Origin of the sequence: Nocardioides sp. IC4_145, from assembly GCF_011250565.1 — a bacterium.
Classification (GTDB): domain Bacteria; phylum Actinomycetota; class Actinomycetes; order Propionibacteriales; family Nocardioidaceae; genus Nocardioides.
In genome coordinates this window covers 1-56648 of the sequence record NZ_JAANMS010000007.1, presented here as the reverse complement: position 1 = coordinate 56648, position 56648 = coordinate 1, and the positions used below count along the sequence as shown (strand labels likewise).

Sequence of the window (56648 nt, the reverse complement as noted above, 5' to 3'; positions counted from 1 at the left end):
GCAAAGGGTCGGCACCGCGGCGGCCGTGCCGGTTGCGCTGGCGCTGTTTGCCGTCGGGGGCTTGCTGGCCAGTCCGGTGCAGAACGGCATCAGTCGGCAGATTGAGACGCGCGCCGACGTCGATGCGCTCGACGCGACCAACGATCTGCGTGGGTTCGTCAGGATGCAAACCCGGTTGGCAGAACGGTCACTTGGCGATATGACGCCTCCAGTCCTGACCGAATGGTGGTTCGGAAGTCATCCCGGGCCGCTGACGCGGATTCGATACGCCCTTGCCGTAACCTCCGGCGTGGGTCAATCAGGCTCCGCCCGCTGAAGCATTGACACGACGAGGCCGCCCCCAACTCGGGGACGGCCTCGTCGGTGCTCGAAGTTGAGGTCAGTTGCTGCAGTCAGCCGAAGTGCCGAGGCTGCCGTTCGTAGCAACAGACTCACAGGTGTCAGTGAAGGCCTTCTGGATCATGGGGCCGAGCGCGAAGATCGCCACAACGATGACGGCAGCGATGCCGGCGATGAGCAGGCCGTACTCGACGGCCGAGGCGCCGCGCTCCTCCATCTTGGCGAGGCGGGCGTTGAGCAGGATGCGGAAGTAGTCGACCATGACGGGGTTCTCCTAATGTGCTGTGACGGGGAGTGGATCTTCGGCGTGAGGCCGAAGAACCTCACGACAGAAATCGTCGCCGAAACCGCAGGTCAGCGAATCCCGTCCCCGTGTCGAGCTGGGTAGTCCGAACGGACTACGACCGCTCGGCGGCCGTCGTGACCAGGTGGGTCAGGACGCCCTCAGGAGTCGGCCGGCTTGATGCTGGAGAGCAGACCGATCCGCATCGCGGTGACCAGGGCCTGGGCGCGGTTGGCAGCGCCGAGCTTCTGGTAGATCTTCGCGATGTGCGACTTGGCGGTCGACTCGCTCAGGTAGAGCTTGTCGCCGATCTGCGAAGCGCCCAGGCCGTCGGCGAGCAGCAGCAGCACCTCGTGCTCGCGGTCGGACAGCTTGGTCGACTCGCCGGACTGGCGGCGCATCATCGCGCCGACGAGGCCGGTGGCGATGAACGAGCGGGGGGAGACCGCCGCATGGCGAGCGGCCTTGACGACCTCGCTGGACGGGGCGTCCTTGCCGACGAAGCCCGACGCGCCGGCCTGCATGGCCGCAAAGATCTGCTCGTCGCCGGAGTGCATGGTGAGGATGATCAGACCGGTGTCGTTGCTCTTCTTCCGCACCGCGCGGACGACGTCGAGACCGGTGCCGTCCTGCAGCTGGAGGTCGGTGACGATGACGTTGGGGGAGAGCTCGTCGTACTTGGTCAGCGCCTCCGCGACGGTGGCCGCGACTCCGACGATGCTCATGTCGGCCTCGAGGTCGAGGACGCCCGACAGCCCGTCCCGGATCAGCTGGTGGTCGTCGACGAGGAGCACGCGGATGTGTCGGTCGCTCATGCCTTCACCTTCTCATCAGGGGTCCGGTCGCCGCCGGCCGGAGGCTCGAGGTCGGTACCCACCGCCACGGTGACCATCAGCCCACCACCGGGCGCGGGGTCGATGCTGAGGCGGCCGCCGATGAGCGTCGCGCGCTCCCGCATGATCTCCAGGCCGTGGGAGTCGGACCGGGCCTGTTGCATGCCGCGGCCGTCGTCGGAGACGGTGATGATGGCCCGCGGCGCGTGGACCCGACAGTGCACGTCGATGACGGAGGCGTGCGCGTGCTTGATCGCGTTGTTCATCGCCTCCTGGGTGATGCGGAACAGCTCCGCCTCGACTTCCGGGCGCAGGCGCGTGGTGTGCTCCTCGAGCGTGACCTGGATGGGTACGCCGGACACCTCGCTGAGGTTGCGCGCGATCGAGCTGATCGCTGCCCCCAGGCTCTCGTTCTCGCCCACGCTGGTGCGCAGGGTCAGCACCGACTGCCGGACCTCGCCCACCACGTGGCTCACGCGGTCGCGGAGCAGGGCGATGCGGTCGGCCTGCGCGGGCGAGCCAGGCTGTGCCGCGAGGGCGTCGACCAGGTAGCCGAGCGAGGCGATCTCCTGGGCGACGCCGTCGTGCATCTCGCGGGCGAGCCGGCGGCGCTCCTCGGCGGTGGCCGCGTCGCGGAACGACGAGAACAGCAGGGCCGTGTCCAGGTGCACGGCGCTGGGCGCCAACCGGCGCTGCAGCTGGCGGATCCGGCCGGCCAGGTCGAGCCGGCCGGGATCCAGCCGGTCCGACAGCACGCCGGCGACGACCGCGGCGTCGTCCAGCGGGATCGCGAAGCACCGTTCGTGGACGACGACCTCGCCGCGCGCCCAGGCCTCGAAGGCGACGTCGTCCTGGTTGCACGGAGCGCCGTCCAGGCTCTCCTCGACGAGCGGGGTCAGCGAGTCACCTCGAGGGACGTAGAGGACGAGAGCTGCCACGGGGAGCTCGTCGCGGACCGAGCTGACAATCGCGCCGCCGAGCGCGGTGGGGTCGAGCCCGGACTTCAGGCCGCCGGAGAGGTCGATCAGCTGGCGCAGCAGTGTCTGGGCGTAGTGGTATGGGGCAAGCGGGTCGGCGGACCGCTGGATGGCCGAGTGCAGGAAGGTCGCGATCAGGCCGAGGCCCAGCCCGGTGACGGACCAGGTGAAGACGCCGATCCAGACCTCCCGATCGAGACCGTCCGACCCCAGAGTGATCGCGCCGAGCAGGGCGACCAGCTGGGCCGACATGGCCAGGGCGACGCCGACCGCACCGCGATGGAGACCGGCGGTGAACGGTGGGACCACCAGCGCAGCCAGGACGGGCAGCGCGTCGCCGACCGTGACCCCGCAGACCAGCCCGACCACCACGGCGTCGAACGTCGTGGCGAAGCCGGTGGACACGCCAGGTCGGAACTCCGCGAGCTGCACGACGGCCCAGACCGCACCGATGGCGATCAACGCCAAGACCATGTCCTTGCGGTCGACGATCGCCGCGATCGAGAGGAAGAGCAGCACGAACCCGCGTGCGGCGAGCGTGAGTCGCGCGAACGGCAGGTCCGGAAGGGTCATCCCATGTTCTCCATGATGCTGATCACCGCGGGCCCCATGACCGCGATGAACAAGCAAGGCAGGATGCAGAAGATGAGGGGCACGGTGATCTTGACAGGTACCTGTTGCGCCTTGTGCTCGGCGCGCTGACGGCGCTTCACCCGCATCTCCGCGGACTGCACGCGCAGGACCTGCGAGATGGGGATGCCGAAGGAGTCGGCCTGCACCATCGCGCCGACGAACGCCTTGAGGTCCGGCACGTTCGTCCGGTCCCCCAGGGCGCGCAGGGCACCCGCCCGGCCCTGACCGATCTGCATCTCGCGCAGCACGCGGGAGAACTCGTCGGCCAGCGGGCCCTCGGTGTTGCGGGCCACCTGCTGGACGGCGGCGTCGAAGCCGAGCCCGGACTCGACGCTGATCGTCATCAGGTCGATCGCGTCGGCGAGCTCGCGCTGCATGCGCTCGGTGCGCTCGTAGGTCTTCTGGTAGAGGTACAGGTCCGGCACGAAGAACCCGATCACCAGGCCACCGAGCAGCATGACGACGGCGACGGGCACGGAGACGCCCATCACGAGCGCGAGGGCGCCGGCGACCAGGGTCAGCGAGATCGCGCCGATGACCTTGCCAGAGACGACCCGGTCGACCGACCAGTCGCGGGGGTTGCCCGCGAAGTCGAGCTTCTTGCGGATCCGCTCGGCTGAGTCCGCACCGGACAGGCGCCGGCCGATCCGCAGCGCCCGGGCCTGGAGCGGCTCGAGCACCCGCTCGCCGAAGGGCCGGTCCAGCTCGTCGCGCAGCGCCTTCGGTGCGGAGGTGATCGCCTGGATCGCGGCGAGGGAGCGGGTGACGCCGGAGGTCTGGCCGGCGTCGGGGGTGAGCGCCATGCCGACGAGCAGCAGCGCGACGAGCACGAGCACGACTCCGAGGACGAAGAGGAGCGTCACCTCACACCTCCACCTTCACGAGCTTGCTCATCCAGAACACGCCGACCGAGAGGATCACCGCAGCGCCCACCATCATCAGGATGCCGAGCGGTTCGGTGAACATCACGATGACGTAGTCGCGCTGCGAGACGAACAGGTAGAGCATGAACACCGGCGGCAGGCCGCCCAGCACCCACGCGGACAGCTTGCCCTCGGCGGCGAGCGCGGCGACCTGACGGCGGAGGTACTCCCGCTCCCGCATGGTGGCGGCGACGGTGTCCAGCAGCTCGGCGAGGTTGCCGCCGACCTGGCGCTGGATCTTGATCGCCATGACGACCCACTCGAAGTCCTTGGACTCGAACCGCTCGGCGACCCCCTCCAGCGCGTCCTCGAGCGGTACGCCGAGGCGGGTCTCGACCAGGACCCGCTTGAACTCCGTGGCGACCGGGTCGGCCCCCTCCCGCACGATCGTGTCGACCGACTGCGCGAGCGAGAGACCGGCCGCGAGCGACCCGGACATCAGCTGCAGGGTGTCGGGCAGCAACGAGTTGAACGCCTTGCGGCGCCGCGAGGTCCGGATGCCGAGGTAGAGCCACGGGCCGAGCCCGCCGAGCACGAGGAACAGCAGGCCGAGGACGATGTTCCCGCGGCCGAGCAGCAGCCCGACGAGCCCGGCGACGACGAAGACCGCGGTGTGGACGAGCAGCCACTCCGACGACTTCAGCTCGCTTCCGGCCCCCTCGAGCCGGTGGGTGATCCGGGCGTCGAGGGACTTGTTGCGCCGCAGCACGCCCGCAGCCGCGTCCTTCGCGGAGGCGAGCGCCTGGTCGGCGTCGACGCGAGGGCCGCCGGACGAGCCGGGCGTGGTCGCCTCGGTGTAGCGCGACAGCCGCTCCTCAGCGGTCAGCGGTGCGGGGCCGCGCGGCACGAGCAGCACGACGAGCGCGACCAGGCCGAGGCCGAGCGTGCCGACGCCGGCGTACATCACCCACGACGGGGGCACCCAGCCGTCCTGCTCCACGACCGGGGGCGCGGTCGCCGGCACGGCGGTCGCGGCTTGCACGGTGGCGAACGCCTGCGCCACCACCGGCTCGACGTCGCCGGCGAGGGTGATCTCCACGGTCGCCTGGGAGGCGGTGACGCCGGACGGGACGGGAGCCGTGACGAGCACCTGACGCGCGAGGGCATCGGCCTCCTGCGAGAAGGCCTCCTCGAGCGCGGTCCGGCTGGACTCGACGAGTCGGCCGTTGCCGGCGTTGGCGAGGTCCTGGAGCGCCGCGAGCGCCGTCTCGCCCTGGTCGAGCGCGACGGCGTTGAGGATGACGCCGGAGTCCTCCACGGCGGCGGTGACGTCCTCGAACGGGGTGTCGGAGGTGTCCGCGCCGTCCGAGAGCACCAGCAGCGAGCGCTGACCCTCGCTGCCGGCCAGCTCGACCGCAGCGAGCACGCCGTCGTGCAGCATCGTCTGCTGGCTCAGGGTCAGCGACCGGACGACCTCGCGGGCCGCGTCCCGGTCGGTGGTGGGGGCCAGCGCCTCGTCGACGGTGCCGGCGAAGCTGACGATGCCGATCTCGACGTCCGTCGGCGCGGTGCGGATGAAGGTCAGCGCGGCCGCCTTGGCCGACCCGAAGCGGTCGCCCCGCATCGAGTTGCTGGTGTCGATCGCCAGCACAGCAGTACGCCGTACGGCTGCGGCCGCCTCGGCGGGTGCGGCGGTCGCGGTGGTCTCGACGCCGTCCACGGTGACCGTGACCGCGTCGAGGTCGACCTCGACACCCTCCGGCACCGCGACGAGCACCTGCAGACCGTCAGCCGTCGGCTCGACGTGCGTGATCGACCCGTCGGCGCCGAGGGCGGCCGAGGGGACCAGGACCGCGAGCGACGCGACGAGCGGGAGGAGCACGCGGCGGACGAGGGCGGGCATCAGATCCGGTCCGTCGCGAACAGCATCGGGTCGACGGTGACGTTGGCGTAGGCCATCTTGTCGAGGAACTTCGGCCGCAGCCCGGTCGGGCGCAGGCGGCCGAGCGTGCGGCCCTGCGCGTCGAACCCGGCGGAGGTGTCGAAGACGAAGATGTCCTGCAGCGTGATGACGTCGCCCTCCATCCGCTCCACCTCGGTGAGATGCGTGATCCGGCGGGTGCCGTCCTTGAAGCGGGTCTGGTGGACGATCAGGTCGACCGCCGAGGCGACCTGCTCGCGGATCGCGCGCACCGGCAGGTCCATGCCGGCCATGAGCACCATCGTCTCCATGCGGGAGAGCGTGTCGCGGGGGCCGTTGGAGTGCAGGGTGCAGATGGAGCCGTCGTGACCGGTGTTCATCGCCTGCAGCATGTCGAGCGCGGAGGCGTCGCGGACCTCGCCGACGATGATCCGGTCCGGCCGCATCCGCAGGCTGTTGCGCACCAGGTCCCGGATGTGGACCGCGCCCTTGCCCTCGATGTTCGCCGGCCGCGACTCCAGCCGGACGACGTGGTCCTGCTTGAGCTGCAGCTCCGCGGCGTCCTCGATGGTGACGATCCGCTCGTCGGAGGGGATGAACGACGACAGCACGTTGAGCGTGGTCGTCTTGCCGGCGCCGGTGCTGCCGGAGACGATGATGTTGAGCCGCCCTCGCACGCACGCCTCGAGGAAGTCGGTCGTCTGCGGCGTCAGCGACCCGAACGACACCAGGTCGGTCGCGGTCAGCGGGTCGGTGGCGAACTTGCGGATCGTCAGCGCCGAGCCGTCCACCGCCAGCGGGGGCACGACCGCGTTCACGCGGCTGCCGTCGGGCAGGCGCGCGTCGACCATCGGGCTGGACTCGTCGACGCGGCGGCCGATGCGGGAGACGATCTTGTCGATCGTGCGCCGCAGGTGCGACTCGTCGACGAAGTGGGCGTCGGCGGGCTGGAGCCTGCCGTTCTTCTCCAGCCAGATCGAGCTGTGGCCGTTGACCATGACCTCGGAGACGTCGGGGTCGCGCAGGAACGGCTCGATCGGCCCGTAGCCGAGGATGTCGTCGCTGATCTCCTGCGTCACCCGCGCCCGGTCGCCGCTGCTGAGCGGCCGGTCCTGGGAGGACAGCACGTCGGCGAGGACGGTGCGGACGCGCTGGTCCAGCTCGTCCTGGTCCATGTCGGCGTCGTACAGGTGCGGCCCGAGCTGCTGGAGCAGCTCGGCGTGCACGTTGCCCTTGATCTCCTCGATGCGGTCGACCTGCGACGCGCCGAGGGTACGCCGGGGCGCGGCGTCGGCCTTGCGCCTCGCGGCCGCGGCGGCGTTCGCGGCGGCTGCGGCAGCAGCGGCCCCGGCCGGCTGGTCGGCGGGCGCGTCGAGGGTGCCGGTGGCGACAGCCGCGCCGGCCGGGTCGCCGGCGTCGGCAGCGCCTGAGCCGGCGCCGGTGCCGGGGGTCTCGGTCCGCCGGGCGGCGGCGAGGCGTTCGGACAGGGAGCTCATCTGGTCATCTCCGGATGCGGAACCGGCGGGCGGACTTCTCGGTCGTGCCCGCCTCGGCGCCCCCGTCGGGGCCGGCGGTGGACCGGGGGGCGGCGACCGTCTCGCCCGCGAGGCGGGTCGCGAGGTCGCGGATGGCGGTGCTCGACTGGTGCGCGGGGTTCTCCAGCAGGATCGGCGTGCCGGCGTTGGTGGCCGCGGCGATGTCGATCGAGCTCTCGACCTGGGCGGCGACCCCCATGCCGAGGATGGCCTCGACCTTGTCGGGGCCGATCCCGACGGCGTCGTCCGCGCGGTTGAGCAGCAGGTGCCGGTGGCCGCGGGCGATGTCGAGCATCTCGAGCGTCTCGAGGGCGACCTTGACGTTCTTGAGCGTTGGCACATCCAGCGTGGCGACGATGACGCACTCGTCGGTCTCGTCGAGCGCGGTCAGCGTCTGCTCGTCGAAGGCCGGCGCGGTGTCGATGACGACGTAGTCGAAGGTCTCGCGCAGCGTCCGCAGGATCCGGGAGACGAGCGCCGCCGTGACCCGTTCGCGCACGTCGGGGTGCGCGGGCGCCGCCAGCACCATGAGCGACTCCTGGTGCCGGGTCAGCAGGCCGTCGAGCATCGCGACGTCGAGGCTGTCCTCGGCGCCGACGGCCTGCTCGATGGAGTGCGTCGGGAACAGCTGCATGGTGATCGCCACGTCGCCGAAGCCCAGGTCGAGGTCGACCAGGCAGACCTTCCGCGCGCCCTGGTCGGTCAGCGCGAGGGCCAGGTTGACTGCCATCGTGGTCTTGCCGACGCCGCCCTTGGGGGAGAAGACGGTGACCACGCGACCGACGTGCGCGGCGCCCGAGGGTCCGCGCAGGGCGACGTGGAGCTGGTACGCCCGGTCGACCGCGGCCTCGAGCGCGACCAGGTCGCCGGTCTCCACGACGTCGCGGGCGCCGGCCTTCATCGCGCTCGCCAGGGTGGTCGCGTCGAGCTCGTCGCGCACGAGCACGACGCTGAGGGTGGGGCGGCTCGTCCGGAGCGTCTCGCAGACCGCGACGGTCTCGGCCAGCGCCAGGTGCGGGCCGAGCACGACGACGTACTCGTCGTCGTGCTGGGTCAGCCACGCCTGCATCCGGTCGACGGTCAGCACCCCCTGGGCACCGGTCGGCAGACCGCCCAGCAGCGAGGTGAGGGCGGCGTTCTCGGGGTCGACGGCGACAGGCACCGGACTACCCGAACAGGTTCTGGTTGTTGATGCCCGGGCCGGGGCGTACGGCGGTGCCGTCACCGACGAGCGCGAAGGCGAGCTCGCCGTTGCCCTGCGCGAACATGACCCGCTCGGCCTCCTCCTGGCTGAGGGCCAGGGTGATCAGCGTGCGGGGCAGCTGCTCGACGACCTGCTGGCCGGTCTGGTCCGTGACCGTGGTCGAGACCGGGGTGGTCGAGCCGACCGCGAGCACGGTCGCCTTCGGCAGCAGCAGCCGCGTGAACGGCTGGCCCGTGCCCGGGTCGGAGCCGTTGAAGAAGACGGCGACCTGCGATCCGGGGTTCACGAAGCCGGCGACGCGGGCGGTGTCGGTGAGGTTCACCGTGGCGGTGACCTGGCCCTTCTGCAGCTGCAGGCCGGTGTCGGCGGAGACCTGCGCGGCACCCCCGAACTTGGCGGGGATCAGCTGCTCGCCGGGGTAGATCGGCACCAGCGCGAGCAGCCCGTCGAAGGCGGCGGTGTCGCTCTGGGCACCTTCCAGCAGCTGGTCCTGGACGACCGGCTCGAGCGCGACCTTGCCCGCGGCCAGCGCGTCCTCGATCTTCTCGCCCTTGGCGATCGGCGCGGTCGCACGCAGCACCTCGACGGTGGCGAACCGGTCCTCGGCCCGGTCGTCGGCTCCCCGTACGTAGAGGAACACCAGCACCGCACCCAGCGCAGCCACGAGCGCCGCGGCGATGAGGAGGATCCTTCGTCGATCCATCGACAGAACCTTTCCGTCCTGTGAGGAACGTCGGGAGCCCCCTCCGACGGTCCAGCGTTGTCCCATGCGGATGCGGCCGGCCCCCTCCAGAGTCGGCTGCACCGGGTCCCGATCGTAGGCGTCCCGACCACCTCGCGCGGCAGAACCGGTCGATCGGCGGTTTCTTCGCCCGTCGGGGTGTGGCGCACCGCGCCAGGTCTGTCCTGGGGGCTGGTCGCGGATAGTCCGGACGGGCCATCCCGGACCACCGTCCGGCAGCCGGGGACGCGTCAGGAGTAGAGCGCGTCCACCTCGGCGCGCAGCTCGCGCATGACGACGTTCCGCTTGAGCTTGAGGCTCGGGGTGAGCTGGCCGCCCTCCTCGGTCCACTCGTCGGCGAGGACGCGGAACTTGCGGATCGACTCGGCCTTGGAGACCGCCTTGTTGGCGTCCTCGACAGCGGCCTCGATCTCGGCGCGCAGGTCGGGGTCGTCGACGAGCCGGTAGAGGTCGGTGGGCTTGCCGTGCGCCTCGGCCCAGGTCGGCAGCGACTCGCGGTCGAGGGTGACGAGGGCGGCGATGAACGGCTGCCCGTCGCCGACGACGATGCACTGGTCGACGAGGGCGTGCGCGCGCAGCCGGTCCTCGAGGACGGCCGGGGCGACGTTCTTGCCGCCGGCGGTCACGATGATCTCCTTCTTGCGGCCGGTGATCTTGACGAAGCCCTCGTCGTCGACCTCGCCGACGTCGCCGGTGTGGAACCACCCGTCCGCCTCGAGCGCCTCGCGGCTGGCGTCCTCGTTCTCCCAGTAGCCGGCGAAGACCTGGCCGCCGCGGAAGAGCAACTCGCCGTCGTCGGCGACGCGGACCGCGGTGCCCGGCAGCGGCCGGCCGACCGAGCCGACCTTCTGGGCGTCCGGGAGGTTGACGGTCAGGGCGGCGGTCGTCTCGGTGAGGCCGTAGCCCTCGAGCACGGTCAGGCCGATGCCGCGGTAGAAGTGGCCGAGGCGCTCGCCGAGCGGCGCGCCGCCGGAGACCGCGAACTGGCAGTTCCCGCCGAGCGCGTCGAGCAGCTTGCCGTAGACGAGCTTCGAGAACAGCGCGTGCTTGGCGCGCACGGCCAGCGAGGGCCGGCCCTTGTCGAGCCCGCGCGACCACGCGATGGCGACGTCGGCGGCGCGGTCGAAGATTTTGCCGCGGCCGTCGGCGGTCGCCTTCTGCGAGGCGGTGTTGAAGACCTTCTCGAAGACCCGCGGCACCGCGAGGACGAACGTCGGGCGGAAGGTCTGCAGGTCGGGGAGGAGGTTCTTGATGTCGGGGGAGTGGCCCAGGCGCGTGCGCGACTTCACGCAGCCGACCTGGATGATCCGCGCGAACACGTGCGCCAGCGGCAGGAACAGCAGGGTCGAGGCGCCCTCGGCCTCGAACAGCCGCTCCAGCTCGTCGACGGCCACGCCGAGCTCGAACATGAAGTTGCCGTGCGTGAGCATGCAGCCCTTGGGCCGCCCGGTCGTGCCGGAGGTGTAGATCAAGGTGGCGAGGTCGAGCGGCGTCGCCGTCGTACGCCGTGCCTCGAGGTCGGCGTCGGCGATGTCGGCGCCGAGCCGGCTGAGCACGTCGACCGCGTTGTCGGTCAGCGACCACACGTGGTTGAGCGCCTCGAGGCCGGCGCGGACCTCGGTGACCCGGGCGACGTGGTCGGGGGTCTCGGCGACGACCGCGCGGGCGCCGCTGTCGCGCAGGATCCACTCGATCTGCTCGGCCGAGGAGGTCTCGTAGATCGGCACCGTGACGGCGCCGGCGAACCAGATGGCGTAGTCGAGCAGCGTCCACTCGTAACGCGTCTTGGAGATCAGCGCGACGCGGTCGCCGGTCTCGATGCCCGCCGCGACCAGCCCCTTGGCGACCGCGGTGACCTCCGCGAGGAACTCCGCCGCGGTGACGTCGCCCCACCCGCCGTCGCGGGTGGGCCGGCTGAACACGACGGCCTCGGGCGCCTCCTCGGCGTTCCTCACCACGTCGTCGGTCAGGTTGCCCGTTGCCGGGACCTCGATCGTCAGGGGCGTGGAGAACTCCCGCACGCTTGCTCCTCCGGACACGTCGGCACGGACGCCCGGTCGGACGCCGCGTCGCAGGTTACCGCCGCCTTCTCGGGCCGTTCCCATCCGGTAGGCTCCCGCATCGGTCCACCCGCACGACCCGCCTCCCGTCCGTGTCTCCCGCTGTCTCCCAGGAGCTCCCGCCATGGCCGAACAGACCACGTCGTCGATCACCGTCGACGCCGCCCCGGCCGAGGTGATGGCGGTGATCGCGGACTTCCCGGCGTACCCCGCCTGGGCGAAGGGCATGCAGACCGCCGACGTCCTCTCGACCTACGACGACGGTCGCGCCGAGCGGGTCTTCTTCGTGCTCGACGTCGCACCGATCAAGGACGAGTACACCCTGGAGTACACCTGGGACGGCGACCGCCAGGTCACCTGGACCCTGGTGGAGGGCAAGATGCTGCGCGCGCTCGACGGCGCCTACGTGCTGCGTGACCTCGGCGGCTCGACCGAGGTGACCTATCGGCTCGCCCTCGACGTCTCGATCCCGCTCATCGGCATGCTCAAGCGCAAGGGCGAGAAGATCCTCATCGACACGGCGCTGAAGGGCTTGAAGAAGCGCGTCGAGTCGCTCTGACGCGACGGATGCGCATCCTCCTCCTCACCGGCAAGGGCGGCGTCGGCAAGTCGACGGTCGCATCCGGTACGGCGGCGCTCGCCGCCGCCGCGGGCCACCGCACGCTGCTGCTCTCGACCGACGCGGCCCACTCGCTGGGCGACGCCTTCGGGGTCGAGGTCGGCCCGGAGCCGACCGAGGTGGCCGACCGCCTGTTCGTGCAGCAGGTCGATGCGCAGCTGCGCTTCCAGCAGTCCTGGGCCGAGGTCCAGGGCTACCTGCTCTCCGTCCTCGACAGCGCCGGTGTCGACCGGCTCGCCGCCGAGGAGCTGACCGTCCTGCCCGGCGCCGAGGAGGTGCTGGCCCTGCTCGAGCTGCGGCTCCAGGTCCTCTCCGGCGCGTGGGACGTCGTCGTGGTCGACTGCGCGCCGACCGCCGAGACCCTCCGGCTGCTCGCGCTGCCCGAGGCGCTCGGGTGGTACATGCAGCGCGTCTTCCCCGTCCAGGCCCGCGTCGTCAAGGCGTTCAAGCCGGTGCTGACCCGCGCGGCCGGGGTGCCGATGCCCGGCGGCTCGGTCTTCGAGGCGGTCGAGCGGCTGCACGCCGAGCTCGACGAGGTCCGCGCCCTGCTCCAGGGGCCCGACGCGAGCGTCCGCCTGGTGCTCACGCCGGAGAACGTCGTCGTCGCCGAGGCCCGCCGCAGCTGGACCACCCTCTCGCTCTACGGCTACCGCGTCGACGGCGTCGTCGCGAACCGGGTCTTCCCGCACGCCGACGCCGACGACTGGCGCGCCGGCTGGGTCGACGCGCAGCAGCAGGTGCTGGCCGAGGTCGAGGAGTCGTTCGTCGGGCTGCCGGTGTGGCGCTCGGAGTACCGCCCGGCCGAGCCGGTCGGGGTCGCCGCCCTGCGCGACCTCGCCGCCGACGTGTACGCCGCGGACGACCCGCTCGCCTTGCCGGCCGGCGACGGCCCCTTCCGCGTGACGCGCTCCGGCGACGCCACGGTGCTGCGGCTGCGGCTCCCGCTCGTGGGTCGGTCCGACGTCGACCTGGCCCGCAAGCACGACGAGCTGGTCGTCACCGTCGGCGCCTACCGCCGGGTGGTCACCCTGCCCGCCGGCCTGGTGCGGCTCGAGGTCGCCGGCGCCCGGGTCGAGGACGGGGAGCTCCAGGTCCGCTTCCGCGAGACCCGGTCGAGCCAGGCCCAGGGGGAGAGCGCATGAGCGACGAGCACGAGCACCCGCAGGATCGCCAGGATCCGCACGAGCACCACGACGAGGTCGGCAGCGTCGCCGAGGAGGCCGCGAAGCTCTTCGGCGCCCTGGGCGACTGGGCCCAGGACCAGGGCAACGGCCTCGGTGGGCTCGGCGCCGGCCTGGGGGGCTTCGCGGCGCAGGCCGCCGCGGCCGCCCGGGGCGCGGAGGAGCACCTCGCGACCGGTGCGCCCGAGTGCACCTGGTGCCCGGTCTGCCGCGCGGTGCACACCGTGCGCCGCACCAGCCCGGAGGTGCGCGCGCACCTGACCGCGGCGGCGTCCTCTCTGCTGCAGGCGGCTGCGGAGGCGATGGCGACGGCGGTGCCGGAGGACCGGCAGCGCCCGGACGGCACCCCCGGTGTCGAACGGATCGACCTGGACCCCGAGGACGGGGTCGACGACTGGCCGGAGGACGAGGGATGACGCTCACGTGTGGGGTGGACGTCGGCGGGACGAAGATCGCCGGCGGCGTGGTGGACGAGCACGGCAAGGTCCTGGAGGAGCTGAAGGTCGAGTCGCCCGCGACCGACGCCGAGGCGATCGAGGACGCGATCGCCGGGCTGGTCACCGAGCTGCGCACCCGCCACGAGATCACGGCCGTCGGCGTCGGGGCGGCGGGGTACGTCGACAAAGCCCGCGCGGTCGTCATGTTCGCGCCGAACATCGCCTGGCGCGACGTACCGCTCAAGGCCGAGCTGGAGCAGCGCGTCCAGCTCCCGGTCGTGGTGGAGAACGACGCGAACGCCGCGGCGTGGGGCGAGTTCGCCTTCGGTGCCGGTCACGACGTCGACGACCTGCTCCTGGTCACCGTCGGCACCGGCATCGGTGGCGGCATCGTCCTCGACGGGCTGCTGCACCGCGGCGCGTTTGGTGCCGGCGCCGAGATCGGCCACATGCGGGTCGTGCCCGACGGCATCCGCTGCGGGTGCGGCAACCGGGGGTGCTTCGAGCAGTACGCCAGCGGGTCGGCGCTCGTCCGCGACGCGCGCGCCGAGGCGGTCGGAGGCACCCCGGAGGCCCGCGCCCTGCTCGCCCGTGCCGGGGGTGACCCGCTGGACATCACCGGGCCGATCATCACCGAGTCCGCACGGGCGGGTGACCCGTTCGCGGTCGGCCAGCTCGCGGAGCTCGGGCGCTGGCTCGGCGAGGGCATCGCCTCGCTGGCCGCCGTGCTCGACCCGGCCGTCGTCGTCATCGGCGGCGGCGTCAGCGAGGCCGGGGAGCTGCTCCTGGGTCCGATCCGGACCGCCTTCGTCGCCGAGCTGCCCGCTCGGGGCCACCGGCCGACGCTCGAGATCCGCCGCGCCACGCTGGGCAACCGCGCGGGCCTCATCGGCGCGGCCGACCTCGCCCGCCGCTGAACCGGCGCCTCCTGCGGTGACCCTGCACATCGGCGTGGACGTCGGCGGCACCAAGGTGCTGGCCGGTGAGGTCGACGCCGACGGCACCGTGCGGCGCACCGCCCGGCGCTCCACGCCGGGCCGGCGCGTCGACGCCGCGCTGGTCGAGCAGGCGCTGACCGAGGCCGTGGCCGAGGTCGCCGACGGTCGTCGGGTCGACGGCGTGGGGCTGGCAGCGGCGGGCTTCGTGGACGCTGCGGGGGAGCGGGTGATGTTCGCCCCGCACCTGCCCTGGCAGGGCGAGGACGTGCGCGCCCGCCTCGAGGACCGGTGGGGCGCGCGGGTCGCGCTCGACAACGACGCCAACTGCGCCGCGCTCGCGGAGGCCACGCTCGGCGCCGGCCAGGGTGTCCCGGACTTCCTGCTCGTCACGATGGGCACGGGCATCGGCGGCGCGGTCGTGCTGGACGGACGGGTGCGCCGCGGCCGGAACGGGATGACCGGCGAGTTCGGCCACGCCCAGGTCGTCCCCGACGGCCGCTCGTGCGAGTGCGGGGGCGCCGGGTGCTGGGAGCAGTACGCCAGCGGGAACGCCCTCGTCCGCCACGCCCGCGCCCGGATCGGCCACGAGCCGACGTTGCTCGAGCGGCTCTGCGGCGGGGACTCCTCGGCGCTGACCGGGCCGATGGTCACCACGGCCGCCGAGCAGGGCGACCTCGTCGCGCTAGAGGCGTTCGCGTCGATCGGGGACTGGCTCGGCGTCGGCGTCGCGAACCTCGTCGCCGCCCTCGATCCCGACCTCGTCGTCATCGGCGGCGGCGTCTCTGCCGCCGGCGACCTGCTCCTCGAGCCCGCCCGCCGCGCCCTGAGGCGCTCGCTCGTCGGCGCCGCCCACCGCGAGGTCCCGGCCGTCGTCCCCGCCCGCTTCGGCCCGCACGCCGGCGTCGTCGGCGGAGCGCTCCTGGCTCGCGGCGCCACCGCCTGACCCGCGGGGTCAGACCTGGGCGCCGTCGTCCCAGGGGTCGCGCGGGCCGCGGGGCATCTGGAGGACGAGGTACAGGAAGCCGACGACGAACGCCGCGACGAGCACGAGGCTGACGAAGCGCGGCAGGCCGATGCCGAGCACCAGGGCCACCAGCAGGGCGGCCGGGCCGCCGAAGACGCCGACCCAGGCAGCGCCGCGGAGCCCCCGCGGGCGGGGCACCGGGGGCGGGGACGGCGGCACGAACCGCTCCTCGTCGGAGCGGGCGAGGTCGCCGTCGGGTTCCTCCGGCAGCGGCACGGCGTACGCCGGCGGCGAGGGCTCGGCGACGGGCTCGGCGGGCGGCTCGTCGTCGAGCGTCGGCCGCTCGCCGTAGTTCTCGACGATCGCGCGCCAGACGTCGTCCTCGTCGTCGCGCTGCACGAGGACGAGGCTACGCGGCGGTCACCCGCTTCACGAACGCCACGGTCTCCTCGACGATGGTCGGGAGGTCGTTGTCGAGCGTGGCGACGTGGTAGCTCTCGGGCAGCGAGACCTCGGTGACGTCCCGCGAGCCGACACGGGAGACGACGAGAGGCTGGGTGAGCTCGTCGACGACGTGGTCGACGGTCGAGCGCAGGTAGAGCAGCGGCGCGGTGACGCGCGGCAGGTCCGCGGCCAGGCGGGGCCAGGCGCGGAACATCGAGTGGGCGGCCTTGAGCGGGGTGCGCGTGTAGCCGTGCTCCTCGACGCCTGGCTTCTTGATGTCGTTGGCGATGCCGGGGAAGGACCCGAGGAGGTGCTTGAGCACCGGCAGCAGCTTGACGTCCTTGCGGGCGGTGGCGAGCGCCGGGTTGACCACGACGACCCCGGCCACGGCGTCCCCGTGGTCGGCCGCGAGCCGGAGGGTCAGCGCCCCGCCCATCGACAGCCCGCCGACGACCACAGCGTCGTGGTCGCGCCGTAGGTCGCCGAAGACGCGCGACAGCTCGGCGTACCAGTCGTCCCACGTGGTGGTGTTGCAGTCCTGCCAGCTCGTGCCGTGCCCGGGCAGCCGCGGCACCTCCACGGCGTACCCCTGCTCGGCGACCGCTTCCGCCCACGGCTTGATCGACGCCGGCTGGCCGGTGAAGCCGTGGCTGAGCAGCACGGCGATCCGGCGCCCGCCGGTCAGCTCGGGGCGGGCGGGGACGGAGAGCGGGCCGGCCAGCGGGTGGATCGTCATGGCGGCACTGTAGGTCTAGGGTTGCCCCGTCCGGGCCGGGTCGTGGAAGGTGCGCCGCGTGTTCTATTGGTTCCTCAAGTGGGTGGCCCTGGGCCCGTTCCTGCGGGTCATCTTCCGCCCGCAGGTCACCGGCGCCGAGAACGTCCCCGACGAGGGCCCGGCGATCCTCGCGAGCAACCACCTGTCGTACGCCGACTGGCTGTTCATGCCGCTCACGCTGCCGCGGCGGGTGACGTTCGTGGCGAAGGCGGAGTACTTCACGACGCCCGGCATCAAGGGCTGGTTCCAGAAGCAGTTCTTCTCCGGCGCCGGCCAGGTGCCGATCGACCGCGGCGGCGCGAGCGCGGCCGAGGGCGCGCTCACCGCGGCCACGCGGATCCTCGCCGAGGGCGGGCTGTTCGGCATCTACCCGGAGGGCACGCGCAGCCATGACGGCCGCCTCTACCGCGGAAAGACCGGCGTCGCGCGCCTGGCCCTGGAGACCGGCGTCCCGGTCATCCCGGTCGCCGTCGTCGGCACCGACGTGGTGGCGCCCCCGGGCAAGACCTTCGGCACGTTCACCCGGCCGGTCGTCCGCTTCGGCACGCCGCTGGACTTCTCCCGCTACGAGGGCATGAGCAACGACCGCTACATCCTGCGCTCGGTGACCGACGAGATCATGTACGAGATCATGCGGCTCTCCGGCCAGGAGTACGTCGACACCTACGCCGCCCAGGCGAAGAAGGCCGACGCCGAGGCGAAGCGCGCCGAGCGGGCCGAGCGCGGCGAGGCCGGCGAGCAGAAGAAGGCGTCCTGAGCCGACGGTCCGACCCGGCCGGCGGCGCTTCCGCCCCCGGCCTGGCCGTCGAGGACCGGCTCTTCCGCGCGCTGGCCGTCCTGCGCGGGGTGACCCTCGCGAACGCGGTGGTGCTCAACCTCTACCGCGCCGACAACTTCCAGCGCCCGGTCGGCGGCGTTGTCTGCGTGCTGGTGATGGTGGTGTGGACCGCCGTGGCCGTGTGGGCGTACGCCGCGCCCCGGCGCCGCACGGTCGGCCTGCTGGTGGCGGACCTCGCCGTCGCGGTCGCGCTGCTCGGCGTGACGCCGCTGGTCAAGGGCGACGGGTTCAACGCGACGGTGCCCGGCTTCTGGGTCGCCGGCGCCCTCCTGGCGTGGGCGGTCCGCTACCGCTGGGTCGGCGGCCTGCTGGCCGCGGTCGTGCTCGCCGCGACCGACCTGCTGGTCCGCGAGGAGGTCAGCCAGGCCAACTACGGCAACGTCTTCCTCATCGTGATCGGCGGGCCGATCGTCGGCTTCATGTGCGGGTCGCTGCAGGAGATGGCCGCCGAGCGCGACCGAGCCGAGCGCACGGCCGCGGCGGCCGCGGAACGGGCGCGGCTCGCGCGGGCGGTCCACGACGGCGTGCTCCAGGTGCTGTCGCTGGTGCAGCGGCGCGGGGCGGAGCTCGGCGGGGAGGCGGCCGAGCTGGGTCGGCTGGCCGGCGAGCAGGAGTCGCGGCTGCGGACGTTGATCCGCACCCAGGAGCGGACGGCCGAGCGCCCCGGCGAGGTCGGCGGCGACGCGGTGCTCGACCTGGCCGCCGAGCTGGGCCGGCTGGAGTCGCGGGCGGCCGTGACCGTCGCCGCGCCGGCCACCCCGGTCGAGCTGCCGGCCGACGTCGTGCGCGAGCTGTGCGCGGTCGTCGGCGCGTGCCTGGACAACGTCGCGGTCCACGTCGGGCCGCAGGCGCCCGCCTGGGTGCTGCTGGAGGCGTTCGCAGACCGGGTCGAGCTGTCGGTGCGCGACGAGGGCCCCGGCATCCCGGCCGGACGGCTGGAGCAGGCCGCGGCGGAGGGCCGGCTGGGGGTCAGCGAGTCGATCCGTGGGCGGGTCGCCGACCTCGGGGGCACGGCCACGCTGTCCACCGGCTCGTCGGGAACCGAGTGGGAGATCGTCGTCCCGGTGGTGTACGGCCGGCACTAGTCTCCGCCCGTGCCAGCACCGAAGCCCGTGACCGAGCGGGAGATCACCGCGCCGGTGTCCCTCACGCTGCCCGACGGCCGGCTCGGCCCGGACGCCGTCGGCTGGACGCGCACCCCGCTGCTCACCACCGACGGCATCGGCCGTGGCCGGCGCGGCCGGGGCCGGAACAAGCGCTGGGAGTACTGGGCGGTCACCACGCCGACGCACGTCGTCGCGCTGGTCACCTCCGACCTCGACTACGCCGCCGTCCACGGGATCTGGCTGCTCGACCGGCGCACCGGCGAGGCGGTCTCCCACGACGCGATCGGCGTGACCGGCCGCAGCGCCACGCTGCCCGGCACGCTCGGCGCGGGGCCGGTGCGCTCCCGCACGCGGGCGGTGCGCATCGACGTCGACGAGGTCGAGGGCGGCACGCGGCTGCGGGCGCGGGGCGCGCGCGTCGAGGTCGACGTCGTCGCGCACCGGCCCGAGGGGCACGAGTGCCTCGGCGTCGTGGTGCCCTGGACCGACCGGCTCTTCCAGTACACGGTCAAGGACGTCGCCCGACCCGCGACCGGCACGATCAGGCTGGACGGCGTCGCCGCCGGCGTACCGGCGGGGGAGTCGTGGGCGCCCTCGACCACGGCCGGGGTCGCTGGCCCTACAACGTGCGGTGGAACTGGGGCGCGGGTTCCGGTCGCACCGACGGCCGCGTCGTCGGCATCCAGGTCGGCGGGCAGTGGACCGACGGCACCGGCTCGGTGGAGAACTCGCTGTACGTCGACGGCCACCTGACCAAGATCAGCGAGGAGCTGGTCTGGGACTACGACCGCGAGGACTGGCTGGCGCCCTGGCGCATCACCGGCTCCTCGGTCGACCTCACGTTCGTGCCGTTCCACCTCAAGCGGTCGGTCACCGACCTCAAGGTCTTTGCCTCCCGCACCCACCAGTGCTTCGGCCACTGGTCGGGCCGGGTACGTGACGACACCGGCACCTGGGTGCGCGTCGAGGACGTCGTCGGCTGGGCCGAGGACGTCCACAACCGCTGGTGACAGGGGTGGTCGCCCGGGCTCGCTAGCCTCGGGCGCGATGACCATCCACGACACCCACCCGTTCGCCGGCGAGGACGACCCGGTACGCCGCTTCCGCGGCCGCCTCGGCGGCACCGTCACGCTGTGGACCTCCGGCGACGCCGGCGATGACGGCAGCCGGGCCGGGCTGACGGTCACCTCGCTGATGGTCGCCAACGGCGAGACGCCGCGGGTGCTCGCGCTGCTCGACCCCGACTCCGACCTGGTCGAGGAGCTGCGCCGGACCGGCCGCGCCGTCGTGCAGGTGCTCGCGTGGGCGGACCGCGGGCTGGCGGAGGTGTTCGCCGGCACCGCTCCGGCGCCGGGCGGCACGTTCCGGCAGGCGGCGTTCGTCGACACGGCGTACGGCCCGCGGCTCGCCTCGGCCACCACCTGGGCCGGCGTCGAGCTCGAGGAGGAGCGCGAGGTCGGGTGGTCCGCGCTGGTGACCTGCCGCCTCGTGACGGCCGAGGCCGGCGAGGACGTCGACCCGCTCGGCCACCGACGCGGTCGCTGGCTGCGGCTGGCCCAGGGGAGGGGGACCGCATGAGCGCGGACAGCGCCGAGCAGGCGATCCGGGTGATGGTCGTCGACGACCACCCGATGTGGCGCGACGCCGTCGAGCGCGACCTGCAGCAGGCCGGCTTCGACGTGGTCGCGGTCGCCGCGACCGGCACGGAGGCGCTGGCGCGCTTCAAGGCCGCGCGGCCGCAGGTGGTCGTGCTCGACCTGCAGATCCCCGAGCCCGATGGGGTCGGCGTCACCCGCGAGGCGCTCGCCCACGACCCGTCGGCCCGGGTGCTCGTGCTCAGCGCGTCCGGCGAGCAGGCCGACGTGCTCGAGGCGGTCAAGGCCGGGGCGACCGGCTACCTGGTGAAGTCCGCGTCCCGCGAGGAGCTGCTCGACGCCGTACGCCGCGTGGCGCGCGGCGACACGGTCTTCACCCCCGGACTGGCCGGCCTGGTGCTCGGCGAGTTCCGGCGCCTCGCGGACCCTGCGGCCGCGACCGACCCGATGCAGCCGCAGCTGACCGAGCGCGAGACCGAGGTGCTCAAGATGGTCGCGAAGGGGATGTCGTACAAGCAGATCGCCGAGCGGCTCGTGCTCTCCCACCGCACCGTGCAGAACCACGTGCAGAACACCCTGCGCAAGCTGCAGATGCACAACCGCGTCGAGCTGACCCGCTGGGCGATCGAGCAGGGGCTCGACGAGGACTGACCGGCGGGCGCCGAGCGCAGGGGTCCCCGGTGAACCGGTGACCCCCTCGCTTCCCACGGCAGATCTTCCGTGGGAAGCGAGGGGCTGCCCCGGTATCTGAGAGGCGTGGGGCCAGTGTGGCGATCGGCCGGCGGCACGGACCGGCGCGGTCAGCCCCGAGCGGGGTGCGGTCAGCCCCGCGCCGGGTGCGGCCTGCCGCCGCCGGGGGAGGCGTCGACGAGGTCGTGCTGCACGCCGTACCGCGCACGGAGCCGAGCGTCCTGCGCCTCCCGGTAGCGCTCGCCCATCCGCGTCCGCGGCCCGAGCGTGAGCGGCACCCGGTCGAGGGTGGCGTTGACGGCGCCGATGACCGGGCCGGCGGCGCGGACGACGTGCTTGAGCCGCGTCCGCGCCACCCCGAGCTCGTCGGCGACCCCGTCGCCGATGAAGACCCGCTCGAGCGCGGCTACGACCTTCGGCGCGACCGGGTGAAGCCGGGCCGGCACCAGCTGCTCGATCTCGGGCACGAGGAACTCGCTGTTGATCGCGCCGACCAGCTCCCGGCAGTACTCGTCGACCGGCGGCCGGGTCAGCAGGTAGATCCCCTCGAGCGCCTCCTGCTCGGCCTCGTCGGTCGGCAGCAGGCGCTCGTCGATGCCGAGCAGGTAGCCGATGTAGCGCCAGCGGGCGTAGTACGCCGCCTGCTCGTGCGGACGGTACGGCGCCCCGATCGCGCGCATGCCCCGCAGCGGGATGAGGCAGAACTCGATGAGTGTGTAAGCGAGGTAGGACTGGCAGATCGGCACGCCCCATGCGGCGAGGTCCCAGCGGTCGTCGCGCAGCAGCGCCTGCCGCACCAGCGCGTGGATGATCCGCACGCGCACGGTCAGCTCGAAGCCCTCCTCGAACCGCCCCAGGCCACCCTGCTTGTTGGCCGCGACCAGCCAGGAGGCGACCTCGATGGTGCGCATGCCGGCGTTCTCGATGTAGCGGCCGGTCATCTCCAGGGGCCGGGAGGCGGCTGAGTTGGCGTACCCGCTCACCAGGGACGCCGCGCCGAGGACGATCCCCGCCTGCCGCGTATAGCGACCGAGGTGGACGGTGTCGCGGTCGAGCGCGTCGAGGTCCACCCACCCGGGCGTCGCGTCGAGCTGGGCGAAGAGCGCTCGCAGCGACGCCGGTGCGTCCGGCACCGCGTCGATGCCCTGCCGGCACGCGGTCCGCAGCATCCGCATCCCCCGGCCGTGGCCGACCCGGTCGAGGTCGTTCACGAACGCATCGGCGAGCGGGTCGCCGTCCCACATCGCGGCGAAGTACGTCGGCGCCAGCCCGGGGTAGCGCTGCTCCGCGAGCTCGGCATGACGCAGGGTGGTCGGGAGCGGCCGCTCGGTGTCCTTCGTTTGCATGCGACCGAGCCTAGAAGTGAGGATGTCTCACCTTCCATTCACTTCTCGGGACGACCGGTCAGGGGTACGCCGCATGGCGCAGAAGCAGCGGATCCGGCCCACTCAGCAGCGGGCCGTCGCGATGCGGCGGACCCTGCTCGACGCCGCGCTTCACCTTCTCGAGGAGCGTGGCGCGGGGCGGCTGACCACCACGGCGATCGTCGAGCGGGCGCACGTCTCGACCGGCACGTTCTACCGGTACTTCAACGACAAGGCCGAGATCATCACCGCGCTGCGCGACGAGGCCGTGGCCGCCGTCGACCGCGACCTGCGCGAGGCGGTGGTCCGCGCGCTGGACCTCGACCTCGAGGACGCCGTGCGCGAGATCGTCACCACGCTGGTCGACGGCTTCGAGCGGCACGGGCCCGTGGTGCTCGCGATGGTGGACGCTCAGCCCGGCGGCATCAACGCCAACGTCCTGCCCGAGATCGAGCGCGACCTCTTCCAGCTCGCCGCGGTGATCCCGCGGCGTCACCTGCCCGACGTACCTTCCGAACGGCTCGAGGCGCTGGTCTTCATGACCATGGGCGTCGTCGTCGCGACCGCGCTGCGCATCGCGTTGTTCCGGCCGCCGGGCACGGACCGCGCGGCGCTGGTGGACGTCGCGACCTCCATGCTGGTGGCCGGGCTGCGCTCCTGACCGGCGGTCGGCGCGGCGGTCGGCGCGGCGGTCGGCGCGGCGGTCGGCGCGGCCGGGTGGGTAGGTTCCGGTCATGGCCGACGCGACGGGGGAGCTGCTCTCGATCGCCGACGAGCTCTACGCGCTGGACCTCGCTGACTTCACCCCTGCCCGCGACGCCCGGGCGAAGGAGCTCAAGGGCACGGACCTCGCCGAGCTGGTCAAGCCGGTCAAGGGGCTGCGGAAGCCGTCGACGGCCGCCTGGGTGGTCAACCTGCTGGTGCGCCACGAGACCGAGCAGGTCGAGCAGGTGCTCGCCGTGGGCGCGGCGCTCCGCGAGGCGCAGGCCTCGATGTCGGGCGAGGAGCTGCGGGCGCTCACCAAGCAGCGCCGCCAGCTCACCGCGGCGGTCACCAGCCAGGCCCGCGCGGTCGCGAAGGAGCGCGGACTGCGGGTCACCGACGCGGTCGCCGACCAGGTCGAGGCGACGCTCACCGCGGCGATGGTCGACGAGGGCTGCGCGAAGGCGGTCCGCAGCGGGCTGCTCGTCGCGTCGATCGAGGCGACCGGGGTGGACGACGTCGACGCAGGCGCGGCGGTGGCCCTGCCCGAGGCGCTCGGCTTCTCCGCCGCTCCGCGGGAGTCCGTGGCCCCGCCTCCGAAGCGGCCGAAGCTCGAGGTCGTCCCGGACCCGGAGGCCGACGCGAAGGTGCGCCGCGCCGCCGAGGAGAAGCTCTCCGCGGCCGAGTCCGAGCTCGAGGACGCCCAGGGCGAGCTCGACGCGGCCGGCGAGGAGGTCGCCCGGCTCGAGGCCCGCGGCCTGCAGCTCCAGGCGGAGATCGAGGAGCTCCGCGCCCGGATCGCCGCGCTCGAGGAGGAGCACGACGCCCTCGACGAGGAGCTCGCCGAGGCCGAGGACGCCCGCGAGGAGGCGCAGTCCTCCGTCGCCGACCTCACCCGCGCCCGCGACGCCGCCCGGGCCGCCCTCGACAAGCTGTCGGGGTAGGCCGCCCGGCGGAGGTGGCCGTTCTCCACAGCCCGACGTCCCTGGCGGGGTAGTCCGTGACGTTCGGCAGGTGGATCGGCCCGGGTGGCCTGCCGAACGTCACGGACTAGGCCGACGACGGGCGCCGACCTGTGGACAAGCCGAGTCGAGGACTCAGACCAGCGCCCAGCCCTTCGACCGCTCGACGGCCTCGCGCCACCGCGCGTGGGAGGCGTCGTACGCCGTGCGGTCGCGGCCGGGGGTGAAGGAGCGGTCGAGGGCCCAGGTCTCGCGCAGCTCGTCGGTGGAGGACCACACGCCGGTGCCGAGCCCGGCGAGGAAGGCCGCGCCGAGGGCGGTCGTCTCGACCAGCTCCGGGCGTTCGACGGGGACGCCGACCTGGTCGGCCTGGACCTGGCAGAGCAGGTCGTTGGCGGAAGCGCCGCCGTCGACCCGCAGCGAGGAGAGCGAGGCCGGCATGGTCTCGAGCACGTCGCGGACCTCGAAGGCGATCGCCTCCAGGGTGGCCCGCACCAGGTGGGCGCGGGTCGTGCCGCGGGTGACGCCGATGATCAGCCCGCGGGCGTGGGGGTCCCAGTGCGGGGCGCCGAGGCCGGTGAGCGCGGGGACGAACACCACGCCGTCGGCCGACGGGACGGTCGAGGCGATCGCGGCGGTCTCGGCGGCCGACCCGACGACCTGCAGCCCGTCGCGCAGCCACTGCACGGCGGCGCCGGTGACGAAGATCGAGCCCTCCAGCGCGTAGGTGAGCTCGCCGTCGGGGGAGCGCCAGGCGGCCGTCGACAGCAGGCCCGCCTCGGAGCGCGGCAGCTCGGTGCCGCAGTTGGTGAGGACGAACGAGCCGGTGCCGTAGGTGCACTTGGAGTCGCCGACGTCGAAGCAGGTCTGGCCGAAGAGCGCCGATTGCTGGTCGCCGGCGATGCCGGCGATGGGCAGCGAGAGGTCGAGGAAGACGCGCGGGTCGGTGACGGCGAGCTCGCCCCAGTTCGGCACGAGCTCGGGGAGCGCGTCGCGGGGGACCCCGAAGAGCGAGCACAGCTCGTCGCTCCAGTCGCCGGTGGAGAGGTCCATCAGCAGCGTGCGGCAGGCGTTGGAGACGTCGGTGACGTGGTGGAGGCCGCGCGTCATCCGGGCGACGAGGTAGGAGTCGACCGTCCCGACGGCGTACCGCCCCTCCTCGACCAGCGCCCAGGTGTGCGGCTCGTGCTCGGCGATCCAGGCGAGCTTGGTGCCGGAGAAGTACGGGTCGAGCCGCAGGCCGGTCAGCTCCGCGACCCGCTCCTCGTGGCCCTCGTCGCGCAGCCGGGTGCAGATGTCGGCGGTGCGGCGGTCCTGCCAGACGATCGCGCGGCGCGGCGAGCCGAGGGTCTCGCGGTCCCACAGCAGCACGGTCTCGCGCTGGTTGGTGATCCCGACGCCCTTCAGCGCGGAGCGGTCGACCTGGCCGAGCACCTCGCGGCACGCCTCGATGGTCGCCTGCCAGATCTCCTCCGGCGAGTGCTCCACCCACCCCGGCTGGGGGAAGTGCTGGGCGAACTCCTGGTAGCCCTTCGCCGCGATCCGCCCGTCCGGCGTGACGACGACCGCGGTGACCCCGGTGGTGCCGGCGTCGATCGCGAGGATGCTCACGACGTGCCTCGCACGATTGCCAGCACCTTCCGGTCGATCCACCCCAGCTCGGGGTCGACGCGCATCTCGTAGTTCTCGGTGCCGACCCAGGCGGCGAAGTCGCGGTGCCCGCGCTCGGTCGCCCAGGTCTCGAGCTCGCGGCGCAGCTCGTCGTCGACCGGCACCTTCTCCTCCTCGGTCGAGGCGGTGAGGTAGAGGTCGTTGAGGTCGAGCAGCCGCTCGAGCTCGACCACCGGCGCGGCGTGGTCGTCGACGCGGAGGTCCACGGCGATGTCGTCGCCGCCGGCGTACCCCGCCCCCTCGCTGACCACCAGGAGCGCCGCCGACTGCCGGCCGCGCTTGTCGCCGCCCGCCTCGTCGCCGGCCGCCAGCGCCGCGAGCAGCCGCCGCGCCAGGGGAGCGGCCGGGTCGGAGGACTCGAAGGCGCGCTGCATCGCCTCGACCACCTCGGGCCCGGTCAGGACGTTGCCCTGCACGGCGTACCCGTCCCCGGTCGCCCCTCCGGCCCAGTCCAGGCAGTCCTCGCCGGTGTGGGTCGCGGCGTTGCCGTCGACGTCGACGATGCCGACCTGGCGGTCCGCACGGCCGTCGTCCTCCTCGAGCATCCGGTCCAGCGCGACCTGCGCGGTGGCGCCCTCGTCGAGGTGGGAGAGCGCGATGCCCTTGTACGCCACGTTGGCGTCGGCCTGGGTCGCGATCGCGCCGACCTCGGCGACAGCAGCTGGGACGACCGCCCCGACAGCGAGGAACTTCGAGGCGACGGCGACGCCCCAGGACTCTCCGTCGGCGGAGCGGGCCACGATCGAGAAGGTCATGGGCGGACCCTAGCGAGCAGCACCCCCGGACGAGGCCGAGGCCGGGCGCCGGGGCAGGATCCTCCGGTGCTCGAGCGTCTCGGATTCCCCTCGATCGGACCGCACCGCAGGTTCGTCACCGCGATCGGCATCGACGCGGTCGGCAGCGGCGTGTTCATGCCGGTCTCGATCCTCTACTTCCTGATGACGACCGACCTCTCGCTCGTGCAGGTGGGCGGGGTCCTCTCGCTCGCGTCGCTGCTGGCGCTGCCGGCCGGCCCGCTGCTCGGCGGGGTGGTCGACCGGATCGGCGCCAAGCACGTGCTGCTCGCCGGCAACGCGCTCCAGGCGCTCGGGTTCGCGGCGTACCTCGTCACCGACTCCTTCGCCGGCCTCACCTTCTGGACGGTGGTGGTCACGATCGGCCGGACCGCCTTCTGGGGCTCCTACGGCAACATCGTGGCGGCGATCTCGAGGCCGGGGGAGCGGGAGACGTGGTTCGGCTTCCTGGGCGCGCTGCGCAACGTCGGCTTCGCGGTCGGCGGGCTGGTCTCGGGCGCGGCGATCACCGTCGGCACGCAGGAGGCGTACGCCGCGGTCGTGGTCGCCAACGCCGCGTCGTACGTCGTCGCGCTGGTGCTCCTGCTGGCGGTCCCGGCCCCGGCGCGGACCCGTCACCGCGCGCTGGCCGGCTCGTGGTCGACCGTGCTGCGCGACCGGCCGTACTGGCTGCTGTGGACCGTCCAGCTCGGCTACTGCGTCGCGATGATGGTGCTCAACGTCGCCATCCCCGTCTACGCCACGACCGTCCTGGACCTCCCGGGCTGGGTGACCGGCGCGGTGTTCACGCTCAACACGGTGATGGTCGGGCTCGGCCAGGGCCTGGTGGTCCGCGCGATGACCGGGGCCCGCCGCTGGCGGGTGCTGGTGCTGGCCAACGTCGTCTTCGCCGGCTCGTTCGTGGTGCTGCTCGGGGCCGGCCGGACGGGCGTGGTGCTCGGCGTGGTCGTGGTGCTGGTCGGCACGGTGGTCTACACCGCCGGCGAGCTGCTCGGCGGTCCGGTGCTCGGCGCGCTGAGCGCGGAAGCGGCGCCGGAGCACCTGCGCGGGCGGTACCTCTCGCTCATCCAGCTCGCCTGGAACCTCGCCAGCACCGTCGCGCCGGTCACCTTCGCCTGGCTGCTCGACCGGGGCTCCTCGCCGCTGTGGCTGGTGCTGGCCGCGGTCTCGCTCGTGGCCGCCGCGCTCGCCGCCCGGCTCGGCCGGGTCCTGCCGGCCGCGGCCGACCGGGTCACGAACCGGTCCGCCGACCCGCTACCGGCCTGACCGGCGGACCACTAGGGTCGGCAGCGTCTGGAACGTTCCAACGAAGGTCCCGATCCCTGGAGGTCCCGTGCGCGTCGGAGTGCTCACCGGTGGGGGCGACTGCCCCGGTCTGAACGCGGTCATCCGCGCCGTCGTCCGCAAGGGAGTGCGCGACCACGGCTTCGAGCTGGTCGGCTTCCGCGACGGCTGGAAGGGCCCGCTCGAGGGCCTGACGATGGAGCTCGGCATCGAGCAGTGCCGCGGCATCCTCCCGCGCGGCGGCACGATCCTCGGCTCCTCGCGCACCAACCCGTTCGCCATCGAGGGCGGCGTGGAGCGGATCAAGGACAACCTCGCCGCGCACGGCGTCGACGCGCTCGTCGCGATCGGCGGCGAGGACACCTTGGGCGTGGCGACCAAGCTCGCCGAGCTCGACGTGCAGGTCGTCGGCGTGCCGAAGACCATCGACAACGACCTCTCCGGCACCGACTTCACCTTCGGCTTCGACACGGCCGTCAACATCGCCACCGAGGCCATCGACCGGCTCCACACCACCGCCGAGTCGCACCACCGCGTGCTCGTCGTCGAGGTGATGGGCCGCCACGCCGGCTGGATCGCCCTCCACGCCGGCATCGCCGGCGGCGCCAGCGCCGTGCTCATCCCTGAGCAGCCCTTCGACATCGAGAAGGTCTGCGCCCACGTCGAGACCCGCTTCCAGAGCGAGTACGCCCCGATCGTCGTCGTCTCCGAGGGCGCCGTCCCCGTCGAGGGAGGCGACATGACGCTGGTGTCGGGGGAGAAGGACGCCTTCGGCCACGTCCGCCTCGGTGGCATCGGCGACCGGCTCGCCTCCGAGATCGAGGCGCGCACCGGCAAGGAGGCCCGCGCGGTCGTCCTCGGCCACGTCCAGCGCGGCGGCACGCCGACCGCGTTCGACCGCTGGCTGGCCACCAGGTTCGGCCTCCAGGCGATCGACGCGGTCGCCGACGGCGACTTCGGCACGATGATGGCGCTGCGCGGCACCAGGATCGTCCGCGTGCCGCTGGCCGAGGGCACCGGCGAGCTGAAGGTCGTCAGCCCGGAGGAGTACGCCGAGGCGCAGGTCTTCTTCGGCTGACTCGGCGCCGTCACACCTGCAGGTCGACGACCAGGGCCCGGTGGTCCGAGAGCGGCATCTCCCGCGCCTCGGTCGCCGTCGCGGTGACCGGCCCGTCGGCCAGCACGTGGTCGAGCTGCTCGACCGGCGCGTGCGACGGGAACGTCGCGTGCCGCGCGAGGCCGCGCATGCGCGTCGTACGCGCTGCCCGCTCGGCGTCCATGTTGAGGTCGCCGGTGACGACCAGCGGTCGCTGCGAGACGTCCAGCGAGGCGACCAGGGAGCGCAGCTGGCGGCCGTTCCACCACGGCACGAACGACAGGTGGGTGTTGGCGACGGTCAGCGTCGCGTCGCCGCACTCGACGTCGGCGGCCACGGCGACCCGCGGCTCGTCCTGCACCAGCGTCGGGAGCCGGCTGTCCTTGAACTTCATCGGGACGCGGGTGCGCAGCGCGGGCAGCCGGATGATCTGCCAGGCCCGCACGGGTCGCCGGCTGAGCAGGGCGATCCCGTACGCCGCGGCGTCGGGCTGCTCCTCGCCGGTCGCCGCCACCCAGGTCGCCCCGGGGCTGCCGCTCAGCGCGGCGACGAACCGGCTGTCCGCGGCCCCCATCGCCTCGGCCGCGACGGCCGTGAGGTCCGCGTGCCCCGAGCGGGCCTGGTTGCGGTCGACCTCCTGGAGCGCCAGCACGTCGGCGTCGAGCGAGCGGACCGCTGCGGCGAAGGCGTCCACGTCGACGTGGTCGTCGGCGGGGTGGCGGCCGTTAAGGATGTTGAAGGTGACCAGGCGCATCGGTCGGCCGTGTACCCGTGCCGCGCGGCGGGTACACCGCACCGCGTGAGCCACGGCATCCCCGACCTGCACCCCCTGCGTGAGGCGCTGAAGCGGGTGGCGGTGACCCTCAAGCAGGGTGACGTGCCGTTCGCACTGGCCGGCGGCTACGCGCTGTGGGCCCGCGGCGGCCCCGAGCCGGAGCACGACGTCGACTTCGTCGTCGCCGAGGAGGACGCCGGCCGCGCGTCCGAGCTGCTCGCCGAGGAGGGGCTCGACGTCGTGCAGCCGCCGGAGGACTGGCTGTTCAAGGTCTTCGTCGACGGCGCGATGGTCGACATCCTCTTCCGCACCAACGGCATCCCCGTGGAGCGGTCCGTGCTCGCCGAGATCGACCAGATCGAGGTCGAGTCCGTGCAGATGCCGGTGCTCTCCGCGACGGTGCTCATGGGGCAGAAGCTCAACGCGATGGAGGAGCACGCCTGCGACTTCGGCAAGTCCCTGCCCGTCGCCCGGGCCGTCCGGGAGCAGGTCGACTGGGACGCGGTCCGCGCCGAGACCGCCGAGAACGACTTCGCCGTCGCCTTCCTCGTCCTCCTCGAGCGCCTCGGCGTCATCGACCCCGCCGACACCGCCGCCGCCTGACCCGGCTGCCCGACGGTCCGGTCCGGTGGGGGCCGCGAGGTTTCCTCCGATCGGGTGGGGGCAACCGTGTCCTCATGACCGCCACCGGCGCCTCCGAGGCGCCCTCCTCCGGCACCGGCTCCGAGTCGGAGCTCAAACGGGTCATCGGGCCCAAGCTGCTGCTGTTCTTCATCATCGGCGACATCATCGGTGCGGGGATCTTCGCGATCACCGGTGACGTCGCGTCCGAGGTCGGGGGCGTCGCCTGGCTGCCGTTCCTGGTGGCGTTCGCGGTGGCGGCGCTGACCGCGCTGTCCTACCTGGAGCTGGTCACCAAGCACCCGCAGGCCGCCGGGGCCGCGCTGTTCGTGCACAAGGCGTTCGGCCTGCACTTCGTGACGTTCCTCGTCGCCTTCGCGGTGGTCTGCTCGGGCATCACCAGCGCGTCGACGTCCTCGAGCCTCGTGGCGTCCAACCTGCTCACGGGCCTGGACGACGTGTTCGGGGGAGTGCCCACCGGGACGACCGCGACCCTGCTCGCCGCCCTGGCGTTCATGCTGGTCCTGGCGGGCATCAACCTGCGGGGCGTCGGCGAGAGCGTGAAGTTCAACGTCGTGCTCACGATGGTGGTCGTCGTCGCGCTCGGGATCATCATCGCGATCGGGTTCTGGGCGATGGCGACCGACGGCGACCTCGGCCGGATCGTCGTCTTCGAGACCGCCGGCGACAAGAACGTCTTCGTGTCGATCACGATCGCGACCACCGTCGCCTTCTTCGCCATGGTCGGCTTCGAGGACTCGGTCAACATGGTCGAGGAGACCAAGGACCCCGGCAGGACGTTCCCGCGGATCATGCTCACCGGGCTCGGCATCTGCGCGCTGGTCTACATGCTGGTGGCGATCTCGGTGGTCGTGGTGATCCCGCCCGGCGACATCGCCGACCCGGTCAACCCGGACGCCGGCATCCTGCTCGACGTCGTGCGCGTCGGCGCGCCCGGCATCCCGATCGACACGATCTACCCGTTCCTCACGGTCTTCGCGGTCGCCAACACCGCCCTGATCAACATGCTGATGGCGAGCCGGCTGGTCTACGGCATGGCCAAGCAGGACGTGCTGCCGCGCTCGCTGGCCGCCGTCCTGCCGGGGCGCCGCTCGCCCTGGGCGGCGATCCTCTTCACCACCGTGATGGCGCTGGGCCTCATCACCTACGTCCGGCTCCGCTCGGAGAGCGACGTGGTGGTCGCCCTCGCCGGCACCACCGCGCTCCTGCTGCTGTGCGTGTTCACCGTCGTCAACATCTGCTGCCTCGTCCTGCGTCGCGACCGCTCCACCGAGCCGGTCTTCCGCGCGCCGGGCTGGGTCCCGTGGGCCGGGACGCTGACCTCGGCGTTCCTCATCGGGCCGTGGGCGCGCAACGAGGACGACTACGTGCAGTACTCCATCGCCGCCGTGCTCCTCGCCATCGGCGTCGTCCTGTGGGCCGTGACCTGGATGACCAACCGCGGCGTCCGCGCGAAGAAGACCGGCTTCCGTGAGATCGAGCACCTGGACGAGTGAGCGGGGCCTGGACGGCGGCGGGCGTGCGTCTCGGCCCGGTTCGCTGATTCAGGTGGGGCCTGCCCCCGGACGTACCCTGGAGCGGTGAGCATCCCCGACCTCGCGACCCTGCACGCCCTGGGCGCGTCCCAGCAGCCGACGTACCCGGACTCCGAGGCGGTCGACGCCGCGGTCTCCAAGCTGCGCACGCTCCCGCCGTTGGTCTTCGCCGGCGAGTGCGACGAGCTCAAGGACAAGATCGCGGCCGTATCGCGCGGCGAGGCGTTCCTGCTCCAGGGCGGCGACTGCGCCGAGACGTTCGCCGGCGTCACCGCCGACAACGTGCGCAACAAGCTGCGCGTGCTGCTCCAGATGGCGGTCGTGCTGACGTACGCCGCCTCCGTCCCGGTCGTGAAGGTCGGTCGGCTCGCGGGGCAGTACGCCAAGCCGCGCTCCTCGGACATGGAGACGCGCGACGGCGTCACGCTGCCGGCGTACCGCGGCGACGCCGTCAACGGCTTCGACTTCACCCCCGAGGCTCGCATCCCCGACCCGCAGCGGCTGGTCGACGTCTACAACTCCTCGGCCGCGACGCTGAACCTCATCCGCGCGTTCGTCACCGGCGGCTACGCCGACCTGCGCCAGGTCCACACCTGGAACACCGACTTCGTCAAGGAGTCGCCGGTCGGCCAGCGCTACGAGGCGGTCGCCAGCGAGATCGAGCGCGCGCTGACGTTCATGCAGGCCATCGGCGCGGACCCGGTGGAGTTCCACCGCGTCGACTTCCACTCTAGCCACGAGGCGCTGGTGCTGGAGTACGAGCACGCGATGACCCGCATCGACTCGCGCACCCAGATGCCGTACGACGTCTCCGGCCACATGGTCTGGATCGGTGAGCGCACCCGCCAGCTCGACCAGGCCCACGTGGAGCTGCTCAGCCACATCCGCAACCCGATCGGCGTCAAGCTCGGCCCGACCACCACCCCCGACGACGCGCTCGCGCTCGCCTCCCGGCTCAACCCGCTCAACGAGGCCGGCCGGCTGACGTTCATCACCCGCTTCGGCGCCGGCCGCATCCGCGACGGCCTGCCGGACCTGGTCGAGAAGGTCACCGCCGAGGGCCTCCAGGTCGCGTGGGTCTGCGACCCGATGCACGGCAACACCTTCGAGGCGAGCTCGGGATACAAGACCCGCCGCTTCGACGACGTCATCGACGAGGTCCAGGGCTTCTTCGACGTCCACCGCTCGCTCGGCACCTGGCCCGGGGGCTTGCACGTCGAGCTCACCGGTGACGACGTCACCGAGTGCGTCGGCGGCGGCGAGGACCTGCTCGAGGTCGACCTCGGCAACCGCTACGAGTCCGTCTGCGACCCGCGCCTGAACCGGGTCCAGTCCCTCGAGCTGGCCTTCCTCGTCGCAGAGATGCTCCGCAAGGCGTGATCGATCTCCGCTCGGACACGCTGACCCGTCCGACCGAGGCGATGCGCCAGGCGATGGCGCGCGCCGAGGTGGGCGACGACGTGTACGGCGAGGACCCGACCGTCCTCGCGCTCGAGGAGCGGGTCGCGCAGCTGTTCGGCCACGAGGCCGCGCTGTTCATGCCGACCGGCTCGATGGCCAACGTGCTGGCGGTCCGTGCGCTCGTGCAGCCGGGCCAGGAGGTCATCTGCGAGGCCTCCGCGCACATCGCGCGCGCCGAGCTGGGCGCCCACGCGGCGTACAGCGGGATCACCATGCGGACCTGGTTCCACCCGCGCGGGCAGGTCGACCTGGCGATGCTGCGGCAGATGCACGCGCCCGACCTGGGGCCGTTCTTCGTGCGCACCGCCGCGATCTCGGTGGAGTGCACCCACAACTTCGCCGGCGGCGCGGTGCTGCCGATCGAGGACCTGCGCGACCTGCGGGAGCTGGCCACCGCCGCCGGCTCGTCGGTCCACATGGACGGTGCGCGGATCTGGAACGCCCACGTCGCGACCGGCACGCCCCTGGCTGAGTACGGCGCGGTCGCCGACGTCATGGCCGTCTGCCTCTCCAAGGGGCTCGGCGCGCCGGTCGGCTCGCTGACCCTCGGCTCAGCCGACGTCATCGCCGAGGCGCGGGTCTGGCGCAAGCGGATGGGCGGCGGCATGCGCCAGGTCGGCATCCTTGCCGCGGCCGGGCTGCACGCCCTCGATCACCACCTCGAGCGGCTCGCCGACGACCACGCCCACGCTCGGCTGCTCGCCGAGGCCTGCGGCGTCGACCCCGAGGGTGTCGACACCAACATCGTGGTCGTCCCGCGCACCGACGCGGCGGACTTCGTCGTCCGGGCCGCCGAGGCCGGCGTCCGCGTCTCGATGGTCGGCCCGACCACCGTCCGGCTGGTCACCCACCTCGACGTCACCCGCGAGGACGCCGAGAAGGCCGCCGCTGCGCTGAGCGCTTTGTAACGACTGGAGATCACCGCCCACTGGCGACTTCTCCTCGACGCGCTGGCCAGGGCGCGCGCGGAACGCCGGCCGAGCTGCGGGTCGCGCTGCACGAGCGGCTCGCGACGACGTGGCGAGGTGTCCCGGTGCAGCTCGAGGTCCGTGGCGCCCGGCTTGGGTGCCCGCGGGGCCGGTGGTGAGGGTGGCCCCGAGGGGGCGGCCGTCCGTGTCGCGCTGCCAGCCGGCCGACACCGCCTGCGAGCGGGGCGGCGCGGTCGACACGCGCTGAGTCGGGGCAGAAGCGGCTCTCGTGGTGGACGAGCACGGTCGAGCGGGGCGCCTCCGCGACGGTCGTCGTGCGGGTCAGCTGAGTCCACGCGCCGGCTGCGGCTTCATCCAGGTATGCAGCCCGACCGACACTCCCCACGGTCAGTTCACCCGGGGGAGTGCCGGTTGGCCTGCATACCTTGATGAAACGACACAACACCCGGCCCGAGGGTCCAGCCGCCGAGCGCTCAGCCGGGCAGGCCGACGACCGAGACCTCGCTGATGGCGGTGTAGTCGCGACCGGCGCGTCCGGAGCCGGGTGCGCTGACCTCGACGAGCCGCAGCCGCACGCGACGGGTGGTGATGGCGCCGACCTCGACGGTCTGCACGCGGCGTACGTCGTCGAGCCGCTGGCGCACGACCGTGCCGTCGTCGAGGACCCACTCCACGGCGAGCACGCGGCGGTTGCCGGTGTACCAGTCGAGCACGCCGCCCCGCGGCCCGCGGGCGCGCTTGGCGTAGCCGTTGACCAGGCCGACCCGGGTGATCGTCGTCGGCCGGTCCAGGCGGAGGACCAGCTGCCGGCCGGTGGCGTCGCCGCGCATCCGCCAGGTGGTGGAGCGGTCGCCGTCGACGAGGTTGCCGGCGTCGTACGACGTGCGGGTGCCGTCGAGGTCCCGGCTCGGTGGGGCGGTGGCCGGGACCCGCACGCCGGCCGACGCGGTGACGTCCTCCGGCTCCCGCGGCTCCGGCTTGCGGCTGATGTCGTCCTGCGCGCTGCGGGTCGGCTGGGCCGGCGGGGGAGCCGAGGAGGACGAGGCAGCCGGAGGAGGGGACGCGGACTCCGCGACCGGGGCCGGGTCCTGCTCGTCCGCCCCGCCGACGAGCAGGGCGGTGCCGAGGCCCGCCACGAGCAGCAGCGCCGCGGACCCGGCAGCCCAGGGCAGCCACCCGCGGCGCCGGCCGCCCGACCCGGGAGGGGCAGGGGCCGGCGCCTCGTCGGCGTACAGCGGGTAGCGCGGCGCGAGCGGGACGTCTCTGAGCGCAGGCCGCTCGGCGGTGTCGGTGCGCCAGTCCGAGAGGTCTGGCGCCTCGACCGGGTGGCCGCACGCGGGGCACGACCGGCCGGGGCCGAGGCGCGCTCCGCAGGCGGTGCAGTTCTCCACGGAGGTCGAGGGTAGCGAGCGGCCCCCGGCTCAGACCGTCCGGGAGAGCTCCCCGGCGTCGACCCGGCCCACCGCGGACGGCAGCCGGCGCACCGCCGAGGCGAGCTCGCGCAGCTCGGCACCGAGCAGCGCCTGGGGGCCGTCGCACAGCGCGGTCTCCGGCTCGGGGTGGACGTCGACGATGATCCCGTCGGCGCCGACCGCGATCGCGGCCCGTGACAGCGGCACGACCAGGTCCTTGCGGCCCGCGGCGTGCGAGGGGTCGACGATCACCGGCAGGTGGCTGGTGGCCTGCACGACGGGAACGGCGGAGATGTCGAGGGTGTTGCGGGTGGCCGGCTCGAAGGTCCGGATGCCGCGCTCGCACAGAACGACGTCGAGGTTGCCGCGCTGGGCGATGTACTCCGCCGCCATCAGCCACTCCTCGATCGTCGCGGTCATCCCGCGCTTGAGCAGCACCGGCTTGCCGGCCTCGCCGACGGCCTGGAGGAGCCCGAAGTTGGCCATGTTGCGGGTGCCCACCTGGAGCATGTCGGCGTGCTCGGCGACGACCGTGACGTCCCGGGCGTCGACGACCTCGGTGACGACCGGCAGCCCGGTCGCCCGCCCGACGTCGGCGAGGATCTCCAGGCCGCGGACGCCGAGGCCCTGGAAGGCGTACGGCGAGGTGCGCGGCTTGTAGGCCCCTCCCCGCAGGATCGTGGCGCCGGCGCCCTTGGCCATCTGCGCGGCGGCGAGCGTCTGCTCCGGCGTCTCGACGGCGCAGGGGCCGGCCATGAAGGTGAACGAGTCCGGCCCGATCGGCACCTGGCGACCGGCCGCCCCGACCCAGACCGTGCTCCGGTCGGGGTGGTGCTGGCGGCTCACCAGCTTGTAGGGGTCGGAGATCCGGTGCACGTCCGCGACGCCGCGCAGCGTGCGGAGGTTGAGGTGGTGGAAGGACTCGATGTCACCGACCAGGCCGATGATGGTGCGCACGACGCCCTTGCTGACGAAGGCCTCTCCTCCGACGCCCTCCACGCGGGCGACGACGGCGGCGACGTCCTCGTCGGTGGCTTCCGGGGACATGACGACGACCATGGGGTTCCTCTTTCTCGAGCGGCTCCCGCCCCCGGCCCAGGAACGACGAACGCCCCACGGCCGGAGCCGGGGGCGTTGGATGGGGTGCGGCGTGCCTACGAGAGGACGGCCGGCCCGGGTGCTCCCGGCTGGCGTCCAAAGACATAGGTGCGCGTCACAGGTCAGAATCTAGCGCGCCGGTCGCGACCGGACCGTCCGGTCCCGCCAGGTGGACCTCGACGACCTGGCTCAAACGACGAGGTGCTGGACCTCGCCCTCGACCTTCCGGCGGGGGAGCGCCTCGACGACCAGCATCGCGGCGAGCACCATCAGCCCGCCCGAGACCATCCGCAGGGTCACCGACTCCCCGCCGAGGAGCACCGCGAAGAACGCCGCGAACACCGGCTCCATGCTCATGATGATCGCGGTGCGGGTCGGAGGCAGGTGGGCCTGCGCCCAGGTCTGCCCGATGAGCGCGAGCGCACCTGCGACGAGCGCCATGTAGACCACCGACAGCCAGTCGGCGGGCGTCGGCGGCAGCACGATCCCGTCCGGCGCGGTCGCCACCAGGCAGATGACCGCGATGACCAGCAGCTGCACGATCGAGATGCCGAGCGCCTCGCGGGCGTTCGACCAGGCGCCGAGCCCGACGATGTGCAGCGCGTAGAGCACGGCGCTGACCAGCGTGATCGCCTCGCCGTAGCCGATGGCTACCCCGTCCAGCGTCAGCACGGCCAGCCCGCCCGTCGCCAGCGCGACCGCGGCCCAGGTGAGCGGCGTCGTCCGCGTGCGCAGCAGCAGCGCGGCGAGGACGGGGGTGAGCACGACGTACATGCCGGTGATGAACCCCGAGACCGAGGCGGCGGTGTGGGCCAGGCCGGCGGTCTGGAGGATCTGCGCGACGCCGTACACCCCGCCCAGCACGACCGCCCGCCGTCGCGACGCCGCCGACAGCCGCAGCACCGCCCGAGGCGCGACGAGCAGCATCACCACCCCGGCGATCGCGAAGCGGACCGCCAGGAAGTCCAGCGTCGGCACCCGGTCGAGCAGGTCCTTGATGAGGAAGAACGTGCTGCCCCACGTCGCCGTCATCGCCAGGAGGACCCCGGCGGCGAGGAGGGAGGTACGCCGGTCGGTCACCCGAGCGGTCGAGCCAGCGTTCAAGCCAGCGCCTTGGCGCGGAGCTCCTGCAGCACCTGCACGTCCCCGCCGACCTCCCGGGAGCCCGGCGTCTCGGCGACGAACGGCACGCCGTCGGTCGCGGGGTGGGCGAACAGCTCGAGGAACGGCTCGATGCCGATGTGGCCGTTCCCGATGCTCTGGTGGCGGTCCTTGAACGCACCGCGGACGTCCATCGAGTCGTTGGCGTGCACCAGCCGCAGCCGCCCGGGACCGGCGACGTCGACGAGGTGGTCGAGGGTGGCAGCCGCGCCGCCCGGCTCGTCCAGGGGCGCGCCGGCGGCGAAGACGTGGCAGGTGTCGAGGCAGATGCCGACCCGCGGGTGGTGGTCGAGCGCGTCGAGGTACGCCGCCAGGTCGTCCACGCCCGCGCAGAGCGACCGGCCCTGGCCGGCCGTCGGCTCGAGCAGCAGCCACGGCGCGTCCTCGCCGGCCGCGTCGAGGGTCTCCAGCAGCGGCAGCAGACCCTCGCGGACCTGGCGCATCGCGGCGGCGTGCCGCTCGCTGGTGTCGTCCGCGGCGACGTACGACCCGGTGTGCACGACGACGCCCTCCGCGCCGATCTGGGCCGCGCGACCCAGGTTGTGCGCGACGCTGGCGACCGAGCGCTCGTAGGTCAGCGGGGTGGGGGAGCCGAGGTTGACGAGGTACGGCGCGTGGACGAACACCCGCGTGCCGCGCTCGGCGGTGGCGGCCCGGAACGCCGCGTCCTCGGCCGGCTTCCCGGCGCTGAGCGCCCACCCGCGCGGGTTGCCGCAGAAGACCTGGAACGCCTCGCAGCCGAGCTCCTCGGCCGAGGCGAGCGCCCCGGACACGAGGCCCTTGCCGACCGTGACGTGGGTGCCGACGGGGTTGCGGGCGGCGAGCTGGGCGGGGTCGAGCACCCGCGGAGGTTACCCGCTCAGATGAGGGTCAGCGTGATCGTGGAGCCCCTGGGCACGAGGTCGCCGGAGCCGGGGCTCTGGGAGAAGACGTAGCCCAGGCCGAGGTAGCCGATGGCCTCCCTCGTCTCCACCACGAAGCCCAGTGCCTCGAGCTCCTCGCGGGCCGCCTGGACGCCGGACGCCTTCACGTTGGGGACCTCGACGAGCTCGGGCCCGAGGGAGACCACCAGCGCGACGGTGTCGCCCCTGAAGAGCGTCGCGCCCACGGGGTCCTGGCTGATGACGTCGCCCTCGGCGACGTCGTCGGAGTGCTGCTCGTCGGTGACCTCGACGACCAGCCCCTGGGCCTCCATCCGCTGACGGGCGGTGTCGGCGTCCTCGCCGGTCCAGTCCTTGACCTTGATCGGCTTGCGGCCCTTCGAGACCACGAGGTCGACCACCGAGCCGGGCCGCAGGGTCGTGCCGGGCTTGGGGTCGCTGGCCATCACGACGCCCTCGGGCACGTCCTCGGACCAGCGCCGGGTCGACCCGCCGAACTCCAGCTTCAGCTCGGCGAGCGCGTCCTGCGCCTCGTCCTCGGTCAGCCCGCGCAGCCTCGGGACGTCGTAGAGCTCCTCGCCCTTGCTGATCGTCACCGTCACGGTGCCGCCGTCGAGCACGCGGTCGCCGGCCCTCGGGTCGGTCGCCATCACCTCGCCGGCCGGCACGGTGCGGGAGAAGGCGCGGGGCCCGATCTCCGCCTCGAGCCCGGCGGCCTCGAGCCGCTGGACCGCCGCTTGGCGGTCCAGCCCGATGACGCCGGGGGTGGTCGTCCAGCGCGCGAACCCGAACCACCACGCGCCCGTCCCCAGCCCCGCCGCCAGGAGCACGGCGAGGACGAGGGCGAGCAGGCCCTTGCGGGAGCGGCGGGTACGTCGCGGCGCCGGTGCGACCGGGACCTGCACGGTCCGCGTGTGCTCGGTCGGTGGCGGGGCGGTCGGGGAGACCGGTGTGCCGGTGCTCGACGGGGCGAGCAGCGCGGCCATCTCCTCCTCGTCCCACGGGTCGGCGGCGGTGTCGGTGCGGCGGCTCCGCTCGTCCCGCTCGACGGCGGGCGGGACCTCCGTCGGGCGCAGCAGCGGCTGGGTCAGCTCGCCGGTGTCGCCGCCGACCGCCTCGGGAGCGGGCGGGCGCGGCATCAGGTCGGCCACCAGGTCGGGGTCCTCGCGGACGCCGGTCACCACCGCGGTGCTCACCCGGCGCAGCTGGTGCAGGAGCACGCCGGCGTCGGCGGGCCGCTGGCCCCGGTCGCGTGCCGTCGCGCGGGCGACCAGCGCGTCGACGTACGCAGGCAGGCCGGGGACGAGGGTCGAGGGGAGCGGGACGTCCTCGTGCACGTGCTTGTAGGCCACCTGGATCGGCGACTCGCCCTCGTGCGGCTTGCGACCGGTGAGCAGCTCGAACAGCAGCACCCCCGCGGCGTACACGTCCGCGCGTGCGTCGGCGCGGCCGTCGACCACCAGCTCCGGCGCGAGGTAGGAGACCGTGCCGATGAGCACGCCGCCGGTCGCGGTGTGCTGGGTGTCGGCGCTGACGGCCTTGGCGAGGCCGAAGTCGGCGACCTTGACCTGCCCCTCGTCGGAGATCAGGACGTTCTCCGGCTTGACGTCGCGGTGGATGAGGCCGGCGCGATGGGCGGCCGCCAGCGCGGAGAGCACCGGCTCGAGCAGCGCCAGCGCGCGGGCCGGCGGCATCGGGCTCTCCTTGGCGATGACGTCGCGCATCGTGTGCCCGGCGACCAGCTCCATCGCGAGGAACACCACGCCGTCGTCGTCGCCCTGGTCGTGGACCGCGACGACGTTCGGGTGCGAGAGGCGGGCGGCCGCGCGGGCCTCGCGGACGAACCGGGCCGCGAACTCCTCGTCGTCGCCCAGGCCGGGGTGCATGACCTTGATCGCGACCGTCCGGTCCAGCCGGATGTCGGTGGCCTCGTGCACGCTGGCCATGCCGCCGCGGGCGATCCGCGGACCGACGCGGTAGCGGCCGTCGAGGAGGCGCCCCTCGAGCCGCTGGCCGTCCCAGCGGGGGGAGGAGGAAGAACCGGAGGAGGGGTCGGTCGAGGACGCGTCCGCGCCCGACCGGGCATGACGATCTGGCGTCACGACGACCCTCCTGCGTGCCGAAGGGGGAAGTCTCCGGCGGGGACATCGTACGAAAGCACGCCCCTCCCGGCGGGTGAGCCCGGCGCCCGGCGTGGCGCGGACCCACCGGCGCGGGTGGGAGGATGGGCCCATGACCGACGACATCCCGCTCGCCGACCACGACCTCGCCGCCCTGGTGCCCGAGTGGATCGACTGGGCCGAGGCCGCCCGCAGGCTCGGCGTCACCGTCGCCAAGGTCCGCACGATGATCCGCGACCACGAGCTGGCCGCCGCGGTGCCGTCGCCGGGCGCGGGACAGCAGGTGCCCGCCGACTTCATCCAGGACGGGTTCCCGGTCAAGGGCCTGCCCGGCCTGCTGACGGTGCTGCACGACGGCGGGTACGACGACCGCGAGTGCATCGCCTGGCTCTACCTCGACCAGGACCTGCCCGGTCGCCCGATCGACGCGCTGCGGGAGAACCGCGGCTCCGAGGTCAAGCGCCGCGCCCAGGCGATGGCGTTCTGACCCTCCCGTGCGACTGAGCCCGCGGCTCCGGGCGGTCGGCCCGCTGGCCGTCGTCGTCCTGCTCGTCGTCCTCGGCGCGCTGCTCGCCGGCGGCGAGGACACCCCGGCCGGCCCGTCCGGCTCCTCGGGCCTGCCGACGGTCGAGCTCACCGACCTGCCGCGTGAGGCGCAGGAGACGATCGAGCGGATCCAGGACGGCGGTCCGTTCCCGGAGCCGGAGCACGACGGCACCGTCTTCCACAACTACGAGGGCCTGCTGCCGGAGCAGGCGGACGGCTACTACCGGGAGTACACCGTCCCCACGCCCGGCCTCGACCACCGCGGGCCGCGGCGGATCGTCGCTGGCGAGTCGCGCGAGTGGTACTGGACCAACGACCACTACGCCTCCTTCGCCGAGGTGCTGCCGTGACCGGGCCCGACGACCTCCTGGTCGACCTGCTCGCCGGGCGCGTGCCACCGGGCGTCCACCGCTGGGACACGGCGTACGCCGTCGCGGACGTCCGGGCGACCCTCGAGCGCGCCGGCTGGCGGTTCCTGCACCTCGACGGCCGGGCCCACCCGTCCCGCGCCGAGACCCTCGAGGCGCTCGGCGAGGCGCTCACGCTCCCGTCCTGGTGGGGCCGCAACCTCGACGCGCTGGCCGACTGCCTGCGCGACCTCGCGGCCGAGCCCGACACCGGCCGCACCGTCCTGCTGTGGGAGGGCTGGCGCGTCCTCCACGACCAGGACCCCCGCGCCGTCGACGTCGTCCTGCGCCTGCTCACCGGCGCGGGCCTCACCGTCCTCCTCCGCGGCTGACCCCTCGCCGGGGTCGTGTGCCTGAGGACGCGCCCCGCAGCGTCCTGGGCCACACGACCCGGCCGCCGCGGCTCGGGCCCCGGGCCGGCCGGTTCTCCACAGGATCGGACCCGCTGGCGCGGTAGTCCGTGACGTTTGGCAGGGAGATCCGGCCGAACGACCGCCCGAACGTCACGGACTACCCCGGCGGCGGCGCCCGACGGCCGGCGGGTGGTCGGCCAGGCGGGGGAACGGAGAGGTCAGACGGTCCGCTGGGTGGCGGCGTCGGCGAGGGCGCGGAGGGCGTCGCGGGCGGCGGGGTCGACGGGGGCGCGGTCGAGGGCGGCGACGGCGAGCTCGGAGAGCTGCTCGATGACCGCCTCGACCTGGGCGCGGGCGCCGGAGGAGTCGATGATCCCGCGGAGCCGCTCGACCGCGGCCTCGTCGAGCGGGGTGCCGAGCGAGCGGTCGAGCAGGGCGGCGTCGGCGTCGGGGGCGGCGTCGAGCGCGAGGGCGACGAGCACGGTGCGCTTGCCCTCGACCAGGTCGTCACCGGCGGGCTTGCCGGTCGTCGCGGGGTCGCCGAAGACGCCGAGCAGGTCGTCGCGCAGCTGGAACGCCTCGCCGAGCGGCAGGCCGAAGGCCGTCAGCGCGTCGAGCATCCCGGCGTCGGCCCCGGCGAGCGCGGCGCCGATGTGGAGGGGGCGCTCGATGGAGTACTTCGCGGACTTGTAGCGCAGCACGGTCATCGCGGTCTCCACGTCGGCGCGTCCGCGCGCCTGGACGGAGACGTCGAGGAACTGGCCGGCCACGACCTCGGAGCGGCACAGGTCGAAGACCTCGAGCGCGGGCGCCACCTGCGCCAGCGGCAGGCCGCAACGCCGCAGCAGCTCGTCGGCCCAGCTCAGCAGCATGTCGCCGAGCAGGATGGCCGCGGCCGCGCCGTACTGCTCCGGGTCCCCGGTCCAGCCCGACGCGCGGTGCTCGGACTCCAGCTGCCGGTGCGTGGCCGGGCGGCCGCGCCGGGTGTCGGAGGCGTCCATGAGGTCGTCGTGCACCAGTGCACTCGCGTGCAGCAGCTCGAGGGCGGCGCAGGCGCGGACCAGTGCCTCCTCGTCGGCGGGGGAGGACGGAGCAGCGACCGCGAGGTGGCCCCACCAGCAGAACGACGCGCGGAACCGCTTGCCGCCACGGACGGTGGTGCGGGCCTCGGTGACCAGCCGCTCCGCGTCGGGACCGAGCGGCGCCAGGCGCGCCAGCTGCTGGTCGAGGAACGCGTCGAGCGCCCGCTGGACCCGGTCGCGGAAGTCGTCGCTGTCCCACCCGCTGGCCGTCACGCCGTCGAGACTAGCCAGTGCCTGCTGCGTGGACAGATGCCGGTCCGCGGCGGCGCCGACCGTACGCTTCGGCCCATGGTGACCGGACCTGGACGCTCGCTCGGGGAGATGATCCGCGAGGGCGGGAAGTCGTTCTCGTTCGAGTTCTTCCCGCCGAAGGACGAGGCCGGCGAGCAGCAGCTCTGGGACGCCATCCGCGCTCTCGAGCCCTACCGGCCCACCTTCGTCTCCGTGACGTACGGCGCCGGGGGCTCGACCCGGGACTCGACCGTCCGCGTCACGGGTCGGATCGCGCGCGAGACGTCCCTCATCCCGATGGCCCACCTCACCTGCGTCGGGCACACCCGCGCCGAGCTCGAGGCGATCCTCGACGCCTACCACGAGGCCGGCGTGCACCACGTGATGGCGCTGCGCGGCGACCCGACCGACGGTCCCCGGGCGGCCTGGACGCCGACCGAGGGCGGGCTGACCTACGCGACCGAGCTCGTGGAGCTGGCCCGCTCGCGCGGTGACTTCCGGGTCGGCGTCGCGGCCTTCCCCGAGGGCCACCCGACGGCGGAGTCGCTCGACCACGACGCCGACGTGCTGGTCGCGAAGGCGCAGGCCGGCGCGGAGTTCGCCGTGACCCAGATGTTCTTCCGTGCCTCCGACTACTTCGGCCTCGTCGCCCGCGTGCGTGACCGCGGCGTCGACATGCCGATCCTGCCGGGGATCATGCCGATCCTGAACCTCGCGGCGATCCGTCGCCAGGGCGAGCTCATCGGCGCGGACGTGCCCGAGGAGGTCGTCCGCCGGATCGCCGCGCACGACGGCGACCCGGTCGCGGTGCGCAACGAGGGCATCGCGGTGGCGGCCGAGATGTGCGAGGAGCTGCTCGCGGGCGGCGCACCCGGCCTGCACTTCTACACGCTCAACCGGTCCCGGGCGACGCTCGAGATCTTCGATCGGCTGAACGTCTCCGCCTGACCGGTGCGACCCGCCCTCGCTCAGGCGGGTCCTACGGCCTGCGCGACGAGCGCGGCCGAGAGGCCGACGTACGGCAGGCCGGCGCCGGGTGTCGCGTGCGCGCCGGCGGCGTACACCCCGGCCACGGGCGTCGTCGGCCTCAGCCGCTGCCGCACGGTCGACCGGCCCTGCCACAGGACGCCCATCGGCGAGCCGCCCCAGGTCTCGACGAGGTCGCGCGGCGTGCGGTCGACGCGGGCGACGACGTGGGGGCGCACGTCGATGCCGTGGCGGGCGAGCGCTCGGAGGACGTCCTCGGCGAGCCGGCCCCGGCCGTGGACCGTCCACGCGGTGGCCCCGTCGGGAGCCCGGCCGCCGGGACGGACGACCAGCAGCGGGTCGCCGTGCAGGACCAGCTCGTGGGGGAGGTCGGGCACGTCGCCCTCGAGCCCGAGGTGCGTGACGACCGGAGGGATCGCCGGCATCGCGCGTGCGACGAGCGGCGCGAGCGTGGGCAGCAGGCGCGGGTCGACGGCCACGACGACCACGTCGGCGTCGACCTGCTCGCCGCCGAGGTCGACCGCGGCCACGCGACCGGACCGCACCACGAGGTCGCGTGCGGTCGTGCCCGTGTGGACGGTCACGCCGCGGGTCGCCATCCGCGCGGCCAGGACCTCCGCGAGCCGCGCCATGCCGCCGTCGACCGTCCACGCGCCGAAGCGCTGCTCGACGTACGCCGTGACGCCGGCCCAGGCGGGCACGTTGCGCAGGTCGTGGCCCTCGGCGACGGCCGGGTGGCCGGCCACGAGCGCGAGCCGCTCGTCCTTGAACGTCTTGCGCAGCCGCCGGTGGAGCGTCTCGCGCCCGTCGAGGAGCGCGGCCAGCGGACGGGAGAGTGCGGCGGGGTCCCACGGCACCTCGAGGTACTCGCGGCGCAGCGTCTCCCACACCTCGGTGTAGGACGCGACGTGGTCGACCCAGCGCTGTCCGAGACCCGGTCCGAGCGCGTCGAAGGCGGCGACCTGCGCGCCGCGCGACGCAGGGACGGTGACGCCCGTGCCGTCGGCGAAGCGGTGCTCGCGCACCACGTCCAGGGGGACCAGCTCGAGCTCGCGCTCGACGGGCCGTCCGCTCTTGCGGAACAGGTCGCGCACGACGGCCGGCAGCGTGGTCCACGTCGGGCCGGCGTCCCAGGCGAAGCCGTCGGCCTCGACCGTGCTCAGCGCGCCGCCGAGCACACGGGAGCGTTCGAGCAGGGTGACCTCGTGACCGAGCTTCGCCAACCGCGCGGCGGACGCGAGCCCGGCGAACCCACCACCCACGACCACGACCCGCGCCACGGCTCGACCCTAGGGGCCCGCGCCGACATCGCCGACACCGCCGCCCGGCGGGGCCGGGCGGCGACGCCACCGGCGCCAGCCGCGCCGGACCAACCGGGCGACGAGGTACAGCACGACGAGGCCCCCGACCAGCAGCACCGCCGCCACGGCCGCCGCGGCGCGCGGGTGCTCGATCGCGAACCACACCACCGCCAGCACCGCGACGTCCTCGGTGACGCTCGCCAGCACGTTGCTGACCGGCTCGGGGGAGGTGTTGATCGCCAGCCGCCCGCCGGCCTTCGCCAGGTGCGACAGCAGGGCGGTGCCGCCGCCGACCGTGCCGAGCACGGCCTGGTCCAGCGCCTGGGCGTCGCCGGCGAGCAGGACGCCGACCACCGCGCCCACCGTCGGGCGGATCGCGGTCGAGACGGCGTCCCACGTCGAGTCGACGTACGGGATCTTGTCGGCGACGAGCTCGACGACGAAGAACAGCGACGCCACGGCGAGCACGTCCCAGCGGCCGAGGGCGTCGGGCACCTGGTCGAGGTCGCCGACCCGGTCGGCGACGCCGAGGACCAGCACGACCAGGTAGGCGTTGATGCCGCTGGCCCAGCCGCTGGAGAACGCGAGCGCGAGCGACTCCACCGCAGCCTCCTCGTCAGCCCTGGCGGATGACGCGGTCCAGCGACTCGGGGTCGCGCCCCACCACCGTGGTGCCGTCGGACGCGGTGAGGATGGGGCGCTGGATCGCCCGCGGCGCGGCGGCGAGCGCCTCGAGCCACGCCTGCCGCGCGGACGGCTCGCGGGGCAGGTCGATGCCGGCCTCGCGCGCCTCCTTCGGTCGAGCGACGTCCCAGGGCTCCAGCCCGAGGCGGGCCACCACCTCCCCGAGCTCCGCCGCCGTCGGCGGATCGTCGAGGTAGCGCCGGACGGTGTAGTCCGCACCTGCTGCGTCGAGCTCCGCGACGGCGGTGCGGCACTTGGAGCAGGCGGGGTTCAACCAGATCTCGATGCTCACGGGTCTCACTCCACGTCGATCTCGGTGGCGCCGGTCAGCGCCCTCAGCTCGTCGTACGTCGTCGAGAACACGGCCGCGGGATGGCCGGCCGCGGCCCAGACGACCGGGTGCCGCTGCAGCCAGCGGTCGAGGTACGTCGGCACCGGGGTCGGGTGCCCGATGGGGGAGACCCCGCCGATCACCTGGCCGGTCGCCGCCCGGACCAGCTCGGCGCTCGCCCGGCGCAGGCGGGGCACGCCGACGGTCGCTGCGACCTTGCCGGTGTCGACGCGGTGCGAGCCGGAGGTCAGCACCAGCACCGGGTCGCCGTCGGCCTCGAAGAGCAGGCTGTTGGCGATCGCGCCGACCTCGCAGCCCAGCGCCTCGGCGGCCAGTGCCGCGGTGTGCACGGAGTCGGGCAGAATGACGACGTCGCCGGTGCCGCCGCGTCGTGCGTGCTCCTCGCGGAAGCGCGTGATCGAAGGGTGCTCGGTCGCCATGAGCGCGACCCTAGGGCACCGGGCCGACACCCGGCCGACCCCGCGACCACCCGCACGAGGAGCCCGCATGACGACCCAGCCCACGACGGACCGCACGACGACGGGCCGGCCCGCGTCGGTCGAGCGCGCGGTCCGGTTGCTGTGGGTCCTGGTCGGCCTCGCCGCGCTCACCGCGGTGCTCACCGTCCTCCTGCGCGCGGACCTGCTCGACTCGTGGACGGTCGGGCACCCGGTCGACGCCGACATCAAGCAGCCGGCGTTCGTCCCGGTGGCGATCGTCCTGCTCATCACCTTCATCGGGCTCATCGGCACCCTGCTCCCGTTCCTGGTCGTCGGCGCGAACTGGGCGCGGCACTCCCTCGCGGCCGTCGTCCTGATGGCGGCGGTCGCGACGATCGCCGGCCTGCGCACCGAGCCCCCGGCACAGTTCGTCGTCGCGGCGATCGTCTCCCTCGTCGTCGACGTAGCGATCCTGGCGCTGCTGTGGAGCCGGTCCACCAGCGCCTTCGTGCGCGGCCACGGGGCCGCGCCCCGCGACCAGGACTGAGGTCCGGGCCGGCTCCTCCCCAGCCACCGCCGGCAGGTCTTGACGACCTGTCGGTGGAGAGGTGTACCTTCGTCTTGTTCGAACAGGTGTTCGATCAACCCGGCGGGGACGACCTCGACCCCCGTCCCCGCCGGGCGGCACGGTCCGGGGTCGGTGGGGTCGACGGATCCGGGCGGGAGCCCGAGGAGCGAGGCGGACGTGGTGCGGTACGACGACCCCGTCGAGGTGCGGACCGGTGCGGGCGGGCTCGAGGGCCCGGCCCAGTTCCTGTGGCGCGGGCGGTTGTGGAAGGTGCGGGCGGTGCTCGAGCGGCGCAGCCAGGACCTGCCGCCGCGCGAGGTGTGGCGCGTGGCGGCGGGTCGCGGCCGGCTGGACCAGGACGGTCCGGCGGGCGGCGGGGTGTTCGAGCTGGTCCACGACGTGCCGGCCGGACGCTGGCTGCTGGCGGCCGGTGCGGGGGCGGGGGAGTGAGCGCCGTGCGGAGCGTCCCGGAACAGCCGAACCCCTACGCCCTGCCCGCCACGACGCACGCCTACCTGGCCCGGTCGGCGGAGTCGCTGAGCGAGGCGATCGCCGCGACCGAGGTGACCGAGCGCTACGCCCACGCGCACGTCGCGGCACTCCGGGCGGCCGCGGCGCTGCTCGCGGCGCGGGCCCGGCCGACCCCCGCGCGGCGGCGGCCGCAGAAGAACGCGTGGGTCCTCCTCGTGGAGGTCGCTCCCGAGCTCGAGGAGTGGGCGCGGTTCTTCGCCGCGGGTGCCGGCAAGCGGGCCGCGGCCGAGGCGGGCTCCCGGCGGGCGGTGACCGAGCGCGAGGCCGACGACCTCGTGCGGGACGCCGACCGGTTCCTCGGCGTGGTCGAGCAGGCGCTCGGGCTCGTGCCCCACGCGCCGGTGCAGGTCCACGTCGTGCGCCGGGTCGGGTGAGCCGGGCGTGCCCGGCGGCCCCCGAGCCCTAGGCTGGGCGGCATGCCAGTTCCCGAGCGGCCCGGCGACCGACCCGGCGACCGAACCAGCGACCGTCCGAGCGAGCGCCGTACGGCGGCACGGACCGCGGTCGTCTGGAGTGCCCTCGGCGACGTTCTCGACCAGGGTCCGCTCGACGTCCTCGACATCGGCGGCGGCACCGGCGGCTTCGCGGTCCGGGTCGCCCAGGCGGGCCACCGGGTCACCGTCGTCGACCCGAGCCCGGACGCCCTGGCCTCCCTCGACCGCCGCGCACGGGAGCGGGGCGTCGAGGTGGCCGCGCACCAGGGCGACCTCGCCGGCCTCGCCGACGTCGTCGGCGAGGATGCCGCCGACGTGGTGCTGTGCCACGGGGTGCTCGAGGTCGTGGAGGACCCTGCGGCCGCGCTCGGTGCGCTCCGCTCGGCCCTGCGCGCCGACGGCACGCTCAGCCTCCTGGTCGCCCAGCGGCACGCGGCCGTCGTCGCCCGGGCGATGGCCGGTCACTTCCAGCAGGCGATCGCCCTGCTCGACGGCGACCCGGCTGCGCCGAGCCCGGGGCGCTCGGGTCGGCGCTTCACCCGCGACGAGGTCGAGCGCCTGCTGCAGGACGCCGGCTTCACCGTCGACGGCGTCCACGCGGTCCGCGTCTTCGCGGACCTGGTGCCCGGGTCCCTCCTCGACGCCGAGCCGGGCGCTGCCGCGGCCCTCGTCGAGCTGGAGCGCGCCGTCGCCGACCGGCCGGAGTACCTCCCGCTCGCGACCCAGCTGCACCTGCTCGCGCGCTGACCCCGCCGCCGCGGTCGGCTCCCATGGCCCTGGCCGTGGTGCCGGGGCCGGGGCGTCGTGAGCGACGGCCGGGTCGACCGGTCGTGGGACTGCCCGGTGCTGCACGTCGACATGGATGCGTTCTTCGCCTCGGTCGCCCTGCGCGATCGGCCCGACCTCCACGACCTGCCGGTGGCCGTGGGCGGTGGGCACCGCGGGGTGGTGCTCTCGGCCAACTACGCGGCGCGCGCGCACGGCGTCCGCGGCGGCATGTCGGGCGTGCGGGCGCGCCGGCTGTGCCCGGACCTGGTCTCGCTGCCGGGTGACCACGCGACGTTCTCGGCGGTGTCCTCCGCGCTGCGGGAGATCTTCCGGCGGTTCACGCCGGTGGTGGAGATGGCCTCCCTGGACGAGGCGTTCCTCGACGTGCGCGGCGCGACCCGGCTGCTGGGGTCGCCGCTCACGATCGCGGAGATGGTCCGCGCGACCGTCCACGAGGAGCAGCGCATCACCTGCTCGGCCGGCGTCGCGCCGACCGTGTCGGTCGCGAAGATCGCGAGCCGGCGCGCGAAGCCCGACGGGGTGGTGGTCGTCCCGCCCGACGAGGTGGTCGACTTCCTGCACGCCCTCGACGTCGAGGAGCTGTACGGCGTCGGGGAGGCGACCGCTGCCAAGCTCCGGCGGGCCGGGTTGCGCACCGTCCGCCAGCTCGCGCACGCGCCGACCGAGGAGGTGCGGGCCGCGGTCGGGCCCGGCGCGGCCCGCCAGCTCCACCTGCTCGCCTGGGGGCGCGACCGCACAGAGCTGCACGAGCGACGCGGACCACAGGAGCCGGACCGCTCGATGGGCGCGCAGCGCACTTTCGCCCGCGACCTGACCGACCGCGACGAGGTGCTGCGCGAGGTGCTCGGGCTGGCGGCCAAGGTGACCCGCCGGCTCCGGGCCGGGGAGGTGGCGGGCCGGACGGTCGTCCTGACGGTGCGGTACGCCGACTTCACGACCCTCACCCGCTCCCAGACGCTGCCGGAGCCGACCGACGTGACCCAGGAGGTGTACGCCGCGGCGGTCGCGCTGCACGACGCGGAGGTCGCCCGCAACCGGGCTTCCCGAGGCGGCCGGCGCGGTCGGTCCGCCGCGCTGCGGCTGGTCGGGGTGCGGGTCGAGGGCCTCGTGCCGCGCACCCGCGTGCACCGGCAACGGGTCCTGGGGGAGCGCGAGCACGGCTGGTCCGAGGCCGACCGCGCCGTCGACCGGGCCGCCGGTCGGTTCGGCTCGGGGGCGGTCCGCCCGGCGACCCTCCTGGGCGGCGCGCGGACCCCGCCGGCGCCCAGCCGCCGGTCCGCCGGAGACGCCAGCACGGGTGTCGGCGGTGGGGCCGGCGAGCCGCCGAGCGACCAATTTCACTGACGCGGCTACCGCGTTCCGAAACGCCTGCCTAGACTTGCGACACGACCCGCGTGGGGCGTGTACCGGCCGTACGACCAGTGGAGGAACGGTGCCACTCTCCGAAGAGGAGCTGCGACTGCTCGAGCAGATGGAGCGCGCGCTCTCGGAGGAGGATCCGAAGTTCGCCTCCACGTTGCGCGGCACGTCGTTGCGCCGCTCCGCTCGTCGTCGTGCCATCGCCGCCGGCGCCTGCTTCGTCGCTGGTGTCGCGCTGCTGATGACCGGCGTGGTGACGCAGCTGCCGGTCGTCGGGATCATCGGGTTCCTCGTCATGCTCGGCGCCGGCACCGTGGCCCTCACCTCGCTCCGCGGTCAGCCCGCGGCTGCAGCGGCTCCGCCCGACCCGCGCCAGGCCGCACACCCCTCGCGCTTCACCGTCATCGACGGCGGTCGCAAGAGCCGCCCCCGTCGCACCCGCCGCTCCTCCGGCTCCTTCATGGAGCGCATGGAGGAGCGCTGGCGCCGCCGGCGCGAGCAGAACGGCGGCTTCTGACCCACCCCGGCCCCCGCTGGTCGAGCAGCGAAGGCCGCCTCCCGCTGGTCAAGCAGCGAAGGCCGCTCCCCGCTGGTTGAGCAGCGAAGGCCGTCAAGGCCTGAGCGTGTCGAAACCCCGGGAGCCGACTGCGGCCTCGAGGACGCGCGTCCGCCTGCGGCGGGCAGGGTGTTGGCTCCGCGTCGCTCTGCGGCTCGGGTCCGCGGGTGCGGGTGCGCCGGGTGTGGGGTCGAGGCCTGCGGCGTCCGCCTGCGGTCCGGGGCCGCCCGGCTCACTTGCTCCCGAGGGGGCCTTCCCCCGCTTCGCTCCTCCAGGCCGTCGGGGTCGCCTTGACGTTCGCCGGGGCGTCCCGGCCCTCCGGCGGCCACCTCCGGCCCCGACCAGCGCGGCGTACCTGGGTCCGCGGCCGGCCTCCGGCGCGGCGGCGGCCGGGAGGACTCGAGGACGTGTCCGCGCGGGCGGTGAGTCCGCGAGCGCCTAGCCGCCAACGTGGTCGACGACGCCGCCGTACCTCGTCGAGGCCGGTTCGGTGCGGGGACCGGCCTGGGGGCGGGTGGTGCGGACGAGCACCGAGCGGGGCCACCAGGCGGCGAGGCGGCGGGCGCGGCGGGGGGCGCCGTCGTGCAGGGCCGCGGTGATCGTCTCGACCTCGGCGCGCAGGGGCGTGGTGGCGGCGTCGGCGCGGGGGGAGTAGCGCAGCAGCTCGACGGCTGCGACGACGCGGTCGAGGGCGCGGACGGCGTCGGGAGCCAGGTGGGCCCCGCGGCGGGGGCGGCGCTCGGCCGGGCCGTCGTCGGGTGCGCCGAAGTGGTCGGCCAGCCAGGCGGCGGACTGGCGTGGCGAACGGGCTTCGGGCCAGGGAAGGCGGAGGTCGACGGCGGTGTCGCGGAGCTCGGCCCAGGCCGGTTCGGGGCCCGCCGAGAGACGGCCGGAGCGGCGCCGGGCACGGATCGTGCGGGGGAGGAGCACCAGGGCTAGGACCAGCCCGCCGCCGAGCAGTCCGCCGAGCACGGGCAGCAGCCAGGCGCGGTCGTCCGACGCGTCCGCGGCGGCGTCGGTCTGCTCCTCCTCGACGGGCGCGGCCTGAGTGTCCTCGGGGCGGTCGGGCCGCTGCGGAGTCGCCGCGTCGGTGCGGTCGGGGGAGATGGGATCGGGCGCGGGGACGTCACCGCGGGTCCACGCCGGTGCGCTGCGCGCGCGGGCGGCGGGGGTCGGCTCGAACCGGACCCAGCCGCTGCCGGGGAAGAACAGCTCGGGCCAGGCGTGGAGGTCGTGGGCGCTGTACTCCCAGGTGTTCGAGCCGACCGGGTCGGGCCGCAGGAAGCCGACCGCGACGCGAGCGGGGATCCCGAGCATCCGGGCCATCACGGCCATCGAGGCGGCGTACTGCTCGCAGTAGCCGCTGCGGCCGTCGGGGCGCAGGAAGGACACGAGGTCCTCGGTGGCGTTGCCCTCGACGCCGGCGGTGCTGTACTCGAAGCCACCGGTCTCGCGGAACCACCGCTGCAGCGCCACCGCCTTCTCGTAGCGGGTCGGCGCCTCGCGGGTCACCTGGACCGCCAGGTCGCGCACCTCGTCGGGGATGTCGTCGGGCAGCTCGGTGTACGTCATGGGCACCAGTCCGAGGCTCGAGCGCGCTCGGGCCATGTCGACCGCGTCGTAGTCCAGCTTGACGCCGGTCATCTCGTACTCGAGGCCGGCGGTGTCCATCTCCTCGTCGGCCGCGAGGAAGTCACGGGTCTGGACGTCGTAGCGCCAGTCCCCGTCCGCCACCACGCGGGTGCTGGTCGCCCACGCCGGCAGCCAGGAGGACTCGAAGGCGTCGTAGACGCTGACGCGGTACTCGTAGGAGGTGCGACGCAGCTCCGGGTCGACCCCGAGGAGCGGCGGCAGCTCGCCGCTGGGCACGTTGGTGACCGGCACCTCGCGGTCGCCGGCGCTCCAGGTGTTGCCGTTGAACCAGGTGAGCGCGGTGGTGCGGAGGTACGACGGGTCGGGGTCGTCGGTCGTCAGGCGCAGCACGGGATCGTCCGGGCCGCGGACGAGGTCCTGCTTGAGGTTGGCGAGCGGGTTGGTCAGCTCGATCTCGTCGCCCCCGCCGGGGCCGTGGCCGAAGTCGACGAGCCGCACGTCGAGGGTCGGGACGGCCAGCGGCACCGCCACCGCGAGGGCCGTCGCGACGCCGCCGATCGCCGCGGCGGTCGTGCGGACCCGGCCGGTGCGGACGCCGAAGCCGGACGGGTCGTCCTCGACGGTGCGTCCCCAGCGGGTGACCCGGTCGCCCTCGTGGAGGTACAGCACGAGGAGGAACCCGATGGCGGTGAGCGCGAAGACCCACCACGACAGGCCGCCGCCGAGCACGCTGACCGGCACGCTGTAGATGGTCAACAGCGGCACGCCGGCCCACGAGACGCGCCGCAGTGTCGCCACCAGCGCGTCGACGAGCAGGAAGCACCCGAGGCCGCCGAGGACGAGCAACGGGTGCACCGGTGCGGAGGTCGGCACCGGCGGGGCGTACTGGTTGGCGTTGTCGACGGCCGACCGCACGACCAGCTCGAGCTCGAGCAGGCCGGGGCCGACCGGGAGCGGGTAGCCGGTGAGCGCGAGGCAGGTGGCGACCCCGCCGCTGAGGACCTGGGCGAGGACGACCAGGGCGCCAGGAACGCGGGCCCAGCGGGCGAGGGCGCCGGTCGCGACGACGACCGCGCCCACGAGCAGCAGCGGGCCGAGGTAGGTGCCAGGTGCCTCGGTGAACGGCCGCCACGACAGCATCGCGAGCCAGGTGGTGCCCGCGGCAGCCGCCGAGACGGCGAGCGTGGTGCGCAGGTTCGTGCGGCGGGCGGTCATCGGACGACCTCCGCGTGGCGGGCGCCCTGGCCCACGGTCGAGGACAGGTCCTGCCAGACGGCGTCGAGCCGGTCGCCGGGCGTCAGCGAAACCGCCCGCCAGCCCTGCTGGACCAGCACGGGCACGGCGCCGCCCGGGGTGCCGTGCGCGTCGACCCAGGCGTCGACGTCCAGGGACACCGCGAGCCCCGAGCCGGCGTGGTGCCGCATCCGGCGCAGGACCGGGACGTCGAGCGCCTCGACCGCACCCAGCACGGCGACGGTGAGCCCGCCGTGGCCCTGCTCGCCGAGCCACGAGCCGTCCAGCCGCGGCGAGGCGACCGGCTGCAGGACCGCGAGCGCCTCGAGCAGGGGACCGGTGCCGACGTCGGACTCACGCTGGTGCCACGCGCTGCCCGGCTCCTCGCCCGAGGCGGTCACGAGCCGGACGGCAAACCCGCGCTGCACCAGGTGGGCGGCGATGGAGGCCGCCGCGGAGACCGCGGCCTCGAGCGACGAGGCGACGCCCTGCCCGCGGTGGGCGCTCGCGCGGTTGTCGAGGAACAGGGTCGCGCGCGACTGCCAGGGCTGCTCCTCGCGCCGCACCATCAGCTCGCCGGTGCGCGCGGAGCTGCGCCAGTGGACGCGGCGCAGGTCGTCGCCGCGGCGGTACTCCCGCACCGTCACGTCCTCGGCCGACCCGCTCGCGAAGGCGCGCGGTCGGTTGTCCCCCGCGCCGGTCCAGCCACCGCCGAGCGGGATGGAGGGCAGCGGCACCGTGCGCGGGGTGACGGTCAGCGACGCCGTCGTCTGGAACGACCGCCCGAGCTCGACGAGGCCGAACGGGTCCGCGACCCGCACGGACATCGGTCCGACCTCGAACCGGCCGCGCACGTCCGAGCGCACCTGGTACGCCGCGTGGCGGCGCCAGCCGTGGCCGATGCCCTCGAGGACGAACCGCGGCCGGGAGCCGAGGACGTAGGGGACGTGGTCCTCCAGCAGCAGCACGCCGCTGGGGGTGCGTCCCTCGTTGGTCAGGGTCAGGTCGACCCGCGCCGACTGCCCCGCGGTGACCAGCTGCGGGCTGACCGTGCGGACCAGGGCGAGCTTGTAGCGGCTGCGGGCGAGCACGGCCGCGGTCAGCAGCGGGAGGGCCAGCACGAGCACGCCGACCCGGGTCAGGGCCGGCTGGCCCAGCACGATCGCGCACACGACGGCGGTCACGCCGGCCGCGACGAACGCCCGGCCGCGGACGGTCAGGCCCGCGAGCGCGTCACGCACGACCGGTCCCGGGAGCGCGGGGGCAGCGGGGCAGGGGAGCCACGGGCGTGGTCACGAGCGGGCGCCGTCGGGCACCGGCACGGAGGCCAGCAGGCCGTCGAGGATCGTCGCGGTCGAGCGGCCGCTCATCGACGCCTCGACGCTGGGCAGCAGCCGGTGGGCGAGCACCGGACGGGCCAGCGCGAGCACGTCGTCGGGGAGCACGTAGTCGCGGCCGGCCATCGCGGCGTACGCCTTGGCCGCGCGGACCAGGTGGAGCGTCGCGCGGGGGGAGGCGCCCAGGTTCAGGTCGTCGGTGCGCCGGGTGGCGCCGGTCAGCGCGACGACGTACCGCTGGACGGCCTCGGAGACGTGGACCTGGCCGACGATGCTGGTCAGCTTGCGGATCTCGGCGGCGTCGGTCACCGGCTCGAGGTCGTCCAGCGGGCTGGCGCCGGCGTGCGAGCCGATCATCGCGATCTCGGCCGCCTCGACCGGGTAGCCCACCGAGACCCGCGCCATGAACCGGTCGCGCTGCGCCTCGGGGAGGGCGTAGGTGCCCTCCATCTCGATCGGGTTCTGGGTCGCGATGACCATGAACGGGGTGTCGAGCTGGTAGGTCGTGCCGTCGACGGTGACCTGCCGCTCCTCCATGCACTCCAGCAGCGCGGACTGGGTCTTGGGGGAGGCGCGGTTGATCTCGTCGCCCACGACGATGTTGGCGAAGATGCCACCGGGCCGGAACTCGAACTCGCGGGTGTCCTGGTTGAAGACCGAGACGCCAGTGACGTCCGAGGGCAGCAGGTCCGGCGTGAACTGGATGCGCCGGACCGTCGAGTCGATGCTGCGGGCGAGGGCCTTGCTCAGCATCGTCTTGCCGACGCCGGGCACGTCCTCGATCAGCAGGTGGCCCTCGGCCATGAGCACCACTAGCGAGGCCGAGACGACGTCGGGCTTCCCCTCGATCACGCGCTCGATGTTGGACCGGATCCGCCCGACCACGCGCGCGAGCGTCTCGAGGTCAGCACCTCCCGCTGCCGGAGCAACCACGTCGAGCCCTTCCGTCCCTCTGACACGTGCGACCAACGGTATTCGGTGACGGCAACCTGCGCCGCTTCTCCGGTCCGGCGCCCCCGACG

57 protein-coding genes and 1 pseudogene (1 of these 58 running past the window's edge) are annotated in these 56648 nt (G+C 73.9%); 30 read left to right on the top strand and 28 right to left on the bottom strand.

Annotation, left to right across the window (positions count from 1 at the left end; translation table 11 throughout):
* A protein-coding gene (locus G6553_RS05300) for a M48 family metallopeptidase (RefSeq protein ID WP_347565512.1) crosses the window boundary here: on the top strand, positions 1-316 show its end. 932 nt of this gene lie to the left of the window's left edge; the window shows 316 of its 1248 coding nt (coding positions 933-1248); its start codon lies beyond the left edge, outside the window; it ends in the stop codon at positions 314-316.
* A gap of 63 nt (positions 317-379) precedes the next feature.
* Here G6553_RS05300 and G6553_RS05295 read toward each other — a convergent pair whose 3' ends face one another.
* The 9 genes from G6553_RS05295 to G6553_RS05255 form a co-directional block, all read right to left on the bottom strand.
* On the bottom strand, positions 380-601 hold the full coding sequence (locus tag G6553_RS05295; RefSeq protein WP_166189830.1) for a Flp family type IVb pilin: 222 nt from the start codon (positions 599-601) through the stop codon (positions 380-382).
* Between the two features lie 182 nt (positions 602-783).
* Positions 784-1437 carry a response regulator transcription factor gene (locus G6553_RS05290; protein WP_166189829.1) on the bottom strand — a complete coding sequence of 218 codons (654 nt, stop codon included), beginning with the start codon at positions 1435-1437 and terminating at the stop codon, positions 784-786.
* Positions 1434-3005 carry a sensor histidine kinase gene (locus tag G6553_RS05285; protein ID WP_166189827.1) on the bottom strand — a complete coding sequence of 524 codons (1572 nt, stop codon included), beginning with the start codon at positions 3003-3005 and terminating at the stop codon, positions 1434-1436. The genes G6553_RS05290 and G6553_RS05285 overlap by 4 nt, the downstream gene beginning before the upstream one ends.
* The gene (locus G6553_RS22045; protein WP_166189825.1) at positions 3002-3928 is read right to left on the bottom strand and encodes a type II secretion system F family protein; all 927 of its coding nucleotides are present in this window, start codon (positions 3926-3928) and stop codon (positions 3002-3004) included. The genes G6553_RS05285 and G6553_RS22045 overlap by 4 nt, the downstream gene beginning before the upstream one ends.
* A gap of 1 nt (position 3929) precedes the next feature.
* Positions 3930-5831, bottom strand: coding sequence for a type II secretion system F family protein (locus G6553_RS05275; RefSeq protein ID WP_166189823.1), 1902 nt, complete (start codon positions 5829-5831; stop codon positions 3930-3932).
* Positions 5831-7345 (bottom strand): CpaF family protein, encoded by a 1515-nt coding sequence (locus G6553_RS05270; RefSeq protein WP_207619380.1) that lies wholly within the window; start codon positions 7343-7345, stop codon positions 5831-5833. The genes G6553_RS05275 and G6553_RS05270 overlap by 1 nt, the downstream gene beginning before the upstream one ends.
* A 4-nt stretch (positions 7346-7349) precedes the next feature.
* The gene (locus G6553_RS20955; RefSeq protein ID WP_166189821.1) at positions 7350-8546 is read right to left on the bottom strand and encodes an AAA family ATPase; all 1197 of its coding nucleotides are present in this window, start codon (positions 8544-8546) and stop codon (positions 7350-7352) included.
* A 4-nt stretch (positions 8547-8550) separates the two neighbouring features.
* On the bottom strand, positions 8551-9291 hold the full coding sequence (cpaB, locus tag G6553_RS05260; protein WP_166189819.1) for a Flp pilus assembly protein CpaB: 741 nt from the start codon (positions 9289-9291) through the stop codon (positions 8551-8553).
* A gap of 269 nt (positions 9292-9560) precedes the next feature.
* Entirely contained in the window at positions 9561-11351 is a 1791-nt protein-coding gene (locus G6553_RS05255; RefSeq protein WP_166189817.1) for an AMP-dependent synthetase/ligase, read from the bottom strand.
* Between the two features lie 163 nt (positions 11352-11514).
* Between G6553_RS05255 and G6553_RS05250 the strand changes: the two genes are divergently transcribed.
* From G6553_RS05250 to G6553_RS05230, 5 genes are read left to right on the top strand one after another with little or no spacing between them, the layout of a single operon-like run.
* Positions 11515-11949 carry an SRPBCC family protein gene (locus tag G6553_RS05250; RefSeq protein WP_166189816.1) on the top strand — a complete coding sequence of 145 codons (435 nt, stop codon included), beginning with the start codon at positions 11515-11517 and terminating at the stop codon, positions 11947-11949.
* A gap of 8 nt (positions 11950-11957) precedes the next feature.
* On the top strand, positions 11958-13151 hold the full coding sequence (locus tag G6553_RS05245) for an ArsA family ATPase (RefSeq protein WP_166189814.1): 1194 nt from the start codon (positions 11958-11960) through the stop codon (positions 13149-13151).
* On the top strand, positions 13148-13606 hold the full coding sequence (locus G6553_RS05240; RefSeq protein ID WP_166189812.1) for a hypothetical protein: 459 nt from the start codon (positions 13148-13150) through the stop codon (positions 13604-13606). The genes G6553_RS05245 and G6553_RS05240 overlap by 4 nt, the downstream gene beginning before the upstream one ends.
* Positions 13603-14544, top strand: a complete 942-nt coding sequence (locus G6553_RS05235; protein WP_166189810.1) for an ROK family glucokinase — start codon at positions 13603-13605, stop codon at positions 14542-14544. The genes G6553_RS05240 and G6553_RS05235 overlap by 4 nt, the downstream gene beginning before the upstream one ends.
* Positions 14545-14560: 16 nt before the next feature.
* On the top strand, positions 14561-15508 hold the full coding sequence (locus G6553_RS05230; RefSeq protein ID WP_166189808.1) for an ROK family protein: 948 nt from the start codon (positions 14561-14563) through the stop codon (positions 15506-15508).
* A 9-nt stretch (positions 15509-15517) separates the two neighbouring features.
* Here the strand turns inward: G6553_RS05230 and G6553_RS05225 are convergent, their stop codons facing one another.
* Positions 15518-15928, bottom strand: a complete 411-nt coding sequence (locus tag G6553_RS05225; RefSeq protein WP_166189806.1) for a hypothetical protein — start codon at positions 15926-15928, stop codon at positions 15518-15520.
* A 10-nt stretch (positions 15929-15938) separates the two neighbouring features.
* On the bottom strand, positions 15939-16709 hold the full coding sequence (locus G6553_RS05220) for an alpha/beta fold hydrolase (RefSeq protein WP_166189804.1): 771 nt from the start codon (positions 16707-16709) through the stop codon (positions 15939-15941).
* 58 nt (positions 16710-16767) lie between these two features.
* On the opposite strand from G6553_RS05220, the gene G6553_RS05215 reads away from it, so the two are divergent.
* The 6 genes and pseudogenes from G6553_RS05215 to G6553_RS05195 all read left to right on the top strand — a co-directional run bounded on the left by G6553_RS05215 (position 16768) and on the right by G6553_RS05195 (position 20938).
* On the top strand, positions 16768-17505 hold the full coding sequence (locus G6553_RS05215; RefSeq protein ID WP_166189802.1) for a lysophospholipid acyltransferase family protein: 738 nt from the start codon (positions 16768-16770) through the stop codon (positions 17503-17505).
* Entirely contained in the window at positions 17502-18671 is a 1170-nt protein-coding gene (locus G6553_RS05210) for a DUF5931 domain-containing protein (protein ID WP_166189926.1), read from the top strand. Before G6553_RS05215 ends, G6553_RS05210 begins: the two co-directional genes overlap by 4 nt.
* A gap of 9 nt (positions 18672-18680) precedes the next feature.
* Positions 18681-19223 (top strand): annotated as a pseudogene (locus tag G6553_RS21610) (DUF2804 family protein); the annotation flags it as partial.
* A complete protein-coding gene (locus G6553_RS21605) occupies positions 19151-19702 on the top strand; it encodes a DUF2804 domain-containing protein (protein WP_347565511.1) in 552 nt (183 codons plus the stop codon). The pseudogene G6553_RS21610 and the gene G6553_RS21605, both read left to right, overlap by 73 nt.
* 37 nt (positions 19703-19739) lie before the next feature.
* Complete coding sequence (locus G6553_RS05200) at positions 19740-20270, top strand: flavin reductase (protein ID WP_166189801.1); 531 nt, start codon at positions 19740-19742, stop codon at positions 20268-20270.
* Positions 20267-20938: a response regulator transcription factor gene (locus tag G6553_RS05195; RefSeq protein WP_166189799.1), complete on the top strand. Its 672-nt coding sequence runs from the start codon at positions 20267-20269 to the stop codon at positions 20936-20938. Before G6553_RS05200 ends, G6553_RS05195 begins: the two co-directional genes overlap by 4 nt.
* A gap of 170 nt (positions 20939-21108) precedes the next feature.
* On the opposite strand, the gene G6553_RS05190 is transcribed toward G6553_RS05195, so the two are convergent.
* Positions 21109-22323 (bottom strand): oxygenase MpaB family protein, encoded by a 1215-nt coding sequence (locus G6553_RS05190; protein ID WP_166189797.1) that lies wholly within the window; start codon positions 22321-22323, stop codon positions 21109-21111.
* Positions 22324-22396: 73 nt separating this feature from the next.
* Here G6553_RS05190 and G6553_RS05185 point away from each other — a divergent pair, with 73 nt between their 5' ends.
* Complete coding sequence (locus G6553_RS05185; RefSeq protein ID WP_166189795.1) at positions 22397-23002, top strand: TetR/AcrR family transcriptional regulator; 606 nt, start codon at positions 22397-22399, stop codon at positions 23000-23002.
* Positions 23003-23075: 73 nt separating this feature from the next.
* Positions 23076-23987 (top strand): hypothetical protein, encoded by a 912-nt coding sequence (locus G6553_RS05180; protein ID WP_166189793.1) that lies wholly within the window; start codon positions 23076-23078, stop codon positions 23985-23987.
* Positions 23988-24140: 153 nt separating this feature from the next.
* Here the strand turns inward: G6553_RS05180 and glpK are convergent, their stop codons facing one another.
* Together glpK and G6553_RS05170 are read right to left on the bottom strand one after the other, a co-directional pair.
* Positions 24141-25616, bottom strand: a complete 1476-nt coding sequence (gene glpK / locus G6553_RS05175) for a glycerol kinase GlpK (RefSeq protein WP_166189791.1) — start codon at positions 25614-25616, stop codon at positions 24141-24143.
* Positions 25613-26431, bottom strand: a complete 819-nt coding sequence (locus G6553_RS05170; protein ID WP_166189790.1) for a DUF1028 domain-containing protein — start codon at positions 26429-26431, stop codon at positions 25613-25615. Before G6553_RS05170 ends, glpK begins: the two co-directional genes overlap by 4 nt.
* Before the next feature lie 66 nt (positions 26432-26497).
* On the opposite strand from G6553_RS05170, the gene G6553_RS05165 reads away from it, so the two are divergent.
* Entirely contained in the window at positions 26498-27736 is a 1239-nt protein-coding gene (locus G6553_RS05165) for an MFS transporter (RefSeq protein WP_347565510.1), read from the top strand.
* Between the two features lie 67 nt (positions 27737-27803).
* A complete protein-coding gene (locus tag G6553_RS05160; RefSeq protein WP_166189788.1) occupies positions 27804-28832 on the top strand; it encodes a 6-phosphofructokinase in 1029 nt (342 codons plus the stop codon).
* A gap of 10 nt (positions 28833-28842) precedes the next feature.
* Here G6553_RS05160 and G6553_RS05155 read toward each other — a convergent pair whose 3' ends face one another.
* Positions 28843-29604, bottom strand: a complete 762-nt coding sequence (locus tag G6553_RS05155; RefSeq protein WP_166189786.1) for an endonuclease/exonuclease/phosphatase family protein — start codon at positions 29602-29604, stop codon at positions 28843-28845.
* A gap of 45 nt (positions 29605-29649) precedes the next feature.
* Here G6553_RS05155 and G6553_RS05150 point away from each other — a divergent pair, with 45 nt between their 5' ends.
* The 4 genes from G6553_RS05150 (at position 29650) to G6553_RS05135 (ending at position 34171) form a co-directional block, all read left to right on the top strand.
* Entirely contained in the window at positions 29650-30228 is a 579-nt protein-coding gene (locus G6553_RS05150) for a nucleotidyltransferase family protein (protein ID WP_166189784.1), read from the top strand.
* A 74-nt stretch (positions 30229-30302) separates the two neighbouring features.
* Positions 30303-31763: an APC family permease gene (locus tag G6553_RS05145; protein ID WP_166189782.1), complete on the top strand. Its 1461-nt coding sequence runs from the start codon at positions 30303-30305 to the stop codon at positions 31761-31763.
* A gap of 84 nt (positions 31764-31847) precedes the next feature.
* On the top strand, positions 31848-33182 hold the full coding sequence (locus G6553_RS05140) for a 3-deoxy-7-phosphoheptulonate synthase class II (protein WP_166189780.1): 1335 nt from the start codon (positions 31848-31850) through the stop codon (positions 33180-33182).
* A complete protein-coding gene (locus tag G6553_RS05135; protein ID WP_166189778.1) occupies positions 33179-34171 on the top strand; it encodes a GntG family PLP-dependent aldolase in 993 nt (330 codons plus the stop codon). The genes G6553_RS05140 and G6553_RS05135 overlap by 4 nt, the downstream gene beginning before the upstream one ends.
* Before the next feature lie 494 nt (positions 34172-34665).
* On the opposite strand, the gene G6553_RS05130 is transcribed toward G6553_RS05135, so the two are convergent.
* From G6553_RS05130 to pknB, 5 genes are all read right to left on the bottom strand, one after another.
* Positions 34666-35583, bottom strand: coding sequence for a zinc ribbon domain-containing protein (locus tag G6553_RS05130; protein ID WP_166189777.1), 918 nt, complete (start codon positions 35581-35583; stop codon positions 34666-34668).
* A gap of 30 nt (positions 35584-35613) precedes the next feature.
* Complete coding sequence (gene aroF, locus G6553_RS05125; protein WP_242680016.1) at positions 35614-36651, bottom strand: 3-deoxy-7-phosphoheptulonate synthase; 1038 nt, start codon at positions 36649-36651, stop codon at positions 35614-35616.
* Between the two features lie 240 nt (positions 36652-36891).
* The gene (locus G6553_RS05120) at positions 36892-37806 is read right to left on the bottom strand and encodes a DMT family transporter (RefSeq protein WP_242680015.1); all 915 of its coding nucleotides are present in this window, start codon (positions 37804-37806) and stop codon (positions 36892-36894) included.
* Positions 37803-38705: a deoxyribonuclease IV gene (locus G6553_RS05115; protein WP_166189773.1), complete on the bottom strand. Its 903-nt coding sequence runs from the start codon at positions 38703-38705 to the stop codon at positions 37803-37805. The genes G6553_RS05120 and G6553_RS05115 overlap by 4 nt, the downstream gene beginning before the upstream one ends.
* A 17-nt stretch (positions 38706-38722) precedes the next feature.
* Positions 38723-40846 carry a Stk1 family PASTA domain-containing Ser/Thr kinase gene (pknB, locus tag G6553_RS05110; protein ID WP_347565509.1) on the bottom strand — a complete coding sequence of 708 codons (2124 nt, stop codon included), beginning with the start codon at positions 40844-40846 and terminating at the stop codon, positions 38723-38725.
* 130 nt (positions 40847-40976) lie between these two features.
* Between pknB and G6553_RS05105 the strand changes: the two genes are divergently transcribed.
* Genes G6553_RS05105 through G6553_RS05095 form a run of 3 tightly spaced genes read left to right on the top strand, consistent with a single transcriptional unit; the run spans position 40977 to position 42149 of the window.
* Complete coding sequence (locus G6553_RS05105; protein WP_166189769.1) at positions 40977-41351, top strand: Rv2175c family DNA-binding protein; 375 nt, start codon at positions 40977-40979, stop codon at positions 41349-41351.
* A gap of 7 nt (positions 41352-41358) precedes the next feature.
* The gene (locus G6553_RS05100; RefSeq protein ID WP_166189767.1) at positions 41359-41760 is read left to right on the top strand and encodes a ribonuclease domain-containing protein; all 402 of its coding nucleotides are present in this window, start codon (positions 41359-41361) and stop codon (positions 41758-41760) included.
* A complete protein-coding gene (locus G6553_RS05095) occupies positions 41757-42149 on the top strand; it encodes a barstar family protein (RefSeq protein WP_166189765.1) in 393 nt (130 codons plus the stop codon). Before G6553_RS05100 ends, G6553_RS05095 begins: the two co-directional genes overlap by 4 nt.
* A 239-nt stretch (positions 42150-42388) precedes the next feature.
* On the opposite strand, the gene G6553_RS05090 is transcribed toward G6553_RS05095, so the two are convergent.
* Positions 42389-43465 (bottom strand): polyprenyl synthetase family protein, encoded by a 1077-nt coding sequence (locus G6553_RS05090; protein ID WP_166189764.1) that lies wholly within the window; start codon positions 43463-43465, stop codon positions 42389-42391.
* A 75-nt stretch (positions 43466-43540) separates the two neighbouring features.
* Here G6553_RS05090 and metF point away from each other — a divergent pair, with 75 nt between their 5' ends.
* On the top strand, positions 43541-44431 hold the full coding sequence (gene metF, locus G6553_RS05085; protein WP_166189762.1) for a methylenetetrahydrofolate reductase [NAD(P)H]: 891 nt from the start codon (positions 43541-43543) through the stop codon (positions 44429-44431).
* Between the two features lie 20 nt (positions 44432-44451).
* On the opposite strand, the gene G6553_RS05080 is transcribed toward metF, so the two are convergent.
* From G6553_RS05080 to G6553_RS05065, 4 genes are read right to left on the bottom strand one after another with little or no spacing between them, the layout of a single operon-like run.
* Positions 44452-45750, bottom strand: a complete 1299-nt coding sequence (locus G6553_RS05080; RefSeq protein WP_166189760.1) for an FAD-dependent oxidoreductase — start codon at positions 45748-45750, stop codon at positions 44452-44454.
* Positions 45751-45759: 9 nt separating this feature from the next.
* Entirely contained in the window at positions 45760-46374 is a 615-nt protein-coding gene (locus tag G6553_RS05075; RefSeq protein WP_166189758.1) for a DUF4126 domain-containing protein, read from the bottom strand.
* A 13-nt stretch (positions 46375-46387) separates the two neighbouring features.
* The gene (locus G6553_RS05070; protein ID WP_347565508.1) at positions 46388-46747 is read right to left on the bottom strand and encodes an ArsC/Spx/MgsR family protein; all 360 of its coding nucleotides are present in this window, start codon (positions 46745-46747) and stop codon (positions 46388-46390) included.
* Between the two features lie 5 nt (positions 46748-46752).
* Positions 46753-47226, bottom strand: a complete 474-nt coding sequence (locus G6553_RS05065) for a YbaK/EbsC family protein (RefSeq protein WP_166189756.1) — start codon at positions 47224-47226, stop codon at positions 46753-46755.
* A gap of 67 nt (positions 47227-47293) precedes the next feature.
* Between G6553_RS05065 and G6553_RS05060 the strand changes: the two genes are divergently transcribed.
* The 6 genes from G6553_RS05060 (at position 47294) to G6553_RS05035 (ending at position 51424) form a co-directional block, all read left to right on the top strand.
* Positions 47294-47773 (top strand): hypothetical protein, encoded by a 480-nt coding sequence (locus tag G6553_RS05060; RefSeq protein WP_166189754.1) that lies wholly within the window; start codon positions 47294-47296, stop codon positions 47771-47773.
* Between the two features lie 198 nt (positions 47774-47971).
* Complete coding sequence (locus tag G6553_RS22040; RefSeq protein ID WP_166189752.1) at positions 47972-48244, top strand: DUF6504 family protein; 273 nt, start codon at positions 47972-47974, stop codon at positions 48242-48244.
* 5 nt (positions 48245-48249) lie between these two features.
* Complete coding sequence (locus tag G6553_RS05050) at positions 48250-48699, top strand: SAV_6107 family HEPN domain-containing protein (RefSeq protein ID WP_347565507.1); 450 nt, start codon at positions 48250-48252, stop codon at positions 48697-48699.
* 42 nt (positions 48700-48741) lie between these two features.
* On the top strand, positions 48742-49506 hold the full coding sequence (locus G6553_RS05045) for a methyltransferase domain-containing protein (protein WP_166189749.1): 765 nt from the start codon (positions 48742-48744) through the stop codon (positions 49504-49506).
* 57 nt (positions 49507-49563) lie between these two features.
* Positions 49564-50892: a DNA polymerase IV gene (dinB, locus tag G6553_RS05040; RefSeq protein WP_347565506.1), complete on the top strand. Its 1329-nt coding sequence runs from the start codon at positions 49564-49566 to the stop codon at positions 50890-50892.
* Positions 50893-50980: 88 nt separating this feature from the next.
* Complete coding sequence (locus G6553_RS05035; protein ID WP_166189747.1) at positions 50981-51424, top strand: DUF3040 domain-containing protein; 444 nt, start codon at positions 50981-50983, stop codon at positions 51422-51424.
* A gap of 477 nt (positions 51425-51901) precedes the next feature.
* Here G6553_RS05035 and G6553_RS05030 read toward each other — a convergent pair whose 3' ends face one another.
* Genes G6553_RS05030 through G6553_RS05020 form a run of 3 tightly spaced genes read right to left on the bottom strand, consistent with a single transcriptional unit; the run spans position 51902 to position 56511 of the window.
* Positions 51902-54271, bottom strand: a complete 2370-nt coding sequence (locus G6553_RS05030) for a DUF3488 and transglutaminase-like domain-containing protein (RefSeq protein ID WP_166189745.1) — start codon at positions 54269-54271, stop codon at positions 51902-51904.
* Positions 54268-55530 (bottom strand): DUF58 domain-containing protein, encoded by a 1263-nt coding sequence (locus tag G6553_RS05025; RefSeq protein ID WP_166189743.1) that lies wholly within the window; start codon positions 55528-55530, stop codon positions 54268-54270. Before G6553_RS05025 ends, G6553_RS05030 begins: the two co-directional genes overlap by 4 nt.
* A gap of 51 nt (positions 55531-55581) precedes the next feature.
* A complete protein-coding gene (locus tag G6553_RS05020) occupies positions 55582-56511 on the bottom strand; it encodes a MoxR family ATPase (protein WP_347565505.1) in 930 nt (309 codons plus the stop codon).
* Between the last annotated feature and the right edge of the window lie 137 nt (positions 56512-56648).

What these genes read in the sequence shown, in the direction of transcription:
- G6553_RS05295 (WP_166189830.1), bottom strand. Translation starts at nt 601, where the DNA reads ATGGTCGACTACTTCCGCATCCTGCTCAACGCCCGCCTCGCCAAGATG.
- G6553_RS05290 (WP_166189829.1), bottom strand. Translation starts at nt 1,437, where the DNA reads ATGAGCGACCGACACATCCGCGTGCTCCTCGTCGACGACCACCAGCTG.
- G6553_RS05285 (WP_166189827.1), bottom strand. Translation starts at nt 3,005, where the DNA reads ATGACCCTTCCGGACCTGCCGTTCGCGCGACTCACGCTCGCCGCACGC.
- G6553_RS05275 (WP_166189823.1), bottom strand. Translation starts at nt 5,831, where the DNA reads ATGCCCGCCCTCGTCCGCCGCGTGCTCCTCCCGCTCGTCGCGTCGCTC.
- G6553_RS05270 (WP_207619380.1), bottom strand. Translation starts at nt 7,345, where the DNA reads ATGAGCTCCCTGTCCGAACGCCTCGCCGCCGCCCGGCGGACCGAGACC.
- cpaB (WP_166189819.1), bottom strand. Translation starts at nt 9,291, where the DNA reads ATGGATCGACGAAGGATCCTCCTCATCGCCGCGGCGCTCGTGGCTGCG.
- G6553_RS05250 (WP_166189816.1), top strand. Translation starts at nt 11,515, where the DNA reads ATGGCCGAACAGACCACGTCGTCGATCACCGTCGACGCCGCCCCGGCC.
- G6553_RS05245 (WP_166189814.1), top strand. Translation starts at nt 11,958, where the DNA reads ATGCGCATCCTCCTCCTCACCGGCAAGGGCGGCGTCGGCAAGTCGACG.
- G6553_RS05240 (WP_166189812.1), top strand. Translation starts at nt 13,148, where the DNA reads ATGAGCGACGAGCACGAGCACCCGCAGGATCGCCAGGATCCGCACGAG.
- G6553_RS05235 (WP_166189810.1), top strand. Translation starts at nt 13,603, where the DNA reads ATGACGCTCACGTGTGGGGTGGACGTCGGCGGGACGAAGATCGCCGGC.
- G6553_RS05220 (WP_166189804.1), bottom strand. Translation starts at nt 16,709, where the DNA reads ATGACGATCCACCCGCTGGCCGGCCCGCTCTCCGTCCCCGCCCGCCCC.
- G6553_RS05200 (WP_166189801.1), top strand. Translation starts at nt 19,740, where the DNA reads ATGACCATCCACGACACCCACCCGTTCGCCGGCGAGGACGACCCGGTA.
- G6553_RS05195 (WP_166189799.1), top strand. Translation starts at nt 20,267, where the DNA reads ATGAGCGCGGACAGCGCCGAGCAGGCGATCCGGGTGATGGTCGTCGAC.
- G6553_RS05190 (WP_166189797.1), bottom strand. Translation starts at nt 22,323, where the DNA reads ATGCAAACGAAGGACACCGAGCGGCCGCTCCCGACCACCCTGCGTCAT.
- G6553_RS05185 (WP_166189795.1), top strand. Translation starts at nt 22,397, where the DNA reads ATGGCGCAGAAGCAGCGGATCCGGCCCACTCAGCAGCGGGCCGTCGCG.
- G6553_RS05180 (WP_166189793.1), top strand. Translation starts at nt 23,076, where the DNA reads ATGGCCGACGCGACGGGGGAGCTGCTCTCGATCGCCGACGAGCTCTAC.
- G6553_RS05170 (WP_166189790.1), bottom strand. Translation starts at nt 26,431, where the DNA reads ATGACCTTCTCGATCGTGGCCCGCTCCGCCGACGGAGAGTCCTGGGGC.
- G6553_RS05155 (WP_166189786.1), bottom strand. Translation starts at nt 29,604, where the DNA reads ATGCGCCTGGTCACCTTCAACATCCTTAACGGCCGCCACCCCGCCGAC.
- G6553_RS05145 (WP_166189782.1), top strand. Translation starts at nt 30,303, where the DNA reads ATGACCGCCACCGGCGCCTCCGAGGCGCCCTCCTCCGGCACCGGCTCC.
- aroF (WP_242680016.1), bottom strand. Translation starts at nt 36,651, where the DNA reads ATGTCCCCGGAAGCCACCGACGAGGACGTCGCCGCCGTCGTCGCCCGC.
- G6553_RS05105 (WP_166189769.1), top strand. Translation starts at nt 40,977, where the DNA reads ATGACCGACGACATCCCGCTCGCCGACCACGACCTCGCCGCCCTGGTG.
- metF (WP_166189762.1), top strand. Translation starts at nt 43,541, where the DNA reads ATGGTGACCGGACCTGGACGCTCGCTCGGGGAGATGATCCGCGAGGGC.
- G6553_RS05065 (WP_166189756.1), bottom strand. Translation starts at nt 47,226, where the DNA reads ATGGCGACCGAGCACCCTTCGATCACGCGCTTCCGCGAGGAGCACGCA.
- G6553_RS05060 (WP_166189754.1), top strand. Translation starts at nt 47,294, where the DNA reads ATGACGACCCAGCCCACGACGGACCGCACGACGACGGGCCGGCCCGCG.
- G6553_RS05045 (WP_166189749.1), top strand. Translation starts at nt 48,742, where the DNA reads ATGCCAGTTCCCGAGCGGCCCGGCGACCGACCCGGCGACCGAACCAGC.
- G6553_RS05030 (WP_166189745.1), bottom strand. Translation starts at nt 54,271, where the DNA reads ATGACCGCCCGCCGCACGAACCTGCGCACCACGCTCGCCGTCTCGGCG.